The organism is Novosphingobium aquimarinum (assembly GCF_009746585.1).
Taxonomy (GTDB): Bacteria; Pseudomonadota; Alphaproteobacteria; order Sphingomonadales; family Sphingomonadaceae; genus Novosphingobium; species Novosphingobium aquimarinum.
On record NZ_WRPO01000022.1, the window covers coordinates 1 to 55521 of the forward strand.

At 64.4% G+C, this 55521-nt stretch carries 54 protein-coding genes and 1 pseudogene (1 of these 55 only partly in view); 36 read left to right on the forward strand and 19 right to left on the reverse strand.

Features of this window, described 5'->3' with window-relative positions; translation table 11 throughout:
* Positions 1–233 precede the first annotated feature (233 nt).
* Complete coding sequence (locus tag GQO94_RS21430) at positions 234–662, forward strand: phage integrase central domain-containing protein (protein WP_408636648.1); 429 nt, start codon at positions 234–236, stop codon at positions 660–662.
* 112 nt (positions 663–774) lie between these two features.
* On the opposite strand, the pseudogene GQO94_RS16955 reads toward GQO94_RS21430, so the two are convergent.
* Positions 775–1613: pseudogene (locus GQO94_RS16955) on the reverse strand (integrase core domain-containing protein).
* 653 nt (positions 1614–2266) lie between these two features.
* On the opposite strand from GQO94_RS16955, the gene GQO94_RS16960 reads away from it, so the two are divergent.
* The 5 genes from GQO94_RS16960 (at position 2267) to GQO94_RS16980 (ending at position 8429) form a co-directional block, all read left to right on the forward strand.
* Positions 2267–4267, forward strand: a complete 2001-nt coding sequence (locus GQO94_RS16960) for a TadE/TadG family type IV pilus assembly protein (protein WP_156842624.1) — start codon at positions 2267–2269, stop codon at positions 4265–4267.
* Between the two features lie 112 nt (positions 4268–4379).
* Positions 4380–6395 carry a pilus assembly protein TadG-related protein gene (locus GQO94_RS16965; RefSeq protein WP_232332989.1) on the forward strand — a complete coding sequence of 672 codons (2016 nt, stop codon included), beginning with the start codon at positions 4380–4382 and terminating at the stop codon, positions 6393–6395.
* A gap of 20 nt (positions 6396–6415) precedes the next feature.
* Positions 6416–6997, forward strand: a complete 582-nt coding sequence (locus tag GQO94_RS16970) for a TadE family protein (RefSeq protein WP_156842626.1) — start codon at positions 6416–6418, stop codon at positions 6995–6997.
* Positions 6994–7668 (forward strand): TadE/TadG family type IV pilus assembly protein, encoded by a 675-nt coding sequence (locus GQO94_RS16975; RefSeq protein WP_156842627.1) that lies wholly within the window; start codon positions 6994–6996, stop codon positions 7666–7668. Before GQO94_RS16970 ends, GQO94_RS16975 begins: the two co-directional genes overlap by 4 nt.
* A gap of 44 nt (positions 7669–7712) precedes the next feature.
* Positions 7713–8429, forward strand: a complete 717-nt coding sequence (locus tag GQO94_RS16980) for a hypothetical protein (protein ID WP_156842628.1) — start codon at positions 7713–7715, stop codon at positions 8427–8429.
* A 21-nt stretch (positions 8430–8450) separates the two neighbouring features.
* Here the strand turns inward: GQO94_RS16980 and uvrB are convergent, their stop codons facing one another.
* Positions 8451–10637, reverse strand: a complete 2187-nt coding sequence (uvrB, locus tag GQO94_RS16985; RefSeq protein ID WP_156842629.1) for an excinuclease ABC subunit UvrB — start codon at positions 10635–10637, stop codon at positions 8451–8453.
* A gap of 113 nt (positions 10638–10750) precedes the next feature.
* On the opposite strand from uvrB, the gene GQO94_RS16990 reads away from it, so the two are divergent.
* From GQO94_RS16990 to GQO94_RS17010, 5 genes are all read left to right on the forward strand, one after another.
* Positions 10751–11317 (forward strand): DUF3617 family protein, encoded by a 567-nt coding sequence (locus GQO94_RS16990; RefSeq protein WP_156842630.1) that lies wholly within the window; start codon positions 10751–10753, stop codon positions 11315–11317.
* Positions 11318–11439: 122 nt separating this feature from the next.
* Positions 11440–11961 carry a DUF3617 domain-containing protein gene (locus tag GQO94_RS16995; RefSeq protein WP_156842631.1) on the forward strand — a complete coding sequence of 174 codons (522 nt, stop codon included), beginning with the start codon at positions 11440–11442 and terminating at the stop codon, positions 11959–11961.
* A gap of 53 nt (positions 11962–12014) precedes the next feature.
* Positions 12015–12620 (forward strand): DUF3617 domain-containing protein, encoded by a 606-nt coding sequence (locus tag GQO94_RS17000; protein ID WP_156842632.1) that lies wholly within the window; start codon positions 12015–12017, stop codon positions 12618–12620.
* 106 nt (positions 12621–12726) lie between these two features.
* Entirely contained in the window at positions 12727–13512 is a 786-nt protein-coding gene (locus GQO94_RS17005) for an esterase/lipase family protein (protein WP_332310851.1), read from the forward strand.
* A gap of 233 nt (positions 13513–13745) precedes the next feature.
* Positions 13746–15872, forward strand: coding sequence for a hypothetical protein (locus GQO94_RS17010; protein ID WP_156842633.1), 2127 nt, complete (start codon positions 13746–13748; stop codon positions 15870–15872).
* Between the two features lie 16 nt (positions 15873–15888).
* Here the strand turns inward: GQO94_RS17010 and GQO94_RS17015 are convergent, their stop codons facing one another.
* Positions 15889–17397, reverse strand: coding sequence for a YifB family Mg chelatase-like AAA ATPase (locus tag GQO94_RS17015; RefSeq protein ID WP_156842634.1), 1509 nt, complete (start codon positions 17395–17397; stop codon positions 15889–15891).
* 169 nt (positions 17398–17566) lie between these two features.
* On the opposite strand from GQO94_RS17015, the gene GQO94_RS17020 reads away from it, so the two are divergent.
* From GQO94_RS17020 to GQO94_RS17070, 12 genes are all read left to right on the forward strand, one after another.
* Positions 17567–18271, forward strand: a complete 705-nt coding sequence (locus GQO94_RS17020) for an alpha/beta hydrolase (RefSeq protein ID WP_156842635.1) — start codon at positions 17567–17569, stop codon at positions 18269–18271.
* Between the two features lie 72 nt (positions 18272–18343).
* Positions 18344–19276, forward strand: a complete 933-nt coding sequence (locus GQO94_RS17025; protein ID WP_156842636.1) for a hypothetical protein — start codon at positions 18344–18346, stop codon at positions 19274–19276.
* Between the two features lie 108 nt (positions 19277–19384).
* Positions 19385–19519, forward strand: coding sequence for a 50S ribosomal protein L34 (gene rpmH / locus GQO94_RS17030; RefSeq protein ID WP_156842637.1), 135 nt, complete (start codon positions 19385–19387; stop codon positions 19517–19519).
* Positions 19520–19526: 7 nt separating this feature from the next.
* Positions 19527–19898 (forward strand): ribonuclease P protein component, encoded by a 372-nt coding sequence (gene rnpA, locus GQO94_RS17035; RefSeq protein ID WP_156842638.1) that lies wholly within the window; start codon positions 19527–19529, stop codon positions 19896–19898.
* A gap of 56 nt (positions 19899–19954) precedes the next feature.
* Positions 19955–20155, forward strand: a complete 201-nt coding sequence (gene yidD / locus GQO94_RS17040; protein ID WP_408636652.1) for a membrane protein insertion efficiency factor YidD — start codon at positions 19955–19957, stop codon at positions 20153–20155.
* A gap of 48 nt (positions 20156–20203) precedes the next feature.
* Positions 20204–21982: a membrane protein insertase YidC gene (yidC, locus tag GQO94_RS17045; protein WP_156842639.1), complete on the forward strand. Its 1779-nt coding sequence runs from the start codon at positions 20204–20206 to the stop codon at positions 21980–21982.
* A gap of 1 nt (position 21983) precedes the next feature.
* Positions 21984–22634, forward strand: coding sequence for a ribosome biogenesis GTP-binding protein YihA/YsxC (yihA, locus tag GQO94_RS17050; protein WP_156842640.1), 651 nt, complete (start codon positions 21984–21986; stop codon positions 22632–22634).
* A 228-nt stretch (positions 22635–22862) separates the two neighbouring features.
* A complete protein-coding gene (locus tag GQO94_RS20840) occupies positions 22863–23693 on the forward strand; it encodes a glycine/sarcosine N-methyltransferase (RefSeq protein WP_456299632.1) in 831 nt (276 codons plus the stop codon).
* Positions 23690–24520, forward strand: a complete 831-nt coding sequence (locus GQO94_RS20845; protein ID WP_198046017.1) for a methyltransferase domain-containing protein — start codon at positions 23690–23692, stop codon at positions 24518–24520. Before GQO94_RS20840 ends, GQO94_RS20845 begins: the two co-directional genes overlap by 4 nt.
* A gap of 30 nt (positions 24521–24550) precedes the next feature.
* Entirely contained in the window at positions 24551–26110 is a 1560-nt protein-coding gene (locus tag GQO94_RS17060) for a BCCT family transporter (RefSeq protein WP_156842641.1), read from the forward strand.
* Positions 26111–26214: 104 nt separating this feature from the next.
* Positions 26215–26883: a glutathione S-transferase family protein gene (locus tag GQO94_RS17065; RefSeq protein ID WP_156842642.1), complete on the forward strand. Its 669-nt coding sequence runs from the start codon at positions 26215–26217 to the stop codon at positions 26881–26883.
* Positions 26880–27722, forward strand: a complete 843-nt coding sequence (locus tag GQO94_RS17070; RefSeq protein ID WP_232332991.1) for a S1/P1 nuclease — start codon at positions 26880–26882, stop codon at positions 27720–27722. The genes GQO94_RS17065 and GQO94_RS17070 overlap by 4 nt, the downstream gene beginning before the upstream one ends.
* A gap of 12 nt (positions 27723–27734) precedes the next feature.
* On the opposite strand, the gene GQO94_RS17075 is transcribed toward GQO94_RS17070, so the two are convergent.
* Positions 27735–28199, reverse strand: coding sequence for a cupin domain-containing protein (locus GQO94_RS17075; RefSeq protein WP_156842644.1), 465 nt, complete (start codon positions 28197–28199; stop codon positions 27735–27737).
* A 55-nt stretch (positions 28200–28254) separates the two neighbouring features.
* On the opposite strand from GQO94_RS17075, the gene dapE reads away from it, so the two are divergent.
* Positions 28255–29409 carry a succinyl-diaminopimelate desuccinylase gene (gene dapE, locus GQO94_RS17080; protein ID WP_156842645.1) on the forward strand — a complete coding sequence of 385 codons (1155 nt, stop codon included), beginning with the start codon at positions 28255–28257 and terminating at the stop codon, positions 29407–29409.
* A 71-nt stretch (positions 29410–29480) separates the two neighbouring features.
* Positions 29481–30719, forward strand: a complete 1239-nt coding sequence (locus GQO94_RS17085) for a dicarboxylate/amino acid:cation symporter (RefSeq protein ID WP_156842646.1) — start codon at positions 29481–29483, stop codon at positions 30717–30719.
* Position 30720: 1 nt separating this feature from the next.
* Here the strand turns inward: GQO94_RS17085 and GQO94_RS17090 are convergent, their stop codons facing one another.
* The 3 genes from GQO94_RS17090 to dapB are packed head-to-tail and all read right to left on the reverse strand — an operon-like array spanning position 30721 to position 32541.
* Positions 30721–31116, reverse strand: coding sequence for a DUF6491 family protein (locus GQO94_RS17090; RefSeq protein WP_156842647.1), 396 nt, complete (start codon positions 31114–31116; stop codon positions 30721–30723).
* A 22-nt stretch (positions 31117–31138) separates the two neighbouring features.
* Complete coding sequence (nth, locus tag GQO94_RS17095) at positions 31139–31816, reverse strand: endonuclease III (protein ID WP_156842648.1); 678 nt, start codon at positions 31814–31816, stop codon at positions 31139–31141.
* Entirely contained in the window at positions 31813–32541 is a 729-nt protein-coding gene (gene dapB / locus GQO94_RS17100; RefSeq protein ID WP_156842649.1) for a 4-hydroxy-tetrahydrodipicolinate reductase, read from the reverse strand. Before dapB ends, nth begins: the two co-directional genes overlap by 4 nt.
* A gap of 149 nt (positions 32542–32690) precedes the next feature.
* Here dapB and GQO94_RS17105 point away from each other — a divergent pair, with 149 nt between their 5' ends.
* Positions 32691–33395: an NAD-dependent deacylase gene (locus tag GQO94_RS17105; RefSeq protein ID WP_156842650.1), complete on the forward strand. Its 705-nt coding sequence runs from the start codon at positions 32691–32693 to the stop codon at positions 33393–33395.
* On the opposite strand, the gene GQO94_RS17110 is transcribed toward GQO94_RS17105, so the two are convergent.
* The 5 genes from GQO94_RS17110 to mutM form a co-directional block, all read right to left on the reverse strand.
* Positions 33381–34166: a HesA/MoeB/ThiF family protein gene (locus tag GQO94_RS17110; protein WP_156842651.1), complete on the reverse strand. Its 786-nt coding sequence runs from the start codon at positions 34164–34166 to the stop codon at positions 33381–33383. The two genes, GQO94_RS17105 and GQO94_RS17110, sit on opposite strands and share 15 nt — an antisense overlap.
* Positions 34163–34582, reverse strand: a complete 420-nt coding sequence (locus GQO94_RS17115; protein WP_156842652.1) for a DUF983 domain-containing protein — start codon at positions 34580–34582, stop codon at positions 34163–34165. Before GQO94_RS17115 ends, GQO94_RS17110 begins: the two co-directional genes overlap by 4 nt.
* Before the next feature lie 211 nt (positions 34583–34793).
* Positions 34794–36218: a chromosomal replication initiator protein DnaA gene (gene dnaA, locus GQO94_RS17120; RefSeq protein WP_156842653.1), complete on the reverse strand. Its 1425-nt coding sequence runs from the start codon at positions 36216–36218 to the stop codon at positions 34794–34796.
* A gap of 538 nt (positions 36219–36756) precedes the next feature.
* Positions 36757–37017, reverse strand: a complete 261-nt coding sequence (rpsT, locus tag GQO94_RS17125; RefSeq protein ID WP_156842654.1) for a 30S ribosomal protein S20 — start codon at positions 37015–37017, stop codon at positions 36757–36759.
* Positions 37018–37154: 137 nt separating this feature from the next.
* A complete protein-coding gene (mutM, locus tag GQO94_RS17130; protein ID WP_156842681.1) occupies positions 37155–37967 on the reverse strand; it encodes a bifunctional DNA-formamidopyrimidine glycosylase/DNA-(apurinic or apyrimidinic site) lyase in 813 nt (270 codons plus the stop codon).
* A gap of 83 nt (positions 37968–38050) precedes the next feature.
* On the opposite strand from mutM, the gene GQO94_RS17135 reads away from it, so the two are divergent.
* The 6 genes from GQO94_RS17135 (at position 38051) to GQO94_RS17160 (ending at position 44791) form a co-directional block, all read left to right on the forward strand.
* Entirely contained in the window at positions 38051–38995 is a 945-nt protein-coding gene (locus tag GQO94_RS17135) for a DMT family transporter (RefSeq protein WP_156842655.1), read from the forward strand.
* Positions 38992–39735 carry a class I SAM-dependent methyltransferase gene (locus GQO94_RS17140; RefSeq protein ID WP_156842656.1) on the forward strand — a complete coding sequence of 248 codons (744 nt, stop codon included), beginning with the start codon at positions 38992–38994 and terminating at the stop codon, positions 39733–39735. The genes GQO94_RS17135 and GQO94_RS17140 overlap by 4 nt, the downstream gene beginning before the upstream one ends.
* A 9-nt stretch (positions 39736–39744) precedes the next feature.
* Complete coding sequence (gene ubiB, locus GQO94_RS17145) at positions 39745–41304, forward strand: 2-polyprenylphenol 6-hydroxylase (RefSeq protein WP_156842657.1); 1560 nt, start codon at positions 39745–39747, stop codon at positions 41302–41304.
* A gap of 261 nt (positions 41305–41565) precedes the next feature.
* Positions 41566–43248 (forward strand): bifunctional phosphopantothenoylcysteine decarboxylase/phosphopantothenate synthase, encoded by a 1683-nt coding sequence (locus GQO94_RS17150; protein WP_156842658.1) that lies wholly within the window; start codon positions 41566–41568, stop codon positions 43246–43248.
* Entirely contained in the window at positions 43232–43702 is a 471-nt protein-coding gene (gene dut, locus GQO94_RS17155; RefSeq protein ID WP_156842659.1) for a dUTP diphosphatase, read from the forward strand. The genes GQO94_RS17150 and dut overlap by 17 nt, the downstream gene beginning before the upstream one ends.
* 111 nt (positions 43703–43813) lie before the next feature.
* Positions 43814–44791 carry a phosphatase PAP2 family protein gene (locus tag GQO94_RS17160; RefSeq protein ID WP_156842660.1) on the forward strand — a complete coding sequence of 326 codons (978 nt, stop codon included), beginning with the start codon at positions 43814–43816 and terminating at the stop codon, positions 44789–44791.
* Between the two features lie 115 nt (positions 44792–44906).
* On the opposite strand, the gene GQO94_RS17165 is transcribed toward GQO94_RS17160, so the two are convergent.
* Positions 44907–45536, reverse strand: a complete 630-nt coding sequence (locus GQO94_RS17165) for a DUF4136 domain-containing protein (RefSeq protein ID WP_232332992.1) — start codon at positions 45534–45536, stop codon at positions 44907–44909.
* A gap of 249 nt (positions 45537–45785) precedes the next feature.
* Here GQO94_RS17165 and GQO94_RS17170 point away from each other — a divergent pair, with 249 nt between their 5' ends.
* Positions 45786–46430, forward strand: coding sequence for an MOSC domain-containing protein (locus tag GQO94_RS17170; protein ID WP_156842662.1), 645 nt, complete (start codon positions 45786–45788; stop codon positions 46428–46430).
* Between the two features lie 9 nt (positions 46431–46439).
* Here GQO94_RS17170 and trpS read toward each other — a convergent pair whose 3' ends face one another.
* From trpS to secB, 3 genes are read right to left on the reverse strand one after another with little or no spacing between them, the layout of a single operon-like run.
* Entirely contained in the window at positions 46440–47444 is a 1005-nt protein-coding gene (trpS, locus tag GQO94_RS17175) for a tryptophan--tRNA ligase (RefSeq protein ID WP_156842663.1), read from the reverse strand.
* Positions 47445–47458: 14 nt separating this feature from the next.
* Positions 47459–49054, reverse strand: coding sequence for a murein biosynthesis integral membrane protein MurJ (gene murJ / locus GQO94_RS17180; protein WP_156842664.1), 1596 nt, complete (start codon positions 49052–49054; stop codon positions 47459–47461).
* A gap of 43 nt (positions 49055–49097) precedes the next feature.
* Entirely contained in the window at positions 49098–49607 is a 510-nt protein-coding gene (gene secB / locus GQO94_RS17185; RefSeq protein WP_156842665.1) for a protein-export chaperone SecB, read from the reverse strand.
* 268 nt (positions 49608–49875) lie between these two features.
* Here secB and GQO94_RS17190 point away from each other — a divergent pair, with 268 nt between their 5' ends.
* From GQO94_RS17190 to GQO94_RS17200, 3 genes are read left to right on the forward strand one after another with little or no spacing between them, the layout of a single operon-like run.
* A complete protein-coding gene (locus GQO94_RS17190; protein ID WP_156842666.1) occupies positions 49876–50553 on the forward strand; it encodes a Tim44/TimA family putative adaptor protein in 678 nt (225 codons plus the stop codon).
* A gap of 3 nt (positions 50554–50556) precedes the next feature.
* The gene (mltA, locus tag GQO94_RS17195; protein WP_156842667.1) at positions 50557–51810 is read left to right on the forward strand and encodes a murein transglycosylase A; all 1254 of its coding nucleotides are present in this window, start codon (positions 50557–50559) and stop codon (positions 51808–51810) included.
* Positions 51807–52385 (forward strand): Smr/MutS family protein, encoded by a 579-nt coding sequence (locus GQO94_RS17200; protein WP_156842668.1) that lies wholly within the window; start codon positions 51807–51809, stop codon positions 52383–52385. Before mltA ends, GQO94_RS17200 begins: the two co-directional genes overlap by 4 nt.
* A 365-nt stretch (positions 52386–52750) precedes the next feature.
* Here the strand turns inward: GQO94_RS17200 and ahpF are convergent, their stop codons facing one another.
* The 3 genes from ahpF to aroC all read right to left on the reverse strand — a co-directional run.
* The gene (ahpF, locus tag GQO94_RS17205; RefSeq protein WP_156842669.1) at positions 52751–54340 is read right to left on the reverse strand and encodes an alkyl hydroperoxide reductase subunit F; all 1590 of its coding nucleotides are present in this window, start codon (positions 54338–54340) and stop codon (positions 52751–52753) included.
* A gap of 99 nt (positions 54341–54439) precedes the next feature.
* On the reverse strand, positions 54440–55003 hold the full coding sequence (gene ahpC, locus GQO94_RS17210; protein WP_156842670.1) for an alkyl hydroperoxide reductase subunit C: 564 nt from the start codon (positions 55001–55003) through the stop codon (positions 54440–54442).
* Between the two features lie 169 nt (positions 55004–55172).
* Positions 55173–55521, reverse strand: partial view of a chorismate synthase gene (gene aroC, locus GQO94_RS17215; protein ID WP_156842671.1) — the 3' portion only. Its footprint extends 719 nt past the window's final position; the window shows 349 of its 1068 coding nt (coding positions 720–1068); its start codon lies off the right edge, out of view — the gene reads right to left on this strand; the stop codon is at positions 55173–55175.

Here is a 55521-nt window from a genome sequence, read left to right on the forward strand (position 1 = left end):
CGGTGTAAATCCCTCATCCCCCTCGCCGCCATCGCGAAAGGGAAAAAGTGGACGACTTTTACGCCGCCCGCAGCAGCACTTCGCCGCCGCTACCGTGGTCTAATTTTGCACCGCCGTTCTCAGGGTGGACGTGACGCGAGTCCGCTTTGCGGCACCAGTACATATGAGAACACTGTAGAAAGCCGCGGAATTCAGCGGTAAAATTCCTCTGGATTGTTCCGTCTGTTCCCATCATGTTCTGCCCAGGTTCAACAAAAGTGGCCCACGAACTGGTGGGCCAGGGACTTTGCAGGAGGCGTGGCCCACCGTGCTTACGACCGTACAGATTCGTGCGCTCCAATCTCGAGCGAGGGCATCACGAAACGGCAATTCGCTTGCGCTCATTTGCGAGCCGGGTGTTGCGCTACGGCTTCGCCACGCTTCGTACCGACGGTAACCCAGCAGGCATTCTCAGAGGCGCTCTCATAGGCCCGCAGGTCACTCACAATGCAGCAATCGTCGAGCCCGCTAAGGTGGGCGAGTTGTTGCGAGCGATCAAAGAGTACTCCGGCCGCCAGGAAAACGCATTTTTGCGCTGCGTCTCGCGCCGCATGTCTTTATTCGGCCCGGAGAGCTACGCAACGGCAAATGAAACGAGATCGACTTTGCCGAGAAAGTCTTGATTGTCGCGCTCTCTCATTCTGATCGTCGCGCGACATTGACGGTGAGCGAAGTGCAATGCGCCAGAAGCTCGGTGCGGACGCATCCAAGCGGCAGAGAGGCTGGCGCAGGCGGTTAACCTCGACATGACCGCCACTTGGGAGCCGATCCCCCCGCAGCTTGGCCGGCTTTCTCTGCGGGGATTCTTCCGCCCAGTTTCGAGTGTGGCCTAATGTGGTTGTAATCATGCCGCCAGGCATCGAGCACGAAGCGGGCATGCGGCAGCGATGTGAGCAGCGATGTGAGCAGCGATGTGAGCAGCGTCTCGTTGAGGCTTTCGTCGCGCAAGCGACCATTGAAGCTCTCGATGAAGCCGTTTTGCATTGGCTTGCCTGGCGCGGTATCGTGCCATTCGACCCGCCGCTCCTGCGACCAGCGCAGGATGGCGACGAGGTCAGCTCGGTGCCATTGTCGCTGACCACCGTGCGCGGTTTGCCCCGTAGCCCGATCAACCGGGTCAGTTCGCGCGCGACCCGCACGCCCGATAGCGATGTGTCGGCCACCAGCGCCAGGCACTTGCGCGTGTAGTAATCGACCGCGCACAGGATGCGGAAGCGCCGGCTACAGGCGAAAGTGCCCGAGATGAAGTCCAGGCTCCATCGCTGGTTAGGCCCATCCGGCAGCACCATCGGCGCCCTGGTACCCAGCGCACGCTTACGGCCACCGCGGCGACGGACCCGCAGGTTCTCCTCGCAATATCTCCGTAACAGCTTCTTGAGCCTGGCGTTCTCGTCCTCGAGCGCCCGTAGCCGACGGGCCTCGGATACCTTCAGCCCGCCGAACTTCGACTTCCATTCGTAGAACGTGGCTGAGCTGATCCCATGGCGACGGCAAACGTCCGCCGTCACCATCCCCGCTTCCTGCTCCTTCAATATTGGGATGATTTGCTCTTCGCTGAACCTGCTGCGCTTCATTTCGTCCGACTCCTTTGTGTCGGACTCTACTCAAGAAACGGTCACATTTCAGGGGAGCATGTCACGCGCACGTCGGTCAATGGCGAGCGCCCGCGCTTCGGCGACTCTGGCGGGATCGGGCGGCTGACTACGATCAGCTTCAGGTTCAGGTCGCCTTCGCCAGAGCCGGTCTCGCGGCTGTGCTTTCGTGGCGTCAGCACGGCTGAGGGTGCGCCGCCGCCTGACCGCCAGGCCTTCTTCGTGATAAAACCATACAGTTTCCTTCCCGCTGATCATGCGCCCCCGGCCCGGCAAGTTTCCGAGAACCTCGTTCGCTTCATCTGTCGGTCCTTCTCGTAAGCCTGGGCACTAATTAAGTTTGAAGAAAAATAAAGGGGTGCGCCGTTTTGTAGCAAGTCGTTGTCTGCGAATGGTTGAAAAAAGTCGACTTTCGTTTCTCATGTCGCAGTGAAAATTGAAACGAAGCGCAAGTATTGATTAGTATCATCAATGATTTTTTATCGATCAACTATATTATTCATTCGCGCCACGGAAATTCAGGACTGAAGGCGGAATCCGAACTCGGCACTCACACACGTGCAACGCCCCTTTACCCGATATTTACGCGGCTCTCCTAGGGTCGGCGGGGAATACGGGAATGGCGTGCACGCGATATGGCCTGGTTTTTCAGGAACTGGAGAAGCGACGATAGGGGGAGCGTACTGCCGATTGCGGCCGTCGCGATCCTGTTGTCGGCTGCGTTGATCGGCAGCGGCGTCGATCTCAGTCGCGCCTATCGGGCCAAAAATCGGCTGCAATCCGCATGCGACGCGGCGGTCCTGGCGGGGCGGCGCGCGGAGACCAGCAACGGCTTCGATGACAGCGCGCAAACCCAGGCCGAGAACTTCTTCAACGCCAATTTCAGCGACGAGCGCCAAGACACGCACGACACCTCGTTCGAGCCTTACTCGGACAACGATGGCGAGACGGTGAAGGGCGTGGCCCGCACAAAGTCCGCCAACCTGTTGATGTCATTGTTTGGGTTCGAGGAAGTGGCGCTCGAAGTCGAATGCCAGGCTTCGATGGGGATCGGCAACAGCGATGTGGTGATGGTGCTCGACACGACCGCGTCGATGAACTTCAACATGGATGGCTTTGGCGATTCTGGTGAGCGGATGGCCGCGCTCAAGGACGCAATGAAGAATTTCTACGTGACGCTTGAGAACGCCACGAACGGGACCAATGCGCGTGTGCGCTACGGGTTTGTGCCGTACGCCTCGAGCGTCAATATCGGGAGACTGCTGTACGAGACCGACCCCAGCTACATAGCGGACAGTTGGGAATACCCGTCGCGCAAGCCCATCTATCGGATCGAGACGACACAAACCCTGGATCACTATGGCAATCCAGTCATCACGACCGGGACTTCGTCGGATCAGGGGGAGCTCGACTCGGAACGCTACGGTGACAATTTCTACTGGAGGCGGTCGGACTGCCAGTCCGAGCTGCCCAGTGCGACGTCCTGGGAAGACGCTTCGCCCACCACAGAAACGAATACCTATTTCAATGATGCCGGGCAGCGCGTGACCGTTACGGTCACGACGCAGCGCCAGACCCGAAAGGAATACTACTGCGCGTCCCCTTTTTTCGGCTACCGGCCGTATGTCCGAACCGTCTACCGGGACAGCAAGACGCACCAGCACGCGACGCAGGATCCTGTCTACGTCACGACCGAAAACCGTATTTTCGAGCGATGGTCCTATGAGCAGGTCATCCATCCCACGGACGTCTTCAAGTCCGGTCTTTCGGCAACTCTGCCGATCGGCGAAAGCGGGGGGCAGCCGAGCAACATGACCTCGCGCTGGAACGGCTGTGTGCAGGCCGTCAAGACCTCGCCCGCCGAGACTTTTACCTATTCCAGCCTGAACGGAATGCAGCCGAGCGATGCCTACGATCTCGATATCGACCATGTGCCCGGTGCCGATCCCGATACGAAATGGGGCCCGATGTGGCCTGAGGTCACTTACAAGCGGACGGAATACATCTCGAGAAACTGGTACCTGAAACAGGATGCCTCCTACAACGGCGTGTCGATGAGCAATCCGGACGATGTCGTTTGCCCCAAGGAAGCGCAATTGCTCAGCGAGATGGAGCAGTCCGACTTCAATGCCTATGCCGATGCACTCACGCCCAAGGGCGGCACCTATCTCGATGTGGGCCTGATCTGGGGCGGGCGGCTTTTGTCAGAAGACGGCGTATTTGCGAATAATGTCAAGCAAGCCCCCGACAATGGTGGCGAAGTTTCGCGCCATCTCATTTTCATGACCGACGGCGAAATGTCGCCTAACATCAATACGCTGACGGCGTATGGCATCGAGTACTTCGATCGCAAGACGACTCCCGACGACGAAAGCTACGGTTACGTCCTCAGCCGCTGCTGCGCTAGCGACAGCGACGATAGGGCTCGCCATTCCGAGCGCTTCCTGGCCGTGTGCAAGGCCATCAAGGCCAAGGGGATCCGGCTGTGGACGATCGCCTTCACCAAATCGAGCACGACGAATCTCGATACCTGCGCTTCGGATAACAGCTCCTACTCGCCCGAGGATGCCGAGGAATTGGACGAGGCCTTCCAGGAGATCGCGAAGCAAGTGGGCGAGCTGAGGATCATCGAATGAGCGCGGCGCGCTTTATGCGCTCCCGATCGGATCGTGATTACCCAAAATTAACGCGGAGGACCGTATCCGGGCGCATTATTCGTCTTCTTGAAAGCCTCTGGCGATGCGAAGCGTGCGTTCTCGTTTCCTCAACGATCGTCAAGGCAGCGTGCTGCCGGTGGCGGCCGTCTCCCTTTTGCTGCTTGCGGCTCTGATGGGGAGCGGGGTGGATCTGAGCCGGGCCTATCGTGCCAAGAACCGGTTGCAGTCGGCGTGCGACGCCGCCGTGCTCGCGGGGCGTCGTGCCGAGACCAACCAGGGATTCGACGCGACCGCGCGTTCGCAAGCGATGAACTTTTTCGCCGCGAACTTCGACGACGTTCGCCAGGATACCGTCAATACCGTCTTCGCGCCCTATTCCGACGACAATGGCGAAACGGTCAAGGCGACGGCGAGTACGACATCGAACAACATGATCATGAAGATGTTCGGCTTCGCGCAAGTGGATCTCGCGGTCGAATGCCAGGCCTCGATGGGGGTGGGCAACAGCGACGTGATCATGGTGCTCGATACGACCGGCTCCATGGAATACGACATGGCCGGATCGACGCAAAACAACTACCGCATCAACGCGCTGCGCACCGCGATGAAGAACTTTTACGCGACGGTGAAGACCGCAACAACGGGCACCAACGCGCGCGTTCGCTATGGCTTCGTGCCGTACAGCTCGGCGGTGAACGTCGGCCAAGTGCTGCTCGATACCAATCCGGACTATCTTGCGGACAACTGGACCTACCAGACTCGCGATCCGTACTATCGGGACGTCCAGGTGTTCGATCATTGGGGCGATGAAGTATCGTCCCCGGCTTCCGTCTCTCCCCAGGAGACGGCGGAATCGCTTACGAGCAACTGGGCAAACGCGAGCAGCGCGAATTACAGTTCGAATTCCTGTGCCAGCGCTAGACCCCCTGCTACGAATTGGACAGCGTCGGGCAATCCGACGCCGGGAAGCAGCGTCAGCTATCCCAATGGAAAGCGCGTGACGACCTACACGTCAAGACAACGCGAGATCCGCACGAACTATCGATGTTATCAGACCAATATTAACAAGAATAATAGCTATGCAGTCCAATCGCGTGGCGAAGAACGTTACGTCACGAGCACCGTGAGATATGGCGTGCAGGATCCTGTCTATCGCACTGACAAGGTTTTCGACCATTGGGACTATTACGCAAAGTCTCGTGACACCAGTGTCTATAAGACGTTCACGAACGTCACGACTTTGATCGGCGAGACATCGGGGCAGCCTTCGAACATCACCTCGCGCTGGCGGGGCTGCGTACAGGAACCCACGACCGTACCCGCCTCAAGCTTCAGCTTTTCGAGCATTACCGGTCTCACGCCCGACGGCGCACAGGATCTCGATATCGATCACATTCCAGGTGGCGAAGATAGCACGCGCTGGGGTCCGATGTGGCCAGCGATGACTTATCAGCGCAAGGTTGCCTACAACGGTAACTGGTATCTGACGACGGCCAATACGACTGCCGGCGATGCCATGACGAGCACCAATTCCACTTGGTGGCCCTGTCCTACGGCTTCCAAGCTTCTTGCTTCCATGAGCCAGAGCGCCTTCAACGCCTATGCCGATTCCCTGACCACGTCTGGCGGAACGTACCTTGATATCGGCATGGCCTGGGGCGGGCGCTTCATTTCGCCCGACGGCATCTTCGGCGACCTCGTCAACGAGCCGCCGGACAACGGCGCCGAGGTGTCCAAGCACATCATCTTCATGACCGACGGCGACATGGCGCCCAACCTCAACACCCTGACGTCCTACGGTATGGAATATTTTGACCGCAAGACGACGCCGGACGGGGTCAACTACGGCAACCCGCTGGCTTCGGGCCTGCATTCGAATTCGGACGATATCGCCCGCCACAGCTCGCGGTTCCGTGCGGTGTGCAAGTCGATCCGTGCCAAGGGGATCCGCATCTGGACGATCTCGTTCAAGTCGGGTTCGCCCTCGGCGGATCTTGCCGCCTGTGCATCGGACAACAGCTCGTTCAACGCCAGCAACGCGACGCAGCTCAACGCCGCTTTCCAGGAGATCGCCAAGCAAGTCGGCGAACTGAGGATAGTGGAGTGAGGTGCGAGGACTACCCTTCGATGCGCCGTCGCCGCCTGCTCGCGCGCCTGAGGCGGGACCGGGCAGGCGTCACCGTGGTGGAATTCGCGCTGGTGGCGCCGGTTTTCCTGCTGCTGCTGATGGGCACGTTCGAGATCGGCCACATGGCCTATGCGAACGCGGTCCTGAGCGGCGCGGTTGAACAGGCAGCCCGTACCGCGACGATCGAGGCGGGCGACATCGCGGCCGCCGATGCCAGGGTCGAGGATACGATCCGCATGGTCGTGCCGGACGCGAAGTTCGCTGCGACGCGCAAGAGCTACTTCGATTTCAAGGACATCAATCGCCCCGAACAGTGGAACGACGTGAACGGCAATGGCGATTGCGACAACGACGAGAACTTCGTCGACGAAAACGGCAATGGCCAATGGGACGCCGATATCGGCACGGGCGGCAATGGCGGCGCCAACGACGTCGTTCTCTACAAGGTCACGGTCGACTATCAGCCGATCTTTCCGATCCCGTTCGTGGGCGAGCAAACCCTGACCGCAACGGCGGTGAAGAAGAACCAGCCCTTCGCCAATCAGGAATCCTACGGCACCGACGCGGGGGCTTGCGAGTGAGCGATCGCAGGCCAGTCCAGTCCCGGCTCTCCCGTGCTCGCGCCTGGGCAGGCCGTTTCGGGCGCAATGCGGACGCGGTTTCGATGCTCGAATTCGCGCTGGTCCTGCCGGTTCTGCTGACGCTCGGGATGTACGGCACCGAAATCGCTTACATGTCCACGGTCGATATGCAGATCAGCCAGATCGCCAATTCGGTTGGCGACAATGCATCGCGTTTGGGCCAGACGGACAACAGCGCGGTCACCCCCACGATCACCCAGGCGCAAGTCAAGGCCGTCCTCGACGGCGCGATCGAAGAGGGCAGCCGCCTCGGTCTGGAGGAGAACGGGCGCGTGATCCTGTCCAGCCTCGAGCGGGCTCCCGTCACGGGAAAGAACTACATTCATTGGCAACGCTGCATCGGCGATCTCGATCGCGATTCGGCTTATGGCGGCGAGGGGTTGGGGCTCGTTGGCGCGACCTTGCAAGGGCTGGGCAAGCCCGGCCATCTGATCGCCCCGCCCGCCAATTCGGCCGTGATGTTCGTCGAGGTCTATTTCGAATATCAGGGGCTTTTCGGGACGATGTTCGTCGGCAACAAGGTCTTCAAGCACGAGGCGGCCTACGTGCTGAGAGACGATCGCAACCTCACGCCGGGACTGACCGGCCTCAGCGTGGGCATCGAATGCTGATGCGCGCGGGCCACGGTTCCGGGCGCGGACGCCAGGGGTGCTGAATGGCGTTCTGGCACCTTCTCCTGCTCGTCGGCCTTCTGGGCGCCGGCCTCGTCTGGACGCTTGCCTATCTCCTGCGCCATTGGGCGCGCGAGAACGGCGAGAAAGTGGCGGCGCGCAAGGCCCGTTTCCGGCAAACCCTGGCGAGCGCCGCGCGCCGCCTGCGGCCACCGCAACGCAAGAGGAATGCGGACGGGGGCGTAAGATCGCCGCCGGGTCGTGGCAGGGCATCGCCGTCGGACGATTCGCGTGGGGCGCGACCGACGCTCCGCGAAACGCCACTGCCTGCTTCGGCTTCGGCCCCGCGTTTCGGGACTGCGCGACACGATCGGCCCGCGCAAGCCAAGGTGAAGGTCGACGAAGCCCCGTCTCAAGCCCTACCGGTGCCGGAGCGGGAACCTGAGGTCGGACTTCGGGCGCTCGAAGCCGTCCGGTCGGACCTGCGTGAGACCAGCGACCCATCGCTCGGCAATCTCACCGCGCTGTTCGACCGGCTGGAGCATGGCGACTTGTCGATCGAGGAATTCCTGAAGGCCGCGGCGCTCGAACGGGAAGAAGCCGAACGGCAGATCCGCTGCCTGGAAGTGCTCTACGAAAGCCGCAGCGAGCTTGAACAGGATGCTTCCTACCAACAGGCACGGGACAACTGCATGGCGGCGATCAAGTGTCAGGAATGGGCGCTGGAGTTCCGAGAGACGCTGCGACACGCCCACCTCTGAGGCGCTCTTGACCGTCGCGCCTTACTTCCCCCACTTCCTCTGAGTCTTGCCGTAGCGCGTCTTGCGCGTTCCCGGCTTGCCTTCGTTCGATCGGCCGACTCGTGGCGCCTTGTGCTGCCCTTCGGGCAAGCCGAGCTCGTCGTTCTCCAGCCTGCGGATCTCGTCACGCAGCCGCCCGGCTTCCTCGAACTCCAGATCCGCCGCGGCCGCGCGCATCTTCTTTTCCAGATCCTCGATATAGGCGCGCAAGTTGTGGCCCACGAGGTTGTTCTCGCCCTCGGCATCGATGTCCACGAGCACGCCATCGCGGCTGGCGGTATCAGCGACGATATCGGCAATGCGGCGCTTGATCGTGGTCGGCGTGATCCCGTGCTCGGCGTTGAACTCTTCCTGTCGGGCGCGGCGCCGGTCGGTTTCGGCCATCGCGCGTTCCATCGATCCGGTGATTCGGTCGGCATAGAGGATCACGCGCCCGTCCACGTTGCGCGCGGCGCGGCCGATCGTCTGGATGAGCGAGGTCTCGCTGCGCAGGAAGCCTTCCTTGTCGGCATCGAGAATGCAGACCAGCCCGCACTCGGGAATGTCGAGGCCCTCGCGCAGCAAGTTGATACCGACCAGCACGTCGTAGACGCCCATGCGCAGATCGCGGATCAGTTCGATGCGCTCCAGCGTTTCCACGTCGGAGTGCATGTAGCGGACTTTGACGCCGGCTTCGTGCATGAACTCGGTGAGGTCCTCGGCCATGCGCTTGGTGAGCGTGGTAACCAGCGTACGATAGCCCTGCTTCGCGGTTTCGAGGCATTCGTGGATGCAGTCCTGCACCTGATCCTCGACCGGGCGCACTTCGACCGGGGGGTCGATCAGGCCAGTGGGGCGGATCACCTGCTCGGCGAAGACGCCGCCAGTCTGCTCCATTTCCCAGCTTCCGGGCGTGGCGGACACGCAGAACGTCTGCGGACGCATCGCGTCCCATTCGTTGAAGCGTAGCGGGCGGTTGTCGATGCACGAGGGCAGGCGGAAACCGTACTCCGCCAGGGTGATCTTGCGCCGGTGGTCACCCTTGGCCATCGCGCCGACTTGCGGCACGGTCTGGTGGCTTTCATCGACGAACAGCAGCGCGTTGTCGGGCAGGTATTCGAACAAGGTCGGCGGCGGCTCGCCGGGCAACCGCCCGGTCAGAAAGCGCGAGTAATTCTCGATGCCCGCGCACGAGCCCGTCGCGGCGATCATCTCGAGGTCGAAGTTGGTGCGCTGCTCCAGCCGCTGCGCTTCGAGCAAGCGTCCTTCGCCTTCGAGTTCCTTCAGCCGCTCGCCCAGTTCGAAGCGGATCGCTTCGGCGGCCTGCTTCATTGTCGGGCCGGGGGTGACATAGTGCGAATTGGCGTAAATCCGCACTTTCTCAAGGCTCGCGCCCTTCTTGCCGGTGAGCGGATCGAACTCGGCGATGTCCTCGATCTCGTCGCCGAAGAAGCTGACGCGCCAGGCCATATCCTCGTAGTGTGAGGGAAAGATTTCCAGATTGTCGCCGCGCACGCGGAAGTTGCCGCGCGCGAAAGCGGCGTCGTTGCGCTTGTATTGCAGCGCGACCAGCTTGCGGATCAGCTCACGCTGGTCGACGGTCTCGCCTTTCTTGATGTCGAAGATCATCGCCGAATAGGTCTCGACCGAGCCGATGCCGTAGAGGCACGAAACCGAGGCGACGATGATCACGTCGTCGCGCTCCAGCAGCGCGCGGGTGGCGGAGTGGCGCATCCGGTCGATCGCCTCGTTCACCGAGCTTTCCTTCTCGATGTAGGTATCGGACCGAGGGACGTAGGCCTCGGGCTGGTAGTAGTCGTAGTACGATACGAAATACTCGACCGCGTTCTCGGGAAAGAAGTCCTTGAACTCGGCATAGAGCTGCGCGGCGAGGATCTTGTTGGGCGCCAGGATCAGCGCCGGGCGTTGCAGTTCCTCGATCACCTTGGCCATCGTGAAGGTCTTGCCCGAGCCGGTGACGCCCAGCAGCACTTGCGTCTTCTCGCCCTCCTTCGCGGCTTCGACCAGCTCGGCGATCGCGGTCGGCTGATCGCCGGCGGGTTCGTATTCCGAAACGATCTGGAGCCGCTTGCCGGGGAGCGACTTCTCGGGGCGCGCGGGCTTGTGCGGGACGAAGCTGCTCGAAGTGTCGGGCTCTTCCAGCCCGCGGCGGATGACGAGTTCGCTCATGGCGGAACATATGGGGCACGAACACGGGGTTCGCAACGCGCGTCTTGGCAGGCCTGGGGGGCAGTGATAGCCCGCAGGCCTGAAACGGTGTGGATCTGCGGGAAGGTGCGGGAATGAAATCGATCGCTTTGAGCGGCGCGGCGCTCGCGACCGTGCTGCTGGCAGGGTGCGGCGGGCCGGACCCCAAGGAGGAGAACGCGCCCAAGTCCATGGTCGATGCGAAAGCCGAAGCCAGCAAGATCGAGAGACCGCGTCCCGGCCAGTACCGGCAAGTGGTCGAGATCACGCGCTTCGAGATGCCGAGCCTGCCGAAGGAAGATTCCGACCGCATGGCCGCGATGGCCAAGACCAAACAGGAAACCGAGTTCTGCCTGACCCAGGAAGAGTCGGAAAAAGGATTTCGCGACATGTTCCAGGACGTCGGCAAGGGCGGCGAGTGCCGCTACTCGCGTTTCGACGTCGGTGGCGGGAAAGTGAATGCGCAGCTCGATTGCGCCAGCGTGACCGAGGGCACCGCGACTTTCGTGCTGGCCGGGAACGTCGGCCCCGAAGGCTCGGACGTGACGATCGATGCCGACTTGCAGAACCCGTCCTCGCCAACCGGAACCGCGAAGATCGGAATGCACATGAAGACCGAACGGCTGGGGGACTGCGCCGACACGCCCAAGGTGAAAGACTGAGCGCACAGTAAATCACGATCATAGAGTGCGAAATCGCACATCCAGACCAGGCCGCGGCATGCAAATGAGGGCTGGACTCGTCTGAGCGGGGCTGAAAAAATGCGCCGTTCTTGGGACAGACCATGATCGACGGAGGGGATTTCATCGTGAATTTGAACCGCAATATTTCTATTGTCGTCTTTACCCTGGCGGGCGGCGTCGCGTTGCCGCTTGCGGTCAGCGGTCTTTCGGCGGCCGGCAGCGGGATGACGCCCGGCAAATGGCGCACTTCGACGACGATTACCGACATGACCATTCCGGGTCTCCCGCCGCAGGTCGCGCAGATGATGAAGGGTCGCATGGGGCAGGGCTATTCAGTCGATACCTGCATCACGCCCGAGCAGGCGAGCCGGCCGCCTTCCGAGGCGCTGGGCGCGCGTAAGGACAGCGACTGCAAGTACGAGACATTTTCGTTTTCGGGCGGCAAGCTGAGCGCGGTGATGGTCTGCAACGTCAAGGGGCAGGGCAAGATGCGCTCGATCGTCAACGGCACCGTGTCGGGAACGGGCTACACGATGACCACCGACACCACGATCGACAACGCGCGCACCGGAGCGATGAAGGTGAAGGGCACCGTGACCGGCAAGCGCATCGGCGGCTGCTGAGCCTGGACCGGAATCATCGACCGGCACTGCCGGACCACAGGGAGAGAATTGCCATGCGTGCTGCCGTGAGTTGGAAGCGTCTGGGAAGGCGACAGGGCAAGCGACTGGCCGTGTCCATGGCCGCGGCGCTCGTGCTGGCGGCCTGTTCGTCGCAAGACGCGACGAAGGACGATTCGGCCGACACTGCGAAAAGCGCGAAGGGCGAGAGCAATGCCGAGGTCGCAGCCAAAGTCGCGGCGGCGAACGTCACGCCGCAGCCCGGCCGTTGGGAAGTGCAGATGCAGATCAAGGCCTTCGATGTCCCCGGCATGCCGGACTCGATGAAGGGCATGATGCAAAAGGAAATGGGCAAGCAGCGCACTGTCGCTACCTGCCTGACCCCCGAAGAGGCGGCGAAGCCGAAAGGGGAATTCTTCCAGCCCGGCAACGACGATTGCACGTACAAGACCTTCTCGATGGAAGGCGGGCGGATCGAGGCGTCGATGACGTGCACCGAGCAAGGCATGAAGCAGGACTTGCAAATGCAGGGGACGTATTCCGAAGACGCCTACGACATCGCGATCCAGACCAAGGGCGAGATGGAGGGCAAGCCGATGTCGATGGAGATGGGCATCGTCTCGAAGCGCGTGGGCGAATGCCGCGGCGACGAAGTGGGATGACACTTTTCTGACGGCCGAGGGTTCCTAAATGACACTTTGAAGACGTCGTTCTAGAAGGAACCCAAGACCCCCAGGCGATTTGCAGGGGTGGCAGGCAGTTGAAACCATGATCGGACCCCTCGCAGGCGCCGCAGTCGCGGCCGGCAGTGCAATGAAGGACGCGGGCCGACCCTTGCGGGTCCTGGCACGGCGCGCTGCGCTTGCGCGCCAGCCACAGCCGCAAGGCGTGCGTTCGCCGCCGCTGCGCTATCTGCTGGGCGAAGTCGCCGCCTGGATGCGGCGCGAGCCATCGGGCGAGCATGGCGTTCATAGCGATCGTCCGCAGCCGGTCATGATCATCCCCGGCTTCGGCGCGCATCCCAAGCGGATGCAGGCGATGGCCGATGCGCTCGAAGCGGCGGGCCATTCTGTGCATCACTGGGGTCTCGGGTTCAATCTCGGGCCGACGCCGCAGAACTTTGCGTTTCTCATGCGCCGCGTCGCGATCCTCGCTCAGGAGGAAAAGGCGCCGGTCGCGTTGATCGGCTGGAGCCTTGGCGGGCTCTACGCGCGCGAGATCGCGCATCGCATGCCCGATCAGGTCGCCAAAGTGATCACCCTGGGCTCCCCGTTTTCCGGCGATCCCCGGGCCAACAACGCGTGGCGCGTCTATCAGGCGGTGACCGGCCATGCCGTCGATGCGCCCCCGGTCGAGAGCACTTGTGGCCACAAGCCTCCCGTTCCGACGATCGCGCTATGGAGCCCGCGCGACGGGGTGATCCATCCCCGGTCGGCCAGCGGCTGGCGCCACGAGCGGGACCGGGCGGTGGCCATGCGTTGCACGCACCTCGGCTTCGCGTGCGACCGCGAGGTCATCGCCGAAGTCCTGGTGCAACTGGAACGCGAAGACTGATCACACTCCTGTGTGAGCCGGGCCACGAGGTAAGCCGCCTCGATCCTTGAGGCCCTGCCGGTCAACTGCCGATCACGCTCTTGTCGATGCGGCGAGGCGAGCCGGCGTCGCGGCGATGCGTGCACTCCTCTCTTTTATGAATGCCCCGACCACCACAGGTTCAGTTTCATTCAGGTAAATTAGCCCTCGAATGAACGAACTTTGCTTCGACGGTAACAATAAGGAGACGCGTCATGGCCTGGAAGGCATCTCGCGCCACAACGGTAGCAAGCCTGGTAGCCCTGACCGCGACTCTCGCCGGTTGCGGCCCGGACGATGCGCGGGTCAACGGACCCGATCACTATGCGCTGCAAGGCAGCGACTACGACTGGCCGCTCGAGAACTATGGCTTCGCCGATTCCGGCGCGCCTGACGACTTCGCGCTGCCGCCGCTGCCGGACGCGCAGCCGATGGCCTATGCCCCCCGTCGCAGTGCGGTGTCTTATGCGCGCGATTACGGATACGCGCCGCGCTATTACGACGACGCCCCCGACTATCGCGAACCGGACCCATCTTCGTACGTCGACAATGCCGGCACCGATACCTTCGCCTATCTGGCACTGGCGGCGCTGCTTGGCGGCGTTCTCGACGATAGCCCGCCCGACTATTATTTCGACTACGATGGCGTTCAGCCCTGGGCGTGGCAGACGGGCGACCGCTACACGCGCTATGCTGAGCCGATCCGCGGCGGCGATTATCGCTATTACTATTACGAACCGAACGCCGCGCGGCCATTCCTCGTGCGCGATCCCTATTACAGCTATGGCTATCGCAACAACGACCTGGTCGTGGTTTACGATCGGTATGGACGGGTTCTCGATCGCAACCGGGTGCGCGTGCAGCGCCGGGTCGCTTCGCGCTATTTCGATCGCGGCGCGCAGCTCTATCGTGCCGGCGAGAGCCGGCGCCATCGCGGGATCGCCGCGCCGCTGTGGCAGCGCCAGCGCGCCGTCATCGAGCGCGATCAGCGCGATTGGGAACGCGCCCGCGCCAACCGCGACGGCTGGCGCAACTGGACTCGTTCGCATGAGCCGGTGGTCGAAACGCGCTGGGCGCAGGAACAGGCCGCGCGCCGCTATGCGGCGAATCGCTTCGATCGCTGGCGCTCGGCCGATTATCGCGGCTCCGCTCCGCGCTTCTATCGCGAGGCCCGGCAGCAGGCTTCGGTGCGCCGCGCGGTCGCCGCACAAGAGCAGCGGATCGCGGCCCGCGAGCGCCGGCGCTTGACGCGGATGGCGCGTGCCGATAAGCGCGGCGGTACGATTCCCGCCGTGTTGCGTCGCCAGCAGATCGAACAGCGCGCCGAGCGCCGGATCGCTGCGACCAAACAGGCGGCAAGGATCGAACGGCGGGCCGAAATGCGCCGCGCCAGCCTGATGCCGAGCCGAGAGGACTCCGCGATGCGCCGGCAACTTTCGGCACGTCGATTGCAGCGGACCCAAGCCCAGCAGCAGCGCAACGCGCGGCAGGCGCTCGCGCAGCAACGCCGGGAAGACCGCTCGCAGCTCGCGCAACGCGGCGCCCAACAGAAGCAGGTCTGGCAGCGTCGTGCGGAAAGAACCCAGTTCCAGCAGCGCCGTGCAGAGCGGGCGCAAGCGCAGCAGCAGCGGGGCCGGCAGGCACTCGTAGCGCAGCGCCGCGCGCAGCAGGCGCAGGTACGGCAGCAACGTGCGGAGCGGGCGCAAGCGCGCCGAGCGGATCGGATAGCGGTTCCGCAGCGCCGGATAGAGCGTGCCCAAGCGCAGCAGCGGCGGGCACAACAGGCCCAAGCCACACAGAGACGTGCGGAGCGGTCGCAGGCGCAGCAGCGCAAGGCGCAGCAGGCACAAGTCCAGCAGCGCCGGGCGGAGCGAGCGCAGGTCCAGCAGCGGCGTGCAGAGCGGGCTCAGGCGCAGCAGCGCCGGGCGGAGCGAGCGCAGGTACAGCAGCGTCGCGCGCAGCAGGCTCAGGTCCAGCAGCGACGCGCGGAGCGGGCTCAGGCGCAGCAGCGTCGCGCGCAGCAGGCTCAGGTCCAGCAGCGCCGGGCGGAGCGAGCGCAGGTCCAGCAGCGTCGCGCTCAGCAGGCTCAGGTCCAGCAGCGACGCGCGGAGCGGGCACAGGCACAGCAGCGTCGCGCGCAGCAGGCACAGGTCCAGCAGCGTCGGACGGTCCGGGCGCAGGCACAGCAGCAGCGTCGCGCGCAGCAGGCACAGGTCCAGCAGCGGCAAACGCGGCAGGCGCAAGTGCAGCAGCGGCAGGCGCAGCGAGCACAAGCGCGAGCGTCGCAGCGCATGGCGAACCGGCGCGATCGCGCCGACCGCCTGGCGACCCGCGATCAATAGCCGTCCGCGCCGATCGTCAGCCCCGAGGCGGTTGGCGCCTGTAACTGAGGGCTTCGGCCACGTGGATCCGGCCCACGCCCTCGGCTCCGGCCAGATCGGCGATCGTTCGCGCGACGCGCAAGATGCGGGTATAGGCGCGCGCGGACAAACGCATCGCTTCGGCGGCTTGCATCAGCAGCTTGCGTCCGGCGTCGTCGGGCGTGGCGTGCGCGTCCAGCAGATCGCCTTCCAGCTCGGCGTTGCTGCGACGGCCGGTTCCTTCGAGCCGCGCGGTTTGCTGTGCTCGCGCTTGCGTCACGCGGGCCGCCACCTGTTCGCTACCTTCGGCGGGGGGCGGCAGCGCGAGGTCGATAGCGCGCACCGGATCGACCTCGACGTGCAAGTCGATCCGGTCGAGTAGCGGCCCCGAGACCTTGCTTTGATAATCGGCAGCGCAACGCGGCGCGCGGCTGCACCCCAGCGCGGGATCGCCCAGATGGCCACAACGGCACGGGTTCATCGCTGCGATCAGTTGCACCCGCGCCGGATAGGTCACGTGCGCATTGGCGCGCGCGACGCTCACTTCGCCCGTCTCCAACGGCTGCCGCAGCGAATCGAGCACCGCGCGCTGGAATTCGGGCAGCTCGTCGAGGAACAGCACGCCGAGATGCGCCATCGAGACTTCGCCCGGCTTCACGCGCAATCCGCCACCCGTCAAAGCGGCCATCGAGGCCGAATGGTGCGGGGCGCGAAAGGGTCTCGCACGCATGATCCGACCGTTCTCCAGCGCTCCGGCGACCGAGGCAACCATCGACACTTCGAGCGCTTCGGCGGGCGACAACTCCGGCAGGATCCCCGGCAGGCAGCTCGCCAGAAGCGATTTGCCGGCGCCCGGCGGCCCGATCATCAGCAGGTTGTGCGCGCCGGCGGCGGCGATCTCGAGCGCGCGCTTTGCGGTTTCCTGACCTTTGACTTGTCGCAAGTCCGGCCCGCGTTCGCGCGCGACGGCCTCCCCCTGGATCGGTTCGGGCAATTGTCCCGAGCCCTTGAGGTGGTTGATCAGCGCGAGCAGGTTGGGCGCGGCGAGGACGGAAACGCCGCTCGCCCAGCGCGCTTCGGATCCTTGCGACGCGGGGCAGATCAACCCCTTCTCTTCGCTCGAAGCGTGAATGGCGGCGAGCAGCACGCCCGGTGACGGCACGATCCGCCCGTCGAGCGCCAGTTCGCCCACGGCGACGAAATCGCTCATTTGCTCGACGTCGCAGATGCCCATCGCGGTCAGCAGCGCGAGCGCGATCGGCAAATCGTAATGCGAGCCTTCCTTGGGCAGATCGGCGGGCGAAAGGTTGATGGTGATGCGCTTGGCCGGAAGTGCCAGTCCCATCGAAGCGAGCGCGGCATGCACGCGTTGCCGGCTCTCGCCCACCGCCTTGTCGGGCAGGCCGACGAGATGGAAGCCCGGCATCCCCGGCGCGATCTGACACTGGACTTCGACACTGCGGGCTTCGAGCCCCAGATAGGCCACTGTCGAGACCAGCGCGACCATGCATCTCTCCCGACAAGGACCGAATTCGTCAGCAAGCCTACGAAACAGTACTTAGGATGACTACAGTCGACAGAACTGTCGAGCCTGCGCTTGAAGAGAAAACATCCACAATGACGCTTTAACCCTTTCCGTCATCGAGTCGGTAAGCGGGGTGGGCGACTATCGCAGCATGTGCCGGCCCCTCATGTTTCTCGCTTTGCTGTTCGCCTTTGGCGCGACTCCGCTGTCGGCGCACGAAACGATCTACGAGATCATCGAGACGTACGAACTTCGCGCGGATGGTAGCGAGCGCTTCCTTGGGGCGGTGCAGCAGCCGGTCCATCCAGCGACCGCTGCTAGCGATACGGCGATCGCCGCCTTCGGCCCGTTTCGCGTGCTCGACGATCGCCGCGCCGCGCTGGTCGACGTCACGGGTCCGGCCACGCCCGGGCAGTTCGCGGCGATGCTGCGGGCGTATCCCCAGATCGCCGAGCTCGACATGATCGATTGTCCCGGCACGGAAGACGACCACGCCAACTTGCGGCTGGGCCGGATGATCCGCTCCGCCGGGATCGCGACGCGCGTGCCGGCCGGAGGCTCGGTGCGGTCGGGCGCGGTCGAGCTGTTCGTTGCCGGCGCGCGCCGGACAGTGGAGCCTGGTGCCGAATTCGCGGTCCATGCCTGGCTCGACGATAGCGGCCACGAGGCCGACGACTATGCGCTCGCCGATCCCGAAAATGCCAAGTACCTCGCCTATTATCGCGAAATGGGCATGAGCCCGATCGAGGCCGAAGCGTTCTATGCCATGACCAACTCGGCCCCGCATGCTTCCGCGCGCTGGCTTAATGCCTCGCAGATGGCGTTGTGGGTGCGGCTCGACAGTCCGGTCGGCTAAACGTCCCTGTCAGCTTCGGATTCAATCCGCTAGATCTGCGTGTCTTGCGCGCGACCTAGCGGAGATCCGTGATTGCGACCGTCTTACGATCCCGAGAGCCTGCGGGGCGCCAGCATCGTCATTGGCACGCCGATGTACGATGGGCGCTGCCATTCGGCGTTTCTGCACGGCATGTGTCAGCTCACCGCCCTGTGCAATCAGCACGGTGTGTCGCTGCAAGTGTGTTTCCCTTGCGGCGACGCGCTGATCACCACGGCGCGAAACACGCTGTGCGACCGGTTCCTGCAATCGGCGGCGCAGCACCTGGTGATGATCGATTCGGATATCGGGTTCGAAGCGGCCGACGTCTTCGATCTGCTGGCGATCCAACGCCGCGACGGCAGCGACAATCCCTACGACGTGCTCGCCGCGCCCTATCCGCTCAAGCGGCTCGACTGGAACAGCATCGCCAGGGCGGTCGAACTGGGGCTGGCGGCGCAGGACCCGGCGCAGCTCGAGCGCTTCGCGAGCGACATCGGCCTGCATCTCGCACGAGGTGGCAGTTTCGCACTGGGCAGCCCGGTCGAAGTGACGCAGGCGGGCACTGGCTTCGTCAGCATCCGCCGGCGCACGCTCGAACGGTTTCGCGAGGCTTTCCCCGAACGGCGCTACAAGGCGGGCGCCAACGACCGCGCCGAGGGATCGAGCCCCGTCATCACCCAGTTCTTCGAAACCGCGACGCAAGGCGGAACGGAAACGCTGGAGGCCGACTTGCGTGCCTTTCTGGAAAGCCATCCCGAGGCCGGCCCGACGCAAGTCCTCGCTTTTCTCGAAGAACGGCGGCAAGCGATCAGCACCTATGTCTCGGAAGATTATCACTTCTGCCGACAAGTCCGCAGTATCGGACTGCAGGTCTGGACATGTCCGTGGATCAACCTCACGCACACCGGAAGCGTGACCTTCCGTTCGCAGCTTTCGGAGCTGGCGCGCGTGCGCGGGGCGATCAACGGGCCGGCGGATGCTTGACTCTCGCGCGTAGCTCCATTAACGGCCCCGTCTGTTCAGCGGTCGCCCTGTTGCGGGCGGCCCTTTTTGTTCGCGCCAAGCGGCGCGATAACTTGTTCGAGGTTTGCAATGAAGCGCACATTCCAGCCCAGCCGCCTTGTCCGCAAGCGCCGCCATGGCTTCCGCGCCCGCAAGGCGACCCCCGGTGGCCGCAAGGTGCTGCGTGCCCGCCGCGCCCGCGGTCGCAACAAGCTGTCCGCCTGATCGCTCGATGAGCGGCCGTCCGCAGGGGATGACCCGGCGGGCCGATTATCTTGCCGCCAACCGGGGTGTGCGTGTCGCGCGTCCCGGTTTCGTGCTGCTCGCCAGACCCAACGGCGGCGAGGCGATGCGTTACGGCATTACCGTCACCAAGCGTATCGGCAATGCTGTCGTCCGCAATCGGATGAAGCGGCGCTTTCGCGAACTGCTCTGGTCGATCCTGCCCGAAAAGGGGCTGGCCGGTTACGATCACGTGCTGATCGGCCGCGAGACCGGGATCGAACGCGATTTCGATGCGCTGCGCGGTGAACTCATCGCCGCGCTCGATCGTGCCCGCGCCGGCAAGGGCGACCCGCCGCGCCGCCCGAGGAAGCGCAAGTGAGTGCCAAGGCTCTGGTGCTCAAGGCGGTCTCCGGTTTCGGCTGGCTGGTGCGCGGCATGCTCATCCTCCTCGCCCGGGCCTGGCAACTCGGCCCGTCGCGAGTGATGCCGCCTTCTTGTCGTTATGCACCTTCGTGCTCGCAATACGCGATCGAGGCGATCGAAAAGCACGGCGCGATTAGGGGTGGCTGGCTCGCGACCAAGCGTATATTGCGCTGCCATCCCTGGGGGGGGCACGGTTACGATCCGGTGCCCTGAGGTGGCTCTGGCGAGCCGCACAAGACATCGGATGGCTTAGGAACTTTCGTGGATAATCAGCGCAACATCATCCTTGCAGTCCTGCTGACGGCGCTCGTGCTTTTCGGCTGGGACGCGGCGGTGGGCTATTTCTACCCGCAGGCGGACACGCCCACCAAGGTGGAGCAGCAAGGCGGCGCCGATGCCGCGGTGAGCCCGACCAAGCCGACTCGCGAGGGTGGCTTGCGCGATGCGACGGATCTCGCGCTCGAGAAAAAGGATCTCGACCAGGCGCTGGCCGAAGGCGGCCGCGTGCCGATTGAGGCGCCAGGCATTTCGGGTTCGATCAACCTCAAGGGCGCGGTGATCGACGATCTCGTGCTCAACCGCCACCGCGAGACGGTGAAGAAGGATTCGGGCCCGGTCCGTCTGTTCTCGCCCGCCGGAACCCCCGCGCAGCAGTTCGCGCAGTTCGGCTGGGTCGGCGAGGGTGTCCAGGTGCCCAATGCGGGCACCGTGTGGCAAGTCGCCGACGGCGCGAAGCTGACGCCGTCGACCCCGGTGACGCTGACCACGCGTAATGGTGCCGGCCAGGTCTTCACTCTGACGTTCGCGGTCGATGACAACTATCTCATCACGGCCAAGCAGACGCTGGGCAATGCCGGCAACGGCGCGGTCGCGGTGCAGCCGTTCGGCCTGCTCAACCGAACCGACAAGACCGCCAGCCTCGATACCTGGAACGTCCATTCGGGCCCGATCGGAGCGTTCGATGGTTCGGTTTCGTTCGGACCAAATTACGACGATCTCGTCGATGATGGCACGGTGGCGCCAGCTGGCCGCGCCAACTGGGCGGGCTTCACCGACGTCTACTGGATGTCCGCGATTGCGCCGGTGAATGCGCGCGCCGAAGGCACGTTCCGCTCGCTCGGCAACAACCTGTTCCGCGCAGACGTGATCTATGATCCCGTCGTGGTGCAACCGGGCCAGCAAGTCAGCCGCACCAGCAAGCTGTTCGCCGGCGCCAAAGAGCACACCGTGCTCGACGCTTATGAAGCAGGCGGCATCACCAATTTCGGCCTCGCGATCGACTGGGGCTGGTTCCGCTGGTTCGAAAAGCCGATCTTCTGGGTGCTGATCTCGCTGTTCAACCTGGTCGGCAACTTCGGCGTGGCGATCATCCTGCTCACCTGCATCGTGCGCGGCATCATGTTCCCGGTCGCCCAGCGCGGCTTCGCCTCGATGGCGGCGATGAAGGCGATCCAGCCGAAGATGAAGGCGATCCAGGATCGCTACAAGGACGACAAGCAGAAGCAGCAGCAGGAGATCATGAAGCTGTACAAGGACGAAGGCGTCAACCCGGTCGCCGGGTGCCTTCCGATGCTGCTGCAGATTCCGGTGTTCTTCGCGCTCTACAAAGTGCTGATCCTGGCGATCGAGATGCGCCACCAGCCCTTCGTGCTATGGATCAAGGATCTGTCCGCGCCCGATCCGCTGCACATCCTCAACTTGTTCGGGCTGCTGCCGTTCGATCCGCCGAGCTTCCTCGGCATCGGTATTCTGGCGCTGCTGCTGGGCATCACGATGTTCCTGCAGTTCAAGCTGAACCCGGCCCAGATGGACCCGATCCAGCAGCAGATGTTCATGATCATGCCCTGGTTCATGATGTTCATCATGGCGCCGTTCGCGGCGGGCCTGCTGATCTACTGGATCACCTCGAACCTGCTGACGATCGCGCAGCAGAAGTATCTCTATTCGCGGCATCCGCAACTGAAGGCGCAAGCCGACAAGGACGCGGCCGATCGCAAACGCGCGGCCGAACGCGACAAGACCGCCAAGGGCGGCGCCTGAGGTGACCGAGCCCGGCGAGACTGCGGACGGGGTCGAGGAACGCGCCAGGCGGCTGTTCTCCGGCCCGGTGACGTTCCTCAAGAGCGCGCCGCAGCTCAAGTTTCTGCCCGATCCGGACATGCCCGAGATCGCGTTCTGCGGTCGCTCGAACGTGGGCAAGAGCTCGCTGCTGAACGCGCTGACCGGACGCAAAGCGATCGCGCGCACGTCGGTGACGCCGGGGCGCACGCAAGAGCTCAATTTCTTCTGCGTGGGCGAACCGGTGCAGTTCCGGCTGGTCGACATGCCCGGCTATGGTTTTGCCAAGGCCCCGCCCGCGGTGGTGGAGACCTGGCGCCGGCTGGTGCGTGATTTCCTGCGTGGCCGGGTGGTGCTGAAGCGCACGCTGCTGCTGATCGACAGCCGCCACGGCATCAAGCCTGTCGATGCCGAAATGATGAAGATGCTCGACGAAGCCGCGGCAGGCTACCGCATCGTCCTCACCAAGGCGGACAAGATCAAGGCGAGCGAACTCGAAAAGGTCACCGCCGCGACGCAAGCCGAGGCCCGCAAGCATGTGGCCGCTTATCCCGAGATCCATGTGACTTCGGCCGAAAAGGGGCTAGGCATCGCCCAACTGCGCGGCGCGGTGCTGGCGGACGCCGAGATCTAAGCCCAGAGCGGCACCCGTCGATTTTCCCTGGACGCAACCCCTTGGATGCGCCGGGAAATGAGACGATCCAAACCAGAAAATAAGAATTGTTAGGCCTCGGGGGGTGGCAACCCCCCGGGGAAAATGTTAGCTGCCGCGCGACCAACCAACAGACTGCTGAATGAAAGTGTCGCGCGTAGTCGAACGCTGCGACCTGTAGCATGTCGGATCCTGAAGGGGGAACCATTCTTGGTAGACACCAGAGCTGTATTCGCGCCGGATCAACGACAAAGTTATGGTAATGATCCGTTGTCTGTTCGTGAGACGGATAAGTATACATCGGAATATGTACGCGGCTTCGTCGACAAGTGGGACGAATTGATCGATTGGGATCAGCGGGCGGAAAGTGAAGGCCGCTTTTTCATCGATGTTCTGAAGGCGCGCGGCAAGCACGCCGTGCTCGACGTGGCGACCGGCACCGGGTTCCATTCGGTGCAATTGCTCAAGGCCGGGTTCAACGTGTTCTCGGCGGACGGTTCTGCCGAAATGCTCGCCAAGGCCTTCCAGAACGGCATGCGGCATGATGTGGTGCTCAAGACCATCCATGCCGACTGGCGCTGGCTGAATCGCGACGTGCACGGAAAATTCGATGCGATCATCTGCCTCGGCAACAGCTTCACGCACTTGTTCGACGAATCCGACCGACGCCGCGCCCTGGCCGAGTTCTACGCCGCGCTGAAGCACGACGGCATCCTCATCATCGATCAGCGCAATTACGACGGCATTCTCGACAACGGGTTCTCGACCAAGCACCGGTATTATTACTGCGGCGATCAGGTCGTGGCCAAGCCGGTCCACATCGACGAGGGGCTGGCCCGGTTCGAATACAGCTTCCCCGACGGCTCGAAGCACAATCTCAACATGTTTCCGCTGCGTCGCACCTATCTGCGCGGACTGCTGGAGGACTCCGGGTTCCGCAAGATCCACACCTACGGTGATTTCCTCGAAGAGGCGGAAGAGCCCAATCCGGATTTTTTCATTCACATCGCCGAGAAGACCTACGAAGGGGACGACGCATGAACGACGTTGCCCAAGGCGTCGCGGTTGCGCGCGACTACTACGACAGCGACGAGGCGGACGGCTTCTACAGCGCGATCTGGGGCGGTGAAGACATCCACATCGGTCTCTACGACGAGACCGACGACATCCGCGAGGCCAGTCGGCGCACGGTCGAGAGCATGATCGCGCGCGTCGGCGACGTTGCCGGAAAGCGCGTGATCGATCTCGGTTCGGGCTACGGGGGCGCCGCGCGCGTGCTCGCGGCCAAGGGTGCCCACGTCACCTGCCTCAACCTCTCGAAAGTCGAGAACGAGCGGAACCGCAAGCTCAGCGCCGAGGCCGGTCTCGGCGAGCGGATCGACGTCGTCGACGGATCCTATGATGCTATGCCGTTCGCCGACGGTGGTTACGACATCGCCTGGAGCCAGGACGCGATCCTCCACGCGCCCGATCGCGCCGCCGTGCTCGACGAGGTTTCGCGCGTGCTGAAGCCGGGCGGACTGTTCGTGTTCCACGATCCGATGCAGGCCGATGGGTTGGCGGATAGCTCTGCGCTGCAGCCGATCTACGATCGCATCCACTTGCCGGACCTCGCTTCGATCGGTTTTTATCGCGATGCGCTGCGCGCGCGCGGTTTCGAGGAAGTCGAAACGGACGAGATGACGCACCAGCTGGAGCGCCATTATGCGCGGGTGCGCGAGGAATTGCTGGCACGGCAGGCCGAAATGGGGCTTCCCGATGCGTTCGTATCCCGTATGGCGGATGGTCTCGGCCATTGGGTCGAGGGTGCGGCGAACGGAAACCTACGCTGGGCCATCATGCTTTACCGCAAAGGATCGCTAATTTGATCGCATTGTACCGCGCGGAGCATCGCTGAGATGGCGACGCCCGCGCTTGGCCGGACGGTCGGCTTCAATCCCACGGTCTTCTACGGCGCGATTGGCGTCATCGGTGCCCTGCTCGCGTTCGCGCTCGTCAATCATGGCGAAGCCGAAGCGATCTTCGCCATGATCCAGCAATATGCCACGATCAATTTCGGCTGGCTTCTGGTCCTGACGGTCAATGTGCTGCTGGGGGCGTGCGCGGTCATCGCGTTCTCGCGTCTTGGCCATGTCCGGCTCGGCGGCGCGGATGCGAAGCCCGAGTTCACATATGCGGCCTGGTTCGCGATGCTGTTCAGCGCCGGCATGGGCATCGGCCTGCTGTTCTACGGCGTGGCCGAGCCGCTGCTGCATTTCGGCAATCCCCCGCTCTCCCGGTTTTCCACTCCCGAGCCGATCCGGCCGATGGCGATTGCCAGCAATGCCCAGCACGCCATGGGCCTCACGTACTTGCACTGGGGGCTGCATGCCTGGGGCATTTACGCGATGATCGGGCTTGGCCTCGCTTACGTCGCCTTCAACCGCAACCGGACGCTCAGCATCGGCAGTTTCCTCCAGGAAGCCTGGCCGCGCTGCCCGCGCTTCATGGTCGACCTGATCGATATCCTCGCGATCGTCGCGACCGTATGCGGTGTCGCGGCATCGCTCGGTTTTGGCGCGTCGCAGATCAACGCCGGCCTGTCGTTCCTGTTCGGTGCGGGCGATACGATGGTGGCGAAAGCCGTCATCATCGCCGTCGTTACCGCCATGGCCACGGCTTCGGTCGCTTTCGGCCTCGACAAGGGGATCAAGCTGCTTTCGCAGATGAACATGGGCTTTGCGCTGATCCTGGCGCTGTTCGTCCTGGTCGCCGGACCGACCGTGTTCCTGCTCAACTCGTTCATCCAGAACCTGGGATATTATCTCCAGGAGTTCATCTACCTTTCGAGCTGGACCGAAAGCTATACCGGCGGCAAGTGGCAGATGGACTGGACGATCTTCTACTATGCCTGGTGGGTCAGCTGGTCACCTTTCGTCGGAATCTTCATCGCGCGCATTTCCTATGGGCGCACGGTGCGCGAATTCATCGCGGGCACGCTTCTGGTGCCGAGCCTGTTCACCTTCATCTGGATGACGATTTTCGGCGACAGCGCCTTGTTCATCGAGCTGTTCGGCAAGGGCGGGCTGCAAGCCGCCGTCGCGACCAGCATGCCTGACGCGCTGTTCGCCTTTCTCGGCCACTATCCGCTGACCTCGGTCGCTTCGGGCCTTGCCGTCATCATCATCGCCACGTTCTTCGTGACATCGGCGGACAGCGGTGCGCTGGTCGTCGCCATGATCGCCTCTGGCGGGGATCACGAGGCGGGGCTGGTGCCGCGCGTCACCTGGGCGGTGTCGATGGGCGTGCTCGCCGCCGGATTACTGTTCGCCGGGGGGCTCGGCGCGCTGCAGACCGCCGCGATCGTCACGGGCCTGCCTTTCGCGCTGGTGCTGCTGGCGATGGCCTGGGCGACGATCCGGATGCTGAGCGCGGATCCGCAACTACGCCCTGCGCCGGCGGCTCCGAAGGTGGGATGAGGTGTCTCCGGGGATCGCGGGGGGCTCGCCGCTCGCGTTCATCCTCGACACCCCTCACCTTAATCTTTAGGGCGACCGTTCGCGCAGCAATAGGGACGCCGCCCATGAAGCTGATCATCGGAAACAAGAACTATTCGTCCTGGTCGCTTCGGGCGTGGCTCGCCTGCAAGCAATCGGGCCTGCATTTCGAGGAGCTGACCGTCCCGATCCTCGGAGAGGACTGGGAGCAGCGCAAGCGCAGCGACGACGACCTGGCGCCGTCCTCCGGCAAAGTGCCGATCCTGTGGGACGGCGATGCGGTGGTGTGGGACAGCCTCGCCATCATCGATTATCTCGCCGACAAGGTCGGCCGCGACCGCTTCTGGCCCAAGGAGGACACCGCGCGCGCGATGGCGCGTTCGATGGTCGCCGAGATGCATTCGGGATACCTGTCGTTTCGCCGCTCCTGCCCGATGAACATCCGCTCGCGCCTGGCCGGCGTGGAGCTGTCGCAGGAGGTGCGCGGCGACATCGTGCGCATCCTGCAGCTCTGGGCCGAAGCGCGGGCCCGCTTCGGCAAGGGCGGCCCGTTCCTGTTCGGCAGTTTCTGTGCCGCGGACATCATCTACGCGCCCGTCATCAGCCGCTTCCTGACTTATGGCATCCCGCTGCCGGGCTTCGCGCAAGGCTATGCCGATGCCATCTGGGAACACGAATGGCTGACCCAATGGGTGCGCGCGGCCGAGGACGAGGAATGGGTGATCGAGCAGTTCGAGATTCCCGTCGGCCAGTGAAGACGTTTCTGGCATTTGCGCTGGCGCTCGTCGCCGGCCTGGTATCGACACCTGCCCTCGCCTGGGGCGCGTATGGCCACGCAACGACCGCCGCGATCGCGATGGCCAACGTCCAGCCGCAGACTCGCGCGCGGATCACCGCACTGCTGGCGAAGAGCGCGATCCTGCGCACGCCCAAGTGTCCGATGCGCACGCTGGAGGAAGCTGCGGTCTGGGCGGACTGTGTCCGCAACGATCGGGTGCGCTGGGGCTATACGTTCCCCTGGCACTACCAGACGCAACCGGTCTGCGAGGCGTTCGATGCGAAGAAGAACTGCGCGAACGGCACCTGCGTCACCGGGCAGATCGAGCGCGACCGCGCGATTCTCGCGGATCGGTCGCAGCCCGACTACGAGCGAGTGCAGGCCCTTGCCTTCCTCGTGCACCTCGTCGGCGACGTCCACATGCCGCTGCACAGCGGCGACAACGGCGATCTCGGCGGCAATACCATCGACGCGATGTACGGCATTGCGCCGGGTCGCAATCTGCACGCGATCTGGGACGGCGCGCTGGCGGAACGCGCGATCTCCTCGGCGCGGCCGCCCCTGATCCGGCGATACGCGGCTGCGGAAAAGGCCGACATCGCGACGGGAGAGGTCGCCGACTGGGCGCGTGAGAGCTGGCAGCTCGCGCGCGATTTCGTCTACCCGGTCGCAACCGGTGATCTGCCGTGCGAAGATTCGCCAGACTCGGTGGTCTGGTCCAACGCGGCGATCGAGGCTGCGATCCCGATCGCCGACGAGCGCATCGTCCAGGCCGGCTTGCGCGCCGCGCGCCTGCTCGATCAGGCGCTTGGCTAGCGCTGGGAGCGCTTACTCCGGCCGCTGTGTTCCGTAAGGCGTGCCGTCCTTGTGGAAGTAGCCGTCGCGGTTGAAGACCATGTCGATATCCGAATAGCCGCCGCTGCCGTCACGGTTGCCCGCGCTGATCGCGACGAACACGAAATCCGTCTCGCTCTCGTTGATGATATGATGGCCGTTGCGGTCGCCGGCAGGCCAGGCGCACACATCGCCTGCTTGCAGCAGCGTCCGGCCTTCGTTTTCGACCAACACGGCCTTCCCCGAGATCACGACGACCAGCTCGTCCTCGTCGTCGTGCCAGTGGCGATGGCTCGACCAGGCGCCGGGCTTCAGCACCACGTGGCTCGCCCCCATGCGGGTGAGGCCGCCCGCCGGTGCCAACCGCCGCCACCAGCGCCCAGAGACCGCCGTGTCGAACGGCGGTGGGTATCCGGTGGCATTGGATCGGGAGATGGTCTCGAGGTCGAGTTTGGGCATGGGCGGTCCTTCGGCTTGTATCGCGGCAGACTAGATCATATGCGCTGTCCCCGGAATGACAGACGCATCGATCGCATCCCAGACCGCCCAGACCGTAGCCGAACTGGCAGAGGCGCTCATCGCCTGCCCCAGCGTGACGCCTGCGGCCGGGCTGGTGTTCGACTGTCTCGAAGCGCAGCTCGCGCCGCTGGGGTTCGAAGTGACGCGCTTCATGGCGGGCGAGGCGCCGGACGGACCCGTCGAGAACCTTTTCGCCATCCGTCGGGGGCCGCCCGGCAGTCGCCACTTCGCGTTCGCCGGCCATGTCGATGTCGTGCCTCCGGGCGAGGGGTGGACCAGCGCGCCGTTCGCGCCCGAACGGCGCGGAGAGCTGCTCTATGGCCGCGGTGCGGTCGACATGAAGGGATCCATCGCGGCAATGGTCGCGGCGGTGCGTGATCTGCCGGTCGATGCCGGGACCGTCAGCTTTATCATCACCGGCGACGAGGAGGGGCCGGCCCGCTACGGCACGCTGGCGCTGATGGAGCACATGCGCGGCATCGATACGATCCCCGATCTGTGCCTCGTCGGCGAGCCGACATCGGTCGATCGCCTGGGCGACACGGCCAAGATCGGGCGGCGCGGGTCGGTGAACATCTTTCTCGAGGTCGAGGGCGTGCAGGGCCACGTCGCCTATCCGCACCTTGCCGACAATCCGATCACCAAGCTGGTCGCGATGCTGGCGGAGCTGAAGGCGATCGTGCTCGATGAAGGCACCGACTGGTTCCAGGCCTCGAATCTCGAAGCGACCGACCTGACGGTCGGCAATCCGGCGCACAACGTCATCCCCGGCAAGGCGAGCGCGCGCATCTCGATCCGTTTCAACAACTTGCACACCGGTGCCGGGCTGGCCGAACGCGTGAGCGAGATCGCGGCAAAGCACGGCGGCACGGCACGCGCGGCGATTTCGGGCGAAGCGTTTCTCACCGAGCCGGGCACCTTCTCGCAGATCGTCTCGCAGGCGATCGAGGCCGAACTCGGCTTCGCGCCCGAACTTTCGACCAGTGGCGGCACCTCCGATGCGCGGTTCCTCAAGGACTTTTCGCCGGTGATCGAATTCGGTCTGTGCAACGCGACGATGCACAAGCGGGACGAGGCTGTCGCGCTCGACGATCTCGATGGGCTTGCCCGTATTTACCGACGCATTGCCGAGGCTGCGCTCGCCGCTTGATTAAACGGCGCGCACTTGCAAGCCTGTCGCACGAGGCGCGGATGACCGCGCGCTCTCAGGGGGAAAACTGAATGCTTGCTACCTGGTTCAAGATTCCCCTCTGGCAGCGCGTCATTGCCGCGCTGATTCTCGGCGTCGCCGTCGGCGTCTTCTGGGGTCCGGGCGCCGAGAGCATCAAGTGGATCGGCGACTTCTTCATCAAGTCGATCAAGATGCTCGTCGTCCCGCTGATCTTCTTCTCGCTGGTCTCGGGCGTCGCTGCGATCGGCGACTTGCGCAAGCTGGGCGCCGTCGGCGGGCGAGCGCTGCTGCTGTTCGTGGTCACCGGGCAGATCGCGGTCTGGCTCGGCTTGCTGCTCGGCACCTTCTTCGCACCGGGATCGGGCCTCGACGTCACGGCGATCGATCGCGGCGCAACCCCTGCGCCAAACGAGACCACCGCAGTCGACATGATCCTGTCCATGGTGCCCGAAAGCCCGGTGCAAGTGATGGCGGACGTGCAAGTGCTGCCGTTGATCGTCTTTGCGCTGCTGATCGGCATCGGCATCCTGATGGCGGGCGAGGATGGGGTGCCGACCCAGAAGATCTTCGATTCGGGTTCGGTCATCATGCAGAAGGTGACGATGATCGTGATGGAGCTGACCCCGTTCGGCGTTTTCGCGCTGATGGCCTGGGTCGCGGGTACGCTGGGCCAGGACGCGCTGTTCGCGCTCGCCAAGCTGGTGGCGCTCAATTATTTCGGCTGCCTGATCATCATCTTCGGCATGTATTCGTTGATGATCCGGTTCCTTGCGAAGCTGCCGGTGCGCGATTTCTTCCGTGGGATCATCGATGCCATGGCCGTGAGCTATTCCACCGCATCGTCGAACGCCACGCTTCCCGTCACGCTGCGCTGCGCGGAGCGCAACCTCGGTGTCAGCAATTCGGTGGCGAGCTTCGTGATTTCGCTCGGCGCCACGATCAACATGAACGGCACCGCGATGTATCTCGGCCTCGCCACGCTGTTCGGCGCGCAAGTGTTCGGCGTCGACTTGTCGTGGGGGGATTACTTCCTGATCTCGATCCTCGCGACGCTGGGCGCGGTGGGTGCGGCGGGCATCCCGGGCGCGGGTCTGATTATGATGGCGCTGGTGTTCGGCGCGGTGGGCGTGCCGCTCGAGACGATCGCCTTCGTCGCGGGCGTAGACCGAATCATGGACATGATGCGCACCACCACCAACGTCAGCGGCGATGCCGCCGTGGCGACCACGGTCGCGGTCATGACCGGAGAGATCGACCGCGCCGAGATGATCAGCGCGGACGACGTCTAGGCTATTTCGCCAGCTTCACCGGCACGAACGTGCCCAGGCCGCAACCCGCACCGCGCTGTGGGCGGCCGCCGAAGTTGTTGAGTACGGTGATGATGTCGACGTTGCACAGCTGCGACAGCGACGTCTCGTACGTGAACGCGTCGGCCGACTTCAGGCCGGGGCAGCTGTTGGGCAGCGTGTTGCGCCACACCTTGTCGCCGGTGCCCATGAAGTCGATCGTGCGATCGTCGCGGATCTGAGTGGAGCGGAAGCTGGTAAGCTGCAGGCAGTCCACCGGCTCGCCCACCACCTGCGCGGCAGGCGCCACAGGCTTGGAAGCGGAACGCGTATCGGACTGGGCGCAGGCACTCAGGCCCGCGATCGCGAGGACGGCGGCAAGTCCATTCGTGATTTTCATGGCATCGCTCCTTATAGGTCTTTCAGCTCTCCCCCTTCGCAACGGCTCGCTTGCCCGGTCGTTCCGTGACCTTCGTCTTGTAGGTGCACAAGTCCACGACCGGACAACGCCAGCATTCGGGGGTCCTTGCCTTACAGACGTAGCGGCCATGCAAAATCAGCCAGTGATGCGCGCCGATCCGGAAAGGATCGGGCACGTTTTTTTCCAGCCCCTTCTCGACCGCCAGCGGCGTCTTGCCCTTGGCGAGGCCGGTGCGGTTGCACACGCGGAAGATATGCGTGTCGACCGCGAAGGTCTCCGCGCCGAAGGCCGAGTTCATTACGACGTTCGCGGTCTTGCGGCCAACGCCGGGAAGGGCGGTCAGCGCATCGCGATTGGCGGGGACTTCGCCGTCATGATCGCGCTCCAGCATTTCCGATAGCGCGATGACGTTCTTGGCCTTGGAATTGAACAGGCCGATGGTCTTGATGTGCTCTTTGAGCGCCTCTTCGCCAAGCTCGATCATCTGCGCGGGCGTCTTCACTTCGCGAAACAGCGCCCGTGTCGCCTTGTTGACCCCGACATCGGTCGATTGCGCGGAAAGCACCACGGCGACGAGCAGCTGGTAGACGTTGTCCTCGCCATATTCGAGCTCGGTCACCGGGTCCGGGTTCGCCTCGGCCAGCCGGCGGAAGAACTCGAAGATATCGGCCTTCTTCAAAGCTCCAGCACCTCGGGCATGGTGTAGCGGCCGGGCGGCTTGCCGAGGATCCACTGGCAGGCGCGCACCGCGCCGCGCGCGAAGATGCTGCGGTTTTCGGCCATGTGCGACAGCGTCAGCCGCTCGCTCTCGCCGAGGAAGGCGACCGTGTGATCGCCCGCGACGGTGCCACCGCGCAAGGCCGCGAAGCCGATCGCGCCGGTGCCGCGCTTGCCGGTGATGCCGTCGCGTCCGCGTTCGGAATCCTGTGCGAGATCGACCCCGCGCCCGCGCGCTGCAGCCTCGCCCAGCAGTAGCGCGGTGCCCGAGGGGGCGTCGACCTTCATTCGGTGGTGAGTCTCGACGATCTCGATGTCCCAGTCCTCGCCGAGCCGGCTTGCGGCTTCGCGCACGAGATGCGCGAGGAGCGTGACGCCGAGCGAGGTGTTGCCGGTCTGGAGCACCGGGATCGTCTCGGCGGCGTGATCGATCAGGAAGTGATGCCGTTCCTCCAGCCCTGTCGTACCGATGACCACGGGCACGCCCGCCGCCGCGGCCGCATCGAGGTTCTCTTCCAGCGCCGCGGGTGAGGAGAAGTCGACCAGCACATCGCTTTGCGCCGCCAGCGCGGCGACGTCGCCGCCCTTGTCGACACCGCCGGCGAAATCCTCGCCGGCATCGGCGATGGCGGCGGCGATCGCCTGCCCCATGCGTCCCTCGCTGCCGATGATCCCGATTCTCGCCATTGATGTATCCTCGTTTGCATGCGGCACCGGCCCGCTCCCCCACCCGACCTCCCACGAGTGTATCCTGATGGGAGGTCGGGTGGGGGCGCGGGCCGGTGCCGCGATCCACGACGTGGATCGATGACTCATTTCATGCTCTCTTGGCCGCGATGACCAACATTCGCAATATCGTGATCCTGACCGGCGCCGGCGTGAGCGCCGAAAGCGGGATCGACACCTTCCGCACCGCCGGCGGCCTGTGGGAGCGCTACAAGCCCGAGGACGTCGCCACGCCCGAGGCGTTCGCGCGCGATCCCGACCTGGTGCTCGCCTTCTACGACATGCGCCGCGCGGCGATTCGCGAGAAGCAGCCCAACCTGGCGCACGAAGCGCTGGCCCGGCTCGATGCCGAATGGCCAGGGGAACTGCTGATCGTCACTCAGAACGTCGACGACTTGCACGAGCGCGCGGGTGCGCGGCGCGTGCTGCACATGCATGGCCAGCATCACACCGCGTGGTGCACCGCATGCGATTCGCGACCGGCGTGGAGCGGCCCGCTTATCCACCGCCCGCCATGTCCGGAATGCGGCGAAGCGGCGCTGCGGCCCGACGTGGTCTGGTTCGGCGAGATGCCGTACCGGATGGAGGAGATCGCAGCCGCTTTGCATGAAGCGGATCTGTTCGTCTCGATCGGCACGTCGGGCGCGGTCTATCCCGCGGCTGGGTTCGTCCGCAACGCGCGCGAGCTTGGCGCAGCGACGCTCGAACTCAATCTCGAACCCAGTCAGGGATCGCGCTGGTTCGACGAGGCACGCCACGGTCCCGCGAGTGAAATCGTCCCCGCGTGGGTTGACGAGATGCTAGCGCTTGCCTGATTCGACGCCTGAGCAACCCTTGCATTCGGGGTCCTTGGCGATGGTGAGCGTGCGCAGGCTTGGCGCCAGGCCATCGAGCAGATGGAGCTTGCCGAACTGCGGATCGCCCAGCGCGGCGTCGCCCTCGAGCAGCACGCGAATCGCCTGCATCGCGCCGAAGGTCGCGACCATGCCCGCCATCGCGCCGAGCACGCCGTCCGCGGCACAAGTATCGCAATCCTCGGCATCGAAAGCGTCGCCCACGAAGCAGCGGTAGCAGGGCTGGTCGGGCAAATGCCCGGCAAAGCTCGCGACTTGGCCCTGGAAACGCCCGATCGCGGCGCTGGTCAGCGGGATCTTGAGCCGCACGCACGTGTCCGATACCGCCAGGCGAGTCGCGAAGTTGTCACACCCATCGAGTACGAGGCTCGCGCCTGAGAGGACTTGCGCGGCGTTTTCGACCCCCAAACGCTCTGCGACGGTACGGATTTCGAGGGCAGGATCGAACCGTCGTACCCATTCGGCCGCCGCTTCCGCCTTGGGCTGGCCGACATCGGACGGCGTGAAGATCGTTTGCCGCTGGAGGTTGGAGAGGTCGACGACGTCGTCATCTACCAGGGTAAGCCGGCCGATCCCGGCGCCGGCGAGATATTGAAGGGCAGGGCTGCCGATCCCGCCGCAGCCGATGAGAACGACATGCGCGCCGACGAGCGCGACCTGGCCGCTCCCGCCCACTTCGGGAAGGATGATGTGCCGCGCGAACCGTTCCAGCCTTTCGGGCGGAAGACTCACGTTTCGCCAGTGCTTTCGGGTTCCGCCGTATCGAGGCGGCGTTCCTTGGTGAAGCCGTGCAACCCGTGCCACCACTGCGCCGCGATGACGGCACCCTTCGCGGGCTGCAACATGCCCAGCATCATCGCCAGAGCGACCGGAATGATTGTCGCGAACATCGCCAGCGGCGACAGCGAATAGTCGAGCGAAAGCAGGATGATGACCGGCGCCAATATGTGTCCGGTCACGAAGATCGCGATGTAGGCCGGGAAATCGTCGGCCTGATGATGCGTCCAGTTCTGACTGCAAGCGGGGCACCGGTCGACCGACTTCAGCCACTTGCGGAACAGCTTGGCTTCCCCGCAGCGCGGGCACCGGCCCAGCACGCCGCGCTGGACGGCCTGGAGGAAGCTATGCGGCAAAAGCTGATGGGACATGCCGGGCGCTCTACGCCTTCAATCGAGAGCGGGGAAGGGGGCGCGTCGCGCGGACGCCTCAATCACCGCATTCGACTCGATCGCGGCCGCCGGACGGGCCGTCCGTAACCCTGTGAACAACACGGGGAAAGTCTATGCACAGCCTGTCGATAAGCGGTGCATAGAGCGTGGGTTCAAGGAGTCGATCGGACGTCCCTTGCGGGGTGTGTGATCAGCTTTCGAGCTGACGCAGCAGGCTGCGCACGTCGCCATCCATATCCGCATCGCGCGTCCGCAGTTCCTCGATCAGGCGCACCGCGTGGATGACGGTCGAATGATCGCGGCCGCCGAACTTGCGTCCGATTTCCGGATAGCTGCGCGGCGTGAGCACTTTGGCCAGATACATCGCCACTTGGCGTGGCCGCACCACGGCGCGGGCGCGGCGCTTGGAGCTCATCTCGGTGCGATCGATGCGATAGAACTGGCAGACCGTGCGCTGGATCTCGTCGATGGTGATGCGCCGGCGATTGGCCGACAGAATATCGGTCAGCTGCTCTTCGGCAAGCTGCAGCGAAACCGCTTGGCCGGTGAGCTGGGCATAGGCGATCAGCTTGTTGAGGCCGCCCACGAGCTCGCGGACATTGCGATTGATGGTGCGTGCCAGGAATTCGATGACGTCGGCCGGGACATCGACCGAAGCGAAGCGCTGCAGCCGGTTCTCGAGAATCGAGCGGCGCAGTTCGATGTCGGCCGACTGGATGTCGGCGACGAGGCCCATCGACAAGCGCGACAGCAGGCGCGGCTCGACACCGTCGAGCGCTTGCGGCGAACGATCCGCGGCGAACACGAGGCGCTTGCCCTCGGCGAGCAGCGCATCGATCGTGTAGAGCAGTTCCTCCTGCGCGGCCGACTTGCCGATGATGAACTGGATGTCGTCGACCAGCAGCAGGTCGAAACCGCGCAGCCGCGACTTGAACTCTATCATCTGGTTCTGGCGCAGCGCCTGGACGAACTCGACCATGAAGCGCTCGGCCGAACAGTAGAAGATCCGCGCGTTGGGATGGCTGGCGAGATAGGCGTGGCCGATCGCGTGCAGCAGATGCGTCTTGCCCTGGCCGGTCGCGGCCTTGAGGTAGAGCGGCGAGAACTGCGGCGCTTCGCGCTCCGACATGCGCTGCGCGGCATTGCGCGCCAGTATATTGCTCGTGCCCGTGACGAACGACGCGAAAGTCAGCGAGGCATCGATGCCGACGCCGCCTTGCCCCAGCGTCGCAAAAGCGTCGCCGTCGAGCACGGAGGAAAGCGGATCATTGCCGTGCGCCCCGTCGTTGGCGGCGCGCCGTGGGTTGCCGCCGTTGCCCAGCCGCAATTCGGGATGGCGCCGGCCGGGCTGAACGAGAATGCGCACGTGGCGCACGTCCGGACGGGCAATCTTCCAGGCAAGCGAAAGCCGGTCCGAAAAGCGATCCGAAACCCAGTTCGCCGTGAATTCGGTCGGAACGTAAAGATCGAGCGTGCCCGTCTCCTTGCAGAGCGGGCCCGGCTGGATCGGCTTGATCCACTGGCTGTGGGCCTGCTGACCAAGATCCTTGCGAAGACCCTGACTGATATCTGCCCAGTCAGCTGCGAGATTGAGGGCCTCCGGATCCTCTTCCATTGCGATCTTTTCACCCTTTGGCTTTTTGCCCGCGCTCTTGGCGCTTCCCATGAACGACCCCGACACCCCAGAATCCTCCAAGTTGTTTACGACCATGCTATTGCGGACAACCAAGGGCGACACGATACAGTTCCGCCCCACGCGCAAAAGCAACTTTTGCGACGGCGACAGTATCGAAATATGACGTATACCCCGAGCCGTTCCGCAACGGCTGAGACCCTTTTGAGAGGTCCCGCCGGACTGTTCAAGCCACTCATCCGGTCACAAGCGGAATCTTTTGCCTTGACAGGCCGAACGTCGCAGTTTCCCGTCAAAATAGTTGTACCCGCCTGATTTTACACGATAATTATCTGATTCACTGCACTGCAGCAAAGCGAATCCCGCAGTTTTCCTACATTTCGATTACACGCAGGATGCTCTGCAAAAATGCAAAAAGGGGAGCCGCTGGCCCCCCTTATAAGACGTTCTCATTTCGTCCCGCTGAACGATCGGTCACATGGCGGTCATGCAGCCGAATCGATTCGCGTTTCGGGATGAATCAGAGAGCGGCAACCCGCTTCGTCAGACGCGACATCTTGCGCGCTGCCGTGTTCTTGTGAAGCACACCGCGCGCCACACCGCGCGACAGCTCGGGCTGGGCTGCCTTGAGCGCTTCGGTCGCCGCAGTCTTGTCGCCGCCGTCGATGGCGAGCTCGACCTTCTTCACGAAGGTGCGGATGCGGCTCATGCGGTTGGTGTTCACGAGCGAGCGGTTCTCGTTGCGACGGATGCGCTTGCGGGCTTGCGGCGTATTGGCCATGTCGGTCCTTATCTCATGGCCGCGACGCGGCCTCGTTCAATTCGAAACTGGGTACTGGCAGATCGGAGTCGCCAGGAAAGCGCGGCCCTTAGCGATGACAGGTGCCTGCGTCAACCCAACAGGCGGGCCGAAAGCCCCTATTTCTGGCAGTTCGGGCACCAGAAGGTGCTGCGCCCGCCTTGAACGAAGCGGGCCACGCTGGTCCCGCACGCACAAGTCTCGCCTTCGCGCCCGTAGACTTGCCAGGATTTGGCGAAATAGCCCAGTTCTCCGGTCGGTTGCGCGTAATCGCGGATGGTCGAGCCACCGGCTTCGATCGATTCGATCAGCACGGCCCGGATCGCCGGGACGAGGCGGCCGAGCGCGGCCAGCGAGACACGCCCCGCCGCTTTCGCGGGGCGGATGCGCGCGCGAAACAGCGCTTCGCACACGTAGATGTTGCCGAGCCCGGCGACGATCCGCTGATCGAGCAGGAGCTGCTTGATGGGCGCGATTCGCCCCGCAAAGGCGCGGCGTAAGTATGCGGGCGTAAGGTCCTCGCCCAAGGGCTCGGGACCCATCCCCGCGAACGGCCCCCAGCTGTCCAACATGTCCGTCGCGACAAGGTCGACCGAGCCGAAGCGGCGCGGATCGTTGAGCGCGAAGATCGCCCCGTCCTCGGTTTCGAGCACGAGATGGTCGTGCTTGCCGATCGCATCGGGTTCGATCCGCCAGCGTCCCGACATGCCGAGATGGAAGATCAGCGTGTGATCCCGGTCGGTGGCGATGAGCCCGTACTTCGCCCGGCGCGAGAGCCCGGTGATTCGCGCGCCGGTCAGCATCTGGACCAGATCGGGCGGGAACGGACGGCGCAAGTCGGGCCGGTGGAGCTGGACTCGCGCGATGCGTTGCCCCTCGAGATGACGCGCCAGACCGCGCACGGTGGTTTCGACTTCGGGCAGTTCGGGCATGGCCGGGCGGCGTTTAGCGTGCATCCGCCGCCATGTCATCGCTGGCCTCGCCATGAGGGCGGCAAAGCTCTAGGGGCCGCGCGATGAAGACCTTGTCGCCCACCACGCGGACTTATCTGCTGCTCGGGCTCGTCATGCTGTTGTGGGCGGGCAATTCGATCGTCGGGCGCGCGATGCGCGACGACATTCCGCCTTTCACCTTGGCGCTCGCGCGCTGGATGATCGCAGCGTTGGTGGTGTGGCCGTTCGCCCTGCCGCATCTCGCGACCGACCGAGCGGCGCTGGCGAAAGGATGGCCCTGGCTGCTGGTCCTGGGGCTGCTCGGCGTCGCCGCGTTCAACGCCTTTCTCTACAAGGGACTGCATTATACGACCGCGACCAATGCCCTGCTGATCCAGGCGGCGGTTCCCGCGGTGGTCGCGCTGCTCGACCGGACGCTGTTTCGCACACGCGTCGCCCCGCTGCAGGCGCTGGGCGTCGCGGCCTCGACCGCGGGCGTCGTTTGGATCGTGGCGCGGGGGCAATGGTCGACCCTGGCGGCGATGCATTTCAGGGTCGGCGATCTTCTGGTGGGCGCAGCGGTCATCGTCTGGTCGCTTTATACGGTGCTGCTGCGCTGCCGGCCGCGAGTTGCGCCCGCGACTTTCATCTTCGTAACCTTTCTGATCGGGGCGGCGGCGATGGCGGTTCTCGCCGCACAGGAATGGGCGGATGGCGAGCGGGTCAACTGGAGCGTGGAGGTCTTCGCGGCGTTCGCCTACGTCGGGCTGCTGCCATCGGTCGTCGCCTATTTCATCTACAACGCCGCCACCGCGACGATCGGTGCGCCGCGCGCGGGCCAGGCGATCACGCTGATGCCGCTGTTCGGCGCGCTGCTTTCGGCGCTGCTGCTGGGCGAGCGGCTGCACGGCTATCACATGGCCGGGATGGGCTTGATCGTCATCGGGATCGTTCTGTCCGCATTGGCGCTTCGCACGAAAGACACTGGTGGCGCGCTCCCTCCCGCCGCGTTACAGGACCGAGGATGAGCGATACCGTTTCCTTCGGTTACGAAGAGGTCAGCCCCGAAGAGAAGACCGCGCGCGTTGGCGGCGTCTTCTCGAATGTTGCCGCTAAGTACGACGTCATGAACGACGCGATGTCGGGCGGCATGCACCGGCTGTGGAAGGACCGCTTCGTGCGCCGGGTCAAACCGCGTGCGGGCGAGTCGATCGTCGACATGGCGGGCGGCACCGGCGACATCGCCTTCCGCCTCGCCGCATCGGGCGCGGCGGTGACGGTCGCCGATATCAATCAGGACATGCTCGACGTCGGCGTTGCGCGCGCGATGGAGCGCGGCATGGCGGATGGCGAAGGCAGCCTCGTGTGGTCCTGCCAGAACGCCGAGACGCTTTCATGGCCGGATCGCACCTTCGATGCCTACACCATCGCTTTCGGCATTCGCAACGTCACGCGGATCGACGCGGCGCTGGCCGAGGCATTCCGCGTGCTGAAGTTTGGCGGCCGCTTTTTCTGCCTGGAATTCTCGACCACCGAGTGGCCCGGCTTCCGCGAAGTCTACGATGCCTATTCGCACAAGCTGGTGCCGCAGATCGGCAAGGCGATCGCGGGCGATGCCGAATCGTATCGCTACCTCGTCGAATCGATCCGGCGCTTCCCCGCAATGGGTGAGTTCGAGGCGATGATCCGCCAGGCCGGCTTCACGCAGACGAAAGTCGAGCCGATCATGGGTGGCCTCGTCGCCATTCACTCGGGCTGGAAGGCGTAAGCCAGCACAGTGACGCAGCCCGCCACGCATATCGCGCGCCTGCTGAAGTGGGGCCGGATCCTGGCGCGGCACGGCGCGCTGCGGATCATCGAGGAAGGGCGCAACACCCCGCCGCAAGTCCGGCGCTTGTGCCGGATTGCGCGGATCGGCACGATCCAGCCGAAAGAGCCCGATTATGCGGGCGCCTTCGAAGCGATCGGCCCTGCTGCGATCAAGCTCGGCCAGACGCTGGCGACGCGTCCGGACATCGTCGGCGAGGAAGCGGCGCGCAATCTGCTGGCGCTGCAGGACCGTCTCCCGCCGGTTCCGTTCGAAGGGATCCGGCGCGAAATCGAAATCAGCTTCGATCGTCCGCTGGAACAGCTCTACTCGCAATTCGACACCGAGCCGGTCGGCTCCGCCTCGATCGCGCAAGTCTATCGCGCCACCACCATCGAAGGGCGGCAAGTCGCGGTCAAAGTGCTGCGCCCGGGCATTCGCGAACGCTTTTCCGCCGACGTCGAGACGTACGAATGGGCCGCGGCGCATCTCGAGGCGCTGGGCGGTGAGGCCTCGCGGTTGCGGCCGCGCGCGGTGATCGCAAATCTCAAGCGCTGGACCTTGCGCGAACTCGATTTGCGGCGCGAAGCGGCCTCCGCCTCCGAACTTGCCGATTCGATGCGCGGGCACGAAGGCTATCGTGTGCCGGACATCGACTGGGACCGCACCAACGGTCGCGTGATGACGCTCGAATGGGTCGCGGGCACCAAGATCAGCGACATGGGGCGGCTGGAAGACTTCGGCGTCGATCGGCCGGTGCTGGCGCGGCGCCTTGTGCTCGCCTTTCTGACTCAAGCGATCAGCGCGGGCTATTTCCATGCCGACATGCACCAGGGCAATCTGTTCGTGGAGCCCGACGGCACGATCGTCGCGATCGATTTCGGCATCATGGGCCGGATCAACCGTCGCGCCCGGCAGTGGCTCGCCGAAATCCTCTATGGCCTGACCACCGGTGATTATCGCCGCGTCGCCGAGATCCATTTCGAAGCGCAATACGTCCCGAGCTATCATTCGGTGGAAGAGTTCGCGACCGCGCTGCGTGCCGTGGGCGAACCGATGCGCGGCAAGCCGGTGAGCGAGCTTTCGGTCGGGCAAATGCTCGACGGGCTGTTCGCCATCACCCGCGATTTCGACATGCAGACTCAGCCGCACTTGCTGTTGTTGCAAAAGACGATGGTGATGGTCGAGGGGCTGGCGACCGCGCTCGACCCGCAGATCAACATGTGGGACGTCGCCGCGCCGTTCGTGCGCAGCTGGATTCGCGACGAGCTCGGCCCCGAGGCGGCCATCGCCGATCGCGTGCGCGAGGATGTCGCCACGCTGATGCGGCTGCCCGACCTTGTGCGCCGGATCGAGGACCGCTTCCCGCCCAAGGGCGGTGCGCCCGAACAAGCCCCGCTGCCCCATGTCGAACTGATCTGGGACCGCAAGCGCCGGCGGCGTCGGCCTCACTGGCCGGGCTATGTCCTCGCCGCCGCGGCCGGCGCCCTCGGCGCCTGGGGCGCGGCCGCGATGGGCTGGATCGGGTGATGGATCCGGCAAGGTCGTAACTACATCCGAAGTTTGCGTCGCACTTACCGTCACCCCGGACTTGATCCGGGGCCCCGCTTGAACCTCTCACTTGGCGGCAAGAAGCTGGATCCCGGGTCGAGCCCGGGATGACGAAGGGGCGGGCAACCAGCCGCAGAGCCGGCATCGGCCCGCCATCCGCCCGCCATCCGCCCCTTGCATCCGCTCTGAACGCCCCAAAGTAATTGCCTGGTAACCACGACTGCTGCAGGAACGTAATCGATGACCGGCCCGCGCGTACTTCTGGTCGTTGGTGGCGGCATCGCTGCCTACAAGGCCTGCGAACTCGTCCGTACCATCCGCAAGGGTGGCGGCGACGTGACCTGCGTGCTCACCAAGGGCGGCGCGCAGTTCGTCACGCCGATGGCGCTGGCGGCGCTTTCGGAGAACCCCGTCTACACCTCGCTGTGGGATCTCAAGGACGAGACCGAGATGGGCCACATCCAGCTTTCGCGGCAGGCGGACCTGATCGTCGTGTGCCCTGCGACCGCAGACTTGCTCGCCAAGATGGCCGCCGGCATCGCCGACGATCTCGCCACCACCATGCTGCTCGCCACCGACAAACCGGTGATGGCGGTGCCCGCGATGAACGTGCGGATGTGGCAGCACGCAGCGACGATGCGCAATGTCGATGTCCTGCGCGAAGCGGGCATCGACGTGATGCAGCCCGACGAAGGCGCGATGGCCTGCGGCGAATACGGCCCCGGCCGCCTGCCCGAACCGATCGCGATCTGGCAGCGGATGTCCTGGGCCCTGGGGCTCGATCCGGTCGAAGTGGCGCCGCTGCCGGGCAGCACGCCTGCGCTTTCGGACCAGTCGGGGACTTACGATCCGCTGGCGCTTCCGCTCGGGTTCGACAGGCCGGTGCGGGATGCTCAGGACGAGGACGAGGACGAGGATGACGGCGGCCTCGACATCGGCCTTGGCGGTCTAGCCGGTTCGCTCATCGCGCGCGGGATCGACAAGGCGCGGCAAGCGGCCGGTCTGGACGATCGCGGCGAGGCGCAGTCGCAGGACATGCCGGAACCGCCGGAAGATGAGCCCGTCGAGATGACGCCCGAAATGCTCGCGCGCGCCGGTTCGCTGCTTTCGAAAAAGGGAACGGCGCGAAGTGCGCCCCCGACCGATCCGCAGGCGATCAACCATCTGGTCGTCGGCGACCGTTCGGCTCCGCCCGAGCCGATCGAAGGCGAAGCGGAAGACGCGTTCCCGACAGACCCGCTGGCCGGCCAGCCCGAGTTCGAAACTGATCCCGCGCACCGCCCCCTCTACGGACGCCACGTGCTGGTCACTGCAGGGCCGACGTGGGAGCCGATCGATCCGGTCCGCTACATTGCCAATCGCTCGTCGGGCAAGCAGGGGTTTGCCATTGCGGCGGCCGCTGCTGCTGCGGGCGCGCGAGTGACGCTCGTTGCCGGACCAGTCCATTTGGCGACGCCGCCGGGCGTCGATCGCATCGATGTCGAGAGCGCGCGCGAAATGGCCGACGCGGTCAAGGCAGCCTTGCCTGCCGACATCGCGGTCATGGTCGCCGCCGTGGCCGATTGGCGCGCGGCGGACGTCGCCGGTTCGAAGATCAAGAAGCGCGGCTCGGCCCCACCGGCGCTGCTGCTGACCGAAAATCCCGATATTCTCGCCGGTGTCGCGGGACGACCCGATCGCCCGACGCTGCTGATCGGGTTCGCTGCCGAGACCGACGATGTAATCAAATACGCGAAGGACAAGCGCAAGCGCAAAGGCGTCGACTGGATCATCGCCAACGATGTCTCGGGCGATGTCATGGGCGGCGATGCCAATTCGGTCCACATCGTAACCGGAACCGGCGTCACCAGCTTGCCCGAAATGCCCAAGGACGAGGTCGCAACGATTCTCGTGGAAAGGATGGCCGATGCACTCGCAGGATAACATTCCCGTACCGGTTCTGCGGTTGCCGCACTTCGAGGGGCTGGAACTGCCGGCCTATGCCACGGATGGGGCGGCGGGGATGGATGTCGTATCCGCCGAAGACGTGACCATTGCGCCGGGCGCGCGCCATGCAGTGGCGACCGGGCTGGCGATGGCGATCCCGCCGGGCTTCGAGATCCAGGTGCGGCCTCGGTCCGGCCTGGCGCTCAAGCACGGGATCTCGGTGCCCAATACGCCGGGAACGGTCGATTCGGACTATCGCGGCGAAGTGAAGATCATTCTCATCAATCACGGCGAGACGGCCTTCAAGGTCCGGCGCGGCGACCGCATCGCGCAGCTCGTGATCGCGCCGGTGGTGCGGGCCACCTGGCTGAAGGTGGACGAACTCGACGACACCGAGCGCGGCGAGGGCGGGTTCGGCTCCACCGGCGGAGTGGTGTCGCTCGGCAATTGAGCGCCCCGCAACTGGGCGACCCGCAACCGCCCCTTAACCAATAGTGCCTAGGTCTGCCGCGCGAGAAGCGCGCACGATCCGTTTGTCGTGCCCGCATCGGGAAGCGCGCGCATGCAGGCCGAAAAGGAATGGATCTATCCCGCGATCGGCCTGACACTGGCGATGGCGGCGGCTGCGCTCGTTTTTACGCCGAACTCTGCTGGCCTGCTCTCGAACCTCGTCATCCTGCCGTCGTGGATGCTGGCTTCGGCCGTGGTCGGAAGCATCTATGCGCTTGTCCGGATGATGGCGATGGGCGTGAAGAGCCCGCTTGCCGAGCTCGGCAGAATTGTCCGCGAGGATCGCAACTGGCTCATCGGCATGATGCTGATGATCGGCCTGGCGGGGGCCAACATGATGGCGTTCCTGTGGTTCAAGCCGCTGCTCAATTATCTCGTGCCGTTTCGCGCCGATCCCTTTCTCGCACAAGCGGACCGCTGGCTGGCGTTCGGGCACGATCCGTTCAGCTTGCTGGACTGGCTCGACGTTCCGGGGGCGGAATTCGTCTATCACAAGCTGTGGACGGGGATGATGATCCTCACACTGCTGGTCGTCGCCGCACGGCCGGCCTCGGCCGACAAGTCGGCAGTGATGCTCGGCTATTTCGTGCTGTGGAGCGTGGTGGGGCCCCTCGTGCATATCCTGATGCCGGCAGCAGGCCCGATCTTCTACGCACGCATGGGCTACGGCGATCACTTCGCCGCGCTCGGGCCCGGCCCGGAGACCCGGGTCATGGCGGATTACTTGTGGGCGGTGTACGATTCGCGCAGCTTCGGCGCGGGTAGCGGGATCTCGGCGATGCCTTCGCTGCATGTGACCACCGCGGTCTGGATGGCGCTTGCCATCCGCGTCCATGCGCCGCGCTTCTTCTGGCCGATGGCGATGTTCAGTGCCTTGCTGTTCGCGCTCTCGATTGCGCTGGGCTGGCACTACGCGCTGGACGGCGTGATCGGGGGCGCCTGCGCCGTCGCCGTCCATTTCGGTTTGCGCGCCTGGTTCCGCGCGCGCCGAATGGACGTGAACGCTCGGCCTGCTCAGGTCACCGCCTGATTTCTTCCGAAGTTCGGATTTTCGCAACGCGCAACAAAAAAAGGACGGGCCCGCGTTTTCAGCGAACCCGTCCCTCGGTGTCTCCCTTGAGGGGAGGCGCTGTCAGGCGGTCTTATCAGCCGCGTGTTTTTTCTGGCGCCACCGTAATGCGCACAGTCTCGCCCGAGTTCCCGGGGAAGTTCGTGAACATCGCTTCGACCAGATTCGGGACGAGATACGGCAGACGATCGGAGGTCGACACCGCTTCCGCCTGACCCTCGAACAGACGCTGACCGTCGGCCTTCCGGTCGATCTTGAGACCGACGCCGCTGGTATAGACGGTGTAGCTCGTCACTTGCGGAGCATCGAAGAACGGATCGTACCAGCCATAAGCCCAGGGCCCACGGCGACCGTAGAATCCGGCGCGACCGTAGCCGTAGCCATACCAGGGATCCCAGAACGGCGTGCGCGCGAATCCGGTCGAGCGAATGCGCTCACGGCCGTTGTCGACGCCGTAATCGAAGCGCACCAGCAGTTGCGCCGTCTCCGGGCTTGCGGGCGTGTAGCCAAGCGAAGCCATCTGGTTGGTCACGAGGCTGGCATACTGGCCGAACTCGATTCCGCCCGCCATCGCCGGATCTTCCGCCACGACCGCGAAGGTCTGGCCCTGCGGCGGCGGCAGCTGCGACTGGAAGCGCGAGACGTCGGCGCGGAACGGAGAGGCGCAGGCCGCCAGCGCGGACAGCAGGACCACCGCAGCTGCCATTCTAAGCCGCGCCAATCCTCTTTTTGGGTTCGATTTCATGTTCACTATCTCCACGAGCGCGAGGGGCCTTTACGCCCCTTTCGGCACGGCCCATTCCATTGACGTTGCCCTATACCGGTTTCGGTCTGAATAGTCGTTGAATAGAATGACTTACGCGATGAGCCGAGTCGGGGTGGCAATTGACAATTGATAATTGCCGTAAAGTCCGGCTTGGTCCCTTCTATCGTTATGTAGGGATGCAACCGAGTGATGACGATACCTGTCCTTTCGATACAGTGCGGGAGTGTCGGCGCTCTGCCCGACGGGACCCCGAGTGCCATCGCGAAGGCGCCCGCCAAGGGCCCGGTACGCGTCACGCGCCTGGGTCTCGAAGGCGATGCGCAAGCCGACCTTGCCGTCCATGGCGGTCCGGACAAGGCCGTGCATCACTATCCGCATGATCATTATTCGTGGTGGGGTGAGGCGATCGGTGCGCATCCGCTTCTCGCGACGCCCGGGGCCTTCGGCGAAAACGTATCCACCGAGGGATTGACCGAGGAGACGGTCGCGATCGGCGACGTCTATCGCCTCGGCAGCGCCTTGGTCGAAGTGAGCCACGGACGGCAGCCTTGCTTCAAGCTCGATGCCCGCTTCGGAAGGCGCGACATACTTTCGAACGTGGTCGGTTCGCGCCGCTCTGGCTGGTACTACCGCGTGCTGGAGGAAGGCGCGGTGGAGGCGGGAGACGCGCTGGATCTGGTCGAACGCCCTTGGCCCGATTGGACCGTCGCGCGCGTCTTCGGATTGCTCATCGCCGGCGATCACAAGCGCGACCGTGCAGGTCTCGAAGCGCTCGGCGCCGTCGCCGCGCTCGCCGAGCCATGGGCCAAGCGGCGCGCAGCCTTGCTGGGTTAGCCGGCGCGCTTAGCCCCGCACCAGCCCCAGGGCCTCGTAAGTGCGGGACAGCGTCGGCGCGGCGAGAGTGCGTGCCTTCTCCGCACCCTTGGCTAGGATCGCACTCAGGGCGGCGCGGTCCTGCTTCAGCTCAACGAAGCGGGCGTTGATCGGGGCCAGGGTCTCGACCAGCAGCTCGCCCAGCGCGGGCTTGAACTTGCCGAAGCCTTCGCCACCGAACTCGGCCAGCACGGCGTCGACGCTGCTGCCTGCCATTGCCGCGTAGATCGCCACGAGGTTCTTGGCTTCGGCGCGCCCTTCCAGCCCCGCCGGGTCGGATGGCAGGGGTTCCGGGTCGGTCTTGGCCTTCTTGACCTTCTGCATGATCGTGTCGGCATCGTCGGTCATGTTGATGCGGCTCATGTCCGAAGGCTCGGATTTCGACATCTTGGCCGATCCGTCGCGCAGGCTCATGATCCGCGCCGCTTCGGGCGGGATGAACGGTTCGGGCAGCGTGAAAACGGGATCGTCTTCGCTGGCGAAGTCGTTGTTGAACTTCTGTGCGATGTCGCGCGCGAGTTCGAGATGCTGCTTCTGGTCGTCGCCCACCGGCACGTGGGTGGTCTGGTAAAGCAGCACGTCGGCCGCCTGGAGCACCGGGTAGGTGAACAGCGCGGCGGACGCGCCTTCGCGGTTCTTGCCCGCCTTGTCCTTCCATTGCGTCATCCGGTTCAGCCAGCCCATCCGCGCGGTGCCGTTGAGCAGCCATTGCAGTTCTGCATGGGCGGGAACCTGGGTCTGGTTGAACAAGTACGAACGATCGGGATCGACGCCGCAAGCGACCAGCGCCGCGACCATCTCGTAGGTATTCGCGGTCAAGGTCGCCGGATCGTGCGGCATCGAGATCGCGTGAAGATCGGCGAGGAAGAACAGGCATTCGCCGTCATCTTGCATGCGCACCCAGTTCCGGATCGCGCCCAGGTAATTGCCGAGGTGCAGGTTGCCGGTGGGCTGAATGCCGGAGACGATACGCATTGTGGTTCTCTTGCTTATTCGGACAGATCGACCGGCCTGGGCGGCCGCTTACGTCGCCGTAGCTGCGCGATGAGGTCCTTGTCGAGCGCGCCGATCACCCAGGCGACAGCGAAGAAGACGACCAGCCCCGAGACGCAGAGCACCGCCAGCGACCAGACGCGCTCGATCACGTTGCCGCCGTAGCGGTCCGCCATCAGCGGCATCAACAGCCACAGCGCCGCGCCCATCGCCACCGTTGCGACCAGTTGGCGCGCGATGCGTCCGGTCAGCTTCCAGGTCAGGTGGAACCAACCGCGCTTCTGCAGGATCGTATAAAGCGCCAGCACGTTGATCGTCGAAGTGAAGGCGGTCGCTCCCGCCAGACCGACGATGCCGTAGCGCGGCACCACGTAGAAATTGATTGCGATGTTGATGACCAGGACGGTGGCGGCGATCCAGACCGGCGTGCGGGTGTCCTCGCGGCTGAAGAACCCGGGCTGGAAGACCTTCACCAGCACGTAGCTCGGCAGACCAGCGACGAGCGCGATGACGATGTTCGACATCACCGCGCCATTTGCCACGGTCATCTTGCCGCCGACGAAGAAAGCCGTGACGAAGGCCGGCGCGCAGATCGCCAGCGCCACCGCGGCGGGCAGCGTCAGCAGCGTCGCCATCTCGACCGCGTTGGTCTGCAACCGCTGCGCCTCGCGCATGTCGCCGGACTGGATGTGGCGCGCCAGCATCGGCAGGATCGCGGTGCCCAACGCAATGCCGACGATGCCCAGCGGCATCTGGTTGAGTCGGTCGGCATACTTCAGCAGCGTCAGCGATCCCTGCTCGAGCGAGGTCGCGAAGAACGTGTCGACGAACTGGCTGATCTGGTAGACGCCCGCGCCGAGCGTGGCCGGAAGGATCAGCATCGCCAGCCGCTTGACGTCCGGAGTCAATTTCGGCGCGCTCAGCTTCAGCCGCACGCCCGCGCGCCGCGTCGCCCAGGCCATGTAGAGCAGCTGCGCCACGCCTGCGACGGCGACCGCAATCGCCTGGACGTAAGCGACGGTCACGTCGGTTCCGCCCGCCTCGCGCAGATAATAGCCGGTGATGATCCCGGTGATCAGCACGAGATTGAGCAGCACCGGCACGAAGGCGCCCGGCGCGAACTTCGAGTGCGCGTTGAGCACCCCCGAAAGCATCGCCACCAGGCTCACCAGACCGAGATACGGAAAAGTGATCTGGCTGAGGTGCACCGCCAGCTCGAATTTTCCGGGGACGTCCTGATATTCGCTGGCCAGCAGCCAGACGATTCCCGGCATCGCCAGCATCGCGATGGCGGAAAAGCCGAGCAGCACCCAGACGAACACCGCCAGCACGTGATTGGCAAAGACCTGGGCCGCGTCCTCACCGCCTTCGGACGAAAGCGCGCGCGTGTACATCGGCACGAAGGCGACCGAGAACGCGCCTTCCGCGAACAGCCGCCGGAACGTGTTGGGAAGCACGAAGGCGAGCTGGAAGGCGTCGGCCGCAAGCCCCGCGCCCAGCACCCGCGCGAGCAGCATGTCGCGCACGAAGCCGAAGACCCGGCTGAGTGCCGTGAGTCCGCCGATCGTCCCGACGTTGCGAACGAGGCTCATGCCCGCGGGGCCCGCTCTGGAAGGTTCGCTGTGCCCGGTCGGCTCAGGCGTTGCCGACCGGCGCGCCTATGCCGTCGTTCTGCTGTGCCGCCAGCTGCTGGACATAGAGGCCGTTGAAATCGATCGGATCGAGCATCAGCGGCGCAAAGCCGGCGTCGCGCACGGCATCGGCAATGATGCGGCGGGCGAACGGGAAGAGAATGCGCGGCGCTTCGGCATAGAGGAACGCGTGGGCCTGACCGTCCTCGAGATTGCGCATGCCGACGAGCGCGCAATAGGTCAGCTCGACCATATAGGCGGCGCCTTCGTCGTAGCCGGCCTTCGCCGTGATCTTGAGCTCGACTTCGTGGACTTCGCCCTCGATCGGACGCGCGCCGATGTTGAACTGGATGTCGATCTGCGGCGTGCCTTGCCAGGAATGGCTCTGCGGCGCGTTCGGATTCTCGACCGAGAGATCCTTCACGTACTGCGTGATGATGCCGGCGCTGGGATCGGTGTCCGCGCCGTTGCCGTCGAGGTTGAGGTCGGAGATGATGTTGCCTTCATCGGCCATGATGGATTGCTCTCGCTCTCGAAATGTCGTGTCGAAACTGGAGCGGGCGCCTAGCACTCGCCGATGCGGGCGGCAATGCTGCTTGCCGCCGCCGCTGTCGAACAAAGAGACGACGAGACGAAGCCGCCACGCGGTATATGGACGAAAAATTACCCCCTAAGGTGCACTCACGCGTTGTTCATTTGTCAAGATTACCTATCTCAGGCTATGCTTGGCGCTGACTTTCGAGCGCGAGCTCACACGCCGTAAAAAGGATGGACCTGTAAGCGTGACTGTCGAAATCGTAATCCTGGCGATGATCGCCGCATTCCTCGGGCTCAGACTCTACTCGGTGCTTGGGCGCCGTGCGGAGCATGAAGAGGAACCGATCGCCGGACGGTTCGAGGGTCCCGCCGGGGCTCCGCGCGGTCCCGCTGCGCAACGTGGCCACGAAGACAAGGCTTCCGCCAACGGCGCAACTCCGCCGCGCATCCGCGAGATGCCGCGTACTACGCCGCTGGTCGAGCGCGGGCTGCAGGAAATCGTCGCGGCCGATCGCCGGTTCGATGCCTTCGCCTTCGTCGATGGCGCGAAGACCGCGTATCGCCTCGTGCTCGAAGCTTTCTGGCGCGGCGATCGCGAAGAGCTGCGGCAGCTGTGCGACGATGAGGTCTACGAAGGCTTCGCTCAGGCGATCGATGCGCGCGAAGCGGCGGGCGAGCAGCTCGACAACCGCCTCATCCGGATCGAGGAAACGCAGATCACCGGGGCGCAGTACGAAGCGCCCAATGCGCGAATCACCGTGCGCTTCCGCAGCGACATCGCCGCGGTGACGCGCGACTCCGAGGGTACGATGATCGCCGGCTCACTCGATGATGCCATCGAATCGATCGATGTCTGGACATTCGTGCGCGACGTGCGCTCGCCCGATCCCGACTGGATGCTCGAGGAAACCGACGAGGGTTAACCGATGCCCTCTTGCAGGACGGCGGCGCGCGGTCCGCTCCCCGCCTTTCTGCAATTCGGCAGCGTTGCCTGTCTTCTGCTGTTGCTTGGTGCTTGCGTCCGGATCATTCCGGGGGACACGCGGGGCTCGCCGCCCCCGCCGGTCACATCGCCTCCACCCGGCTCCTTGCCTGAAACGACCGCAGAAAGTGCCATCGCGCTGGGCGTGAGCGCCGGGCCAACGGTCGAGTCGCTCGATCTTCGCCAAGGCGATGCGGCGACTGCCTTGCTCTCTTTTCACGAAAGCTGCCCCAAGCTCGTAACCCGAGAAGATGCCTCCGGGCTGACTCGCCCGGCGGACTGGCAAGAGGCGTGCGACGCCTTCGCCAGTTGGCCTTATGCCGATGGCCCGGGTTTCTTCGAACGCTATTTCGAGACGGTGCGAGTCGGCGATGGCAGCGCTTTCGCGACGGGCTATTTCGAACCCGACATCGCCGGATCGCGGGAACGTCTGCCAGGCTTCGATGTCCCCGTCTATGGCTTGCCGGACGATCTGGTGCGGGCGCGACCGGGGGATGCGGAGCCCACGTCCAAAGAACAGATGCCGCTCGGCCGTTACGACGCGCAAGGCAACTTCGTTCCCTACTTCGATCGCACGGAAATCGAGAACGGCGCGCTCGCCGGGCGCGGCCTCGAGATCGGCTGGGCGGCGGATCCGGTCGAGTTCTTCTTTCTCCAGATCCAGGGCTCGGGCATGCTGCGCGCGCCTGACGGCACGATCATGCGGATCGGCTATGCCGGGCAGAACGGGCGCGGCTATACCGGCATCGGCGGCGTGATGCGCGAGCGGGGGCTGATCGGTGACGGACCGGGCCAGTACCCCGGATCGATGCAAGGCATCATGCAGTACATTCGCGAGCATCCGGTCGAAGGCCGTGCGCTGATGCGCGAGAATCAGAGCTGGATCTTCTTCCGCGAACTGACCGGCGATGGCCCACTGGGCGCGCTGGGCGTCCCCGTCCGGCGCGAAAGCTCGGTCGCGACCGACCCGCGGTTCACCCCGTTGGGCGCGCCGGTCTGGCTCGAACTGGATCGCACCGTGGCCAATGGCTTGTGGATCGCGCAGGATACCGGCGGAGCGATCAAGGGGCCGAACCGGTTCGACACCTTCTGGGGCAATGGTGAGGAAGCGCGCCAGATCGCCGGCGGCATGAGCGGGCGCGGCCGTGCGCTGGTGTTCGTGCCCAAAGGGACGCTCGCGCGGCTCGGCATCCGGTGAGGCGTCCGGGGCGCCGGCTCAGCGCGGAGGAAGCCGAAGCCTGGGCCCAGGTGGCGCGCACCGTCGCGCCGATCGAGGCGGCTCGCCTCAAGCCGGGCGTTGCGGACAAGCCGGCGCCAAAGCCAGCTCCTTCGGGACAGCCTCAACCCTCGAAATCCAAGCAACCCGTCAGGCCGAAGGCACCACCGCCCAAGCCGCCGCCGGCTCCCGCGCCTTCGCAGCGTGCCAACAGTCTCGATTCGACTTGGGATCGCAAGCTGACGCGGGGCACGGTGATGCCCGACTACACGCTGGATCTGCATGGTGCGTCGCTCGACGTCGCCTATTCGCGACTGCTGCATGGTCTGGCACAGGCGCGCGCGCTCGATGCGCGCGTGGTGCTCGTCGTGACCGGCAAGCCCCGGCCCGTCGATGCCGCGGATCGCGGCACGCGGCGCGGCGCGATCCGCGCGAAGATCGTCGACTGGATCGCGGCGAGTTCGATGGCGAGCGAGGTCGCCGCCATACGAAACGCGCACCGGCGCCATGGAGGCAGCGGTGCGCTGTATGTAATCCTGAAAAGACGCAGAGGCTGATTGCTCAGCCCCGAGCGAATTTTACCCGAACTTGTTGTTGAGGGCCGATGCCATGTCTTCGCTTCTAGCAAGAGCGAAAGTCATGGGCCCCTTTTTACGCAGTGACTGGCAAATCCAAATGCCGTTGTCATTGCAATAGTCACGAAGATCTTCGAAGTTCTCTTCAAGATAGGCGAAGCGGTGAAAGTCCGATATGCTGTTGATCATGCATACCTTTATATACCGTATTGCAGCATTTTTCAACCCACTTGTCACAAACCATTGTCGGTTGGCCTTGCGGGACTTCCAAAACGCGCCGCTTCATCATGCGAAACGGGCGGAAATCCTGAGGATTCCCGCCCGTTTGCGACCCTGCAGGGAAGGGGTCAGGCCGCCTGCGCGATCTCGTCCACGGCTTCGTTGCGGATGAGATAATCGAAGGCGCTGAGCGCCGCCTTCGATCCCTCGCCCATGGCGATGATGATCTGCTTGAACGGCACCGTGGTCGCATCGCCGGCGGCAAACACGCCCGGCAGGTTGGTCGCGGCATGGCCATCGATCACGATCTCGCCGAACTTCGACAGTTCGAGGCCGGAATCCTTCAGCCATTCGGTGTTGGGCACCAGCCCGATCTGTACGAACACGCCTTCGAGCTCGACGTGCTTTTCCTCGCCGGTTTCGCGGTTCTTGTAGCTGAGGCCATTGACCAGCTCGCCGTCGCCGGTGACTTCGGTGGACTGCGCCGACACCAGGATGTCGACGTTCTTCATCGAGCGCAGCTTGTCCTGCAGCACCTGATCGGCGCGCAGCTTGGAATCGAACTCGATCAGCGTGACGTGGCCGACGATGTTGGCAAGGTCGATCGCGGCTTCGACGCCCGAGTTGCCGCCGCCGATCACTGCGACGCGCTTGCCCTTGAACAGCGGGCCGTCGCAGTGCGGGCAGTAGGCGACGCCGCGGTTGCGGTACTCGAACTCGCCCGGCACGCCGAGATTGCGCCAGCGCGCGCCGGTCGACAGGACCAGGCTGCGCGCCTTGAGGGAAGCGCCGTTGGCGAACACGACTTCGTGCATGCCGCCGGGCTTGGTCGCCGGGATCAGCTTTTCGGCCTTTTGCAGGTTCATGACGTCGATATCGTACTGACCGACATGCGCCTCGAGCGCGGCGGCAAGCTTCGGGCCCTCGGTGTAGGACACCGAGACGAAGTTCTCGATGCCCATCGTGTCGAGCACTTGCCCGCCGAAGCGTTCGGCGGCGATGCCGGTGCGGAAGCCCTTGCGGGCGGTATAGATCGCGGCCGAGGCGCCGGCGGGGCCGCCGCCGATGACGAGGACTTCGAACGGATCCTTGCCTTCGATCTTGGCGGCAGCGCGCGCTTCAGCATTGGTGTCGAGCTTGGCCAGAACTTCCTCGACGCTCATCTTGCCGTTGGCGAAGCTTTCGCCGTTGAGGAAGACCGCGGGCACGGCCATGACGCCGCGTTCCTCGACTTCGTCTTTGAACGCGCCGCCTTCGATCAGGGTCGCCGAAATATGCGGGTTGAAAAGTGCCAGCAGCGTCAGCGCCTGCACCACGTCGGGGCAGTTGTGGCACGACAGCGAGAAATACATCTCGAAGTTGAATTCGCCTTCGAGGTCGCGGATCGCCTGCAGCGTCTCGTCGGAGACCTTGGGCGGGTGGCCGCCGCTCCACAGGAGCGCGAGCACCAGCGAGGTGAATTCGTGGCCGAGCGGGACGCCGGCAAAGCGGACCCACACGCTGGGGTCGGAGGCGCGGCGCACGATGAAGCTGGGACGGCGTTCGTCGTCGCCGTCGAACTTGGCGGAAACCTTGTCGGACAGGGCATCGATCTGCGTGAGCAGGTCGCGCGTCTCGGTCGACTTCGCATCGTCGCCCAGAGAGGCGACGAGCTCGATCGGCTCGCGAAGCATGCCGAGATATTGAGTGAGCTGTTGCGTCAGATTGGCGTCGAGCATCGGATTCCTCATTGAATGAAAAGGGGCAAAGGCGCGCGGATCGTTGGCACGCGGCGGTAGGAAGGGCCGGCCGCAGCCGGCCCTTCGCACGTCATGGGATCAGAGCTTGCCGACGAGGTCGAGCGAGGGCGCGAGCGTGCCGCTGCCTTCTTCCCACTTCGCGGGGCAGACTTCACCGGGGTGGGCGCGCACGTACTGCGCGGCCTTGATCTTGCGGACGAGTTCGGTCGCGTTGCGGCCGACGCCTTCGCAGGTGATTTCCATGATCTGGATCACGCCATCGGGATCGACGACGAAGGTCGCGCGGTCGGCAAGGCCCATGTCGCGCAGCACGCCGAACGACTTCGCCAGTGCGTGAGTCTGGTCACCCAGGAACGCGTACTTGATCTTGCCGATCTTGTCGGAGGTGTCGTGCCAGGCCTTGTGGCTGAAGTGCGTGTCGGTCGAGACGCCGAACACTTCCACGCCCATGCCCTGAAGCGTATCGTACTGCTCGCCGAGATCTTCGAGCTCGGTGGGGCAGACGAACGTGAAGTCGGCCGGGTAGAAGAAGAAGACCGCCCACTTGCCGGCGATGTCCTTTTCGGTGACGTCGAAGAAGTCCTTGCCGGTCTGGAAGGCGGTGGCCTTGAACGGCTGAACCGTGCTGCCGATGATACCCATGAATAAATCTCCCTCTGTCTGGGTGGAATTGACAGGTGGGAGATAGGGTGGATGCCGGGCGCTTTGTAGATGGAAGAGCCGATGGACCTGATCGGCTCAGTCGATCTTTGGCAGATCGCTTGTGCGAGATTTTCGATCAATCGCCCGCCAGTGGCGATAAGACGCGCTCTCAGCCGCACTGGCCCCGATGCAGCAATTTGTGATCCGCCAGCACCAGCGCCATCATCGCCTCGACCACCGGCGCGCCGCGAATGCCGACGCACGGGTCATGGCGACCCTTGGTGAACAGCTCGGTCGCCTCGCCGTCGCGCGTGATCGTCGGCTGCGGCGTCAGGATCGAGCTGGTGGGCTTGAAGGCGACGCGTACCATCACCGGCTGCCCGGTCGAAATGCCGCCGGCAATTCCGCCCGCATGATTGGCATCGAAGCTGGGCGACGTCTCGCCGGGGCGCATCGGATCGGCGTTTTCCTCGCCCGTCAGGCGCGCGGCGGCGAAGCCATCGCCGATCTCTACGCCT

What these genes read in the sequence shown, in the direction of transcription:
- GQO94_RS21430 (WP_408636648.1), top strand. Translation starts at nt 234, where the DNA reads ATGTTCTGCCCAGGTTCAACAAAAGTGGCCCACGAACTGGTGGGCCAG.
- GQO94_RS16960 (WP_156842624.1), top strand. Translation starts at nt 2,267, where the DNA reads ATGGCCTGGTTTTTCAGGAACTGGAGAAGCGACGATAGGGGGAGCGTA.
- GQO94_RS16970 (WP_156842626.1), top strand. Translation starts at nt 6,416, where the DNA reads ATGCGCCGTCGCCGCCTGCTCGCGCGCCTGAGGCGGGACCGGGCAGGC.
- GQO94_RS16980 (WP_156842628.1), top strand. Translation starts at nt 7,713, where the DNA reads ATGGCGTTCTGGCACCTTCTCCTGCTCGTCGGCCTTCTGGGCGCCGGC.
- uvrB (WP_156842629.1), bottom strand. Translation starts at nt 10,637, where the DNA reads ATGAGCGAACTCGTCATCCGCCGCGGGCTGGAAGAGCCCGACACTTCG.
- GQO94_RS16990 (WP_156842630.1), top strand. Translation starts at nt 10,751, where the DNA reads ATGAAATCGATCGCTTTGAGCGGCGCGGCGCTCGCGACCGTGCTGCTG.
- GQO94_RS16995 (WP_156842631.1), top strand. Translation starts at nt 11,440, where the DNA reads ATGATCGACGGAGGGGATTTCATCGTGAATTTGAACCGCAATATTTCT.
- GQO94_RS17000 (WP_156842632.1), top strand. Translation starts at nt 12,015, where the DNA reads ATGCGTGCTGCCGTGAGTTGGAAGCGTCTGGGAAGGCGACAGGGCAAG.
- GQO94_RS17005 (WP_332310851.1), top strand. Translation starts at nt 12,727, where the DNA reads ATGATCGGACCCCTCGCAGGCGCCGCAGTCGCGGCCGGCAGTGCAATG.
- GQO94_RS17010 (WP_156842633.1), top strand. Translation starts at nt 13,746, where the DNA reads ATGGCCTGGAAGGCATCTCGCGCCACAACGGTAGCAAGCCTGGTAGCC.
- GQO94_RS17015 (WP_156842634.1), bottom strand. Translation starts at nt 17,397, where the DNA reads ATGGTCGCGCTGGTCTCGACAGTGGCCTATCTGGGGCTCGAAGCCCGC.
- GQO94_RS17020 (WP_156842635.1), top strand. Translation starts at nt 17,567, where the DNA reads ATGTGCCGGCCCCTCATGTTTCTCGCTTTGCTGTTCGCCTTTGGCGCG.
- rpmH (WP_156842637.1), top strand. Translation starts at nt 19,385, where the DNA reads ATGAAGCGCACATTCCAGCCCAGCCGCCTTGTCCGCAAGCGCCGCCAT.
- rnpA (WP_156842638.1), top strand. Translation starts at nt 19,527, where the DNA reads ATGAGCGGCCGTCCGCAGGGGATGACCCGGCGGGCCGATTATCTTGCC.
- yidD (WP_408636652.1), top strand. Translation starts at nt 19,955, where the DNA reads ATGCTCATCCTCCTCGCCCGGGCCTGGCAACTCGGCCCGTCGCGAGTG.
- GQO94_RS20845 (WP_198046017.1), top strand. Translation starts at nt 23,690, where the DNA reads ATGAACGACGTTGCCCAAGGCGTCGCGGTTGCGCGCGACTACTACGAC.
- GQO94_RS17060 (WP_156842641.1), top strand. Translation starts at nt 24,551, where the DNA reads ATGGCGACGCCCGCGCTTGGCCGGACGGTCGGCTTCAATCCCACGGTC.
- GQO94_RS17065 (WP_156842642.1), top strand. Translation starts at nt 26,215, where the DNA reads ATGAAGCTGATCATCGGAAACAAGAACTATTCGTCCTGGTCGCTTCGG.
- GQO94_RS17075 (WP_156842644.1), bottom strand. Translation starts at nt 28,199, where the DNA reads ATGCCCAAACTCGACCTCGAGACCATCTCCCGATCCAATGCCACCGGA.
- dapE (WP_156842645.1), top strand. Translation starts at nt 28,255, where the DNA reads ATGACAGACGCATCGATCGCATCCCAGACCGCCCAGACCGTAGCCGAA.
- GQO94_RS17085 (WP_156842646.1), top strand. Translation starts at nt 29,481, where the DNA reads ATGCTTGCTACCTGGTTCAAGATTCCCCTCTGGCAGCGCGTCATTGCC.
- GQO94_RS17090 (WP_156842647.1), bottom strand. Translation starts at nt 31,116, where the DNA reads ATGAAAATCACGAATGGACTTGCCGCCGTCCTCGCGATCGCGGGCCTG.
- dapB (WP_156842649.1), bottom strand. Translation starts at nt 32,541, where the DNA reads ATGGCGAGAATCGGGATCATCGGCAGCGAGGGACGCATGGGGCAGGCG.
- GQO94_RS17105 (WP_156842650.1), top strand. Translation starts at nt 32,691, where the DNA reads ATGACCAACATTCGCAATATCGTGATCCTGACCGGCGCCGGCGTGAGC.
- GQO94_RS17115 (WP_156842652.1), bottom strand. Translation starts at nt 34,582, where the DNA reads ATGTCCCATCAGCTTTTGCCGCATAGCTTCCTCCAGGCCGTCCAGCGC.
- dnaA (WP_156842653.1), bottom strand. Translation starts at nt 36,218, where the DNA reads ATGGAAGAGGATCCGGAGGCCCTCAATCTCGCAGCTGACTGGGCAGAT.
- rpsT (WP_156842654.1), bottom strand. Translation starts at nt 37,017, where the DNA reads ATGGCCAATACGCCGCAAGCCCGCAAGCGCATCCGTCGCAACGAGAAC.
- mutM (WP_156842681.1), bottom strand. Translation starts at nt 37,967, where the DNA reads ATGCCCGAACTGCCCGAAGTCGAAACCACCGTGCGCGGTCTGGCGCGT.
- GQO94_RS17135 (WP_156842655.1), top strand. Translation starts at nt 38,051, where the DNA reads ATGAAGACCTTGTCGCCCACCACGCGGACTTATCTGCTGCTCGGGCTC.
- GQO94_RS17140 (WP_156842656.1), top strand. Translation starts at nt 38,992, where the DNA reads ATGAGCGATACCGTTTCCTTCGGTTACGAAGAGGTCAGCCCCGAAGAG.
- GQO94_RS17150 (WP_156842658.1), top strand. Translation starts at nt 41,566, where the DNA reads ATGACCGGCCCGCGCGTACTTCTGGTCGTTGGTGGCGGCATCGCTGCC.
- dut (WP_156842659.1), top strand. Translation starts at nt 43,232, where the DNA reads ATGCACTCGCAGGATAACATTCCCGTACCGGTTCTGCGGTTGCCGCAC.
- GQO94_RS17160 (WP_156842660.1), top strand. Translation starts at nt 43,814, where the DNA reads ATGCAGGCCGAAAAGGAATGGATCTATCCCGCGATCGGCCTGACACTG.
- GQO94_RS17165 (WP_232332992.1), bottom strand. Translation starts at nt 45,536, where the DNA reads ATGGCAGCTGCGGTGGTCCTGCTGTCCGCGCTGGCGGCCTGCGCCTCT.
- GQO94_RS17170 (WP_156842662.1), top strand. Translation starts at nt 45,786, where the DNA reads ATGACGATACCTGTCCTTTCGATACAGTGCGGGAGTGTCGGCGCTCTG.
- trpS (WP_156842663.1), bottom strand. Translation starts at nt 47,444, where the DNA reads ATGCGTATCGTCTCCGGCATTCAGCCCACCGGCAACCTGCACCTCGGC.
- murJ (WP_156842664.1), bottom strand. Translation starts at nt 49,054, where the DNA reads ATGAGCCTCGTTCGCAACGTCGGGACGATCGGCGGACTCACGGCACTC.
- secB (WP_156842665.1), bottom strand. Translation starts at nt 49,607, where the DNA reads ATGGCCGATGAAGGCAACATCATCTCCGACCTCAACCTCGACGGCAAC.
- mltA (WP_156842667.1), top strand. Translation starts at nt 50,557, where the DNA reads ATGCCCTCTTGCAGGACGGCGGCGCGCGGTCCGCTCCCCGCCTTTCTG.
- ahpF (WP_156842669.1), bottom strand. Translation starts at nt 54,340, where the DNA reads ATGCTCGACGCCAATCTGACGCAACAGCTCACTCAATATCTCGGCATG.
- ahpC (WP_156842670.1), bottom strand. Translation starts at nt 55,003, where the DNA reads ATGGGTATCATCGGCAGCACGGTTCAGCCGTTCAAGGCCACCGCCTTC.